This window comes from Nostoc sp. CALU 1950 (assembly GCF_051172895.1).
GTDB lineage: Bacteria > Cyanobacteriota > Cyanobacteriia > Cyanobacteriales > Nostocaceae > Nostoc > Nostoc edaphicum_A.
Genome location: NZ_JBDNJQ010000060.1, coordinates 1 through 43,247, shown reverse-complemented (window position 1 = coordinate 43,247; position 43,247 = coordinate 1). Strand labels below are relative to the sequence as shown.

Here is a 43,247-nt window from a genome sequence, read left to right as displayed (position 1 = left end):
CTGTCGGTTTAGCTGTTGGCGTAGCTGTCGGTTTAGCTGTTGGTTTAGCTGTCGGCTGACCCAAAAGTGTCTTTGCTTCTTGATCGAGCTTTTGCCGGAGCGCTAAATTAGCAATTCCGGTTTCTTCCAACTGATTTTTCTTCTGGTATTCCTTCACCGCTGCTTCCATTTGGGGACCATAAAAATGATCGCGTGGTAAGGGAGGATTTGGCTTCAACACTGCATTCAAATTTGATTGCAGAATTTTAACGATGTTGGCAGCAAAATCTTGGGTTTTTGGCCCTGCTATCCCATCAACAGGCTTTAGCTTATAACCTGTCTGAAATTCACGAATTGCCTTTTTAGTTTCCTCATCCGTCAAAGCAGTATTTGTGACCTTGACGTTATAGCCTAATCCGCGCAATACAGAACGGAATTGCTGGGGCGTATAGCTACGTTGAGGGGCTGCGAAACCTGTGTCTACAACTAAACTAGCAGTTATCAGGCAAGTAACAGCAAAGGTTGCGCTTGATTTTCCAAACCCACACCACATATTTAAAACTCCTTTGGATTAAATCAGCAGGATTATAAATGTTAACAGCTGCATTTTAAGTTTGTTTAATAACTTTTTTTGCGATTATTTAATGATTTTTGAACAATTTTTGATTTATTTTTGTCAATTTTAACTAGAATTACAAAAAAAAGTTTGTGTCATCCATCCAAAGAAGTATCTTTGATTAGCAGAAATACAGCAGTTATCATTTGAATCGAATACACCCTTTGAACAGTAAATTACAGTAGGAGGTGCAAAGATATTCGCCCCTACTGGGGTCTAATCAACTGCAAATTACCGTAATTGATTGGAAAGAGCCGAAAATTCATAAATGAAAGAGCTTATGTTTCCAACAAACAAGAAACGTATAATACATTACAAAAAATGAAAAATATAAAATATTCTAAGCAGCGAAATATTTGGTTTGAAAGATTTATGGCAATTGCTGCCACCGTAAATTTAGGTTTAGTTTTGTTTGATTTAAGTTACGTACCTTGGCGGGATTTCTACTTGCGAAAAATTCCCCAAATTATTCAGATTTATGATCCAGTAAAGGGTATTGAACCCTATCGAGACACGAAAAATTATTTAGAAACAGTCAAGGCATTAGAAGAACAAGTCAGCCAAACAGGTTTAGAGTCATCTGAGGTAAAGAGCAAGCTAGAAGAAATAAGGCGTCTGAGCAACGAGATGATTGACACTAACCCGTTCGCGGGAGTGAATAAGAGTGGTACTCTGGAAAAAATCAAAAATCGGATGCGCGATCGCATCGGTAACGAATCTGCAAAACAATCCTTCGCCACTTTTTGGAGTCAGCCTTACCTCTCACAAAATGGCTGGGTTCAAGAAATTAATTTTTTCAACGATAGAATCAGCCCTTTGATTGCTACTAACTATTACCGCCAAATCGGTGAAAATGGCGATTTGGTTGATAACTTCTGGATTCTTGACTTACCCTTTGTGATTTTATTTGGCGTAGAATTGCTGGGGCGTACCTTCTTAATCAGACGCCAACATCCTGGTTTAAACTGGTTTGAAGCACTATTGTGGCGTTGGTACGACCTATTTTTACTACTGCCATTTTGGCGATGGTTGAGAATCTTACCTGTATTAGTCCGCCTAGATCAAGCGCAATTATTGGATCTCCATCCAGTGCGAAAACAAATTCATCAGGGAATTGTCGCCAACTTTGCCGAAGAACTCACAGAAGTTGTAGTGGTGAGGGTAATTAATCAGGTTCAGGGTTCAATTCAGCGGGGTGAGCTAACAAGTTGGCTCTCGCAACAAGAAAATTTACGTCCCTACATAGATATTAATAATGTGAATGAAGTAGAAGCGATCGCAGGTCTTTTGGTAAAAACAATTGTTTACCAAGTGCTACCCGAAATTCAACCTGCGATCGTTGCCATTTTGCGCCACAACATTGAAACCGTCTTCCATCAAGTCCCCGTCTACCGAAACCTCCAGAACCTCCCTGGCGTGGGACAGGCCCAAACCCAATTAAGTGAACAAATGGCGACTCAAATCACAACTAATCTTTATAAAACTTTAGTTAGCGCAGTTGAAGACCCAGTTGGCGCAAAACTCACCAGTCAACTCGTACAAAGCTTCAACGACGCTTTGGGATCTGAAATGAAGGAAAAACACGTACTTTCAGAAATTCAGAGTTTACTTTTTGACTTCTTAGAAGAAATAAAAATCAACTACGTCCAGCGTTTGTCCCAAGAAGACATAGACCAAATTATCGAGCAAACCAGGCAGCTAAGAACACAAGTATCAGTTCCAGCAGTAGTTGATAAAGGCACTACTTTCCCCAAAATACGGGAAGGATAGAGAGTGAGATGAAGGGATAAGGGAGATGAGAGGACAAAGGGACAAGGATAAAGAAACAAACCCTTTCCCCCTTCCCCTTTACCCTTTACCCTTTTTCATAATCCCCAATGCCCAATGCCCAATGCCCGACTATCCCATAAATGCGCTAAACTCGATTTAGGCGAATCATGATTGGTTCGTCACAAGACTTCTTGGAAGATATACCTATCGCAGGAAGTGGGTCGAAGCCCACTTTTTTTATTGAATTCTCTCATGGCTCATCCTTTAGTTCCACAAATTATTGATTTGGCGACACCAGTGGCAGAAGAACTGGGATTGGAAGTGGTTGGCGTTGTTTTTCACACCAACCAAAGTCCACCAGTGTTGCGGGTAGATATTCGCAATCCTCAGCAAGACACCGGGTTGACCGATTGTGAGAGGATGAGCCGTGCTTTAGAAGCCTCCTTAGATGCTGCGGAAATCGTTCCAGATGCCTATGTCTTGGAAGTGTCTAGTCCTGGTATTTCGCGGCAACTGGTAACAGACAGGGAGTTTATTTCCTTTAAAGGATTTCCTGTCATCATCTCCACTTCGCCACCCTACGACGGACAACAAGAGTGGATTGGTCAGTTGATTCGTCGGGATGAGACAGCACTTTTCTTAAATCAAAAAGGTCGTGTAGTCGAAATTCCCCGCTCCCTAATTACTAAGGTGCAGCTAGAGGAGCGCCGATAAACAAAGGGCTATGGCTCAGGAGTTATGAGACTAGAGCACCTTAGCTCAAGGCTAGAGATTAGGAACTAAGGGCTAGAGGTTAGAGGCTAAAGGCTAGAGGTTAGAGATCAGTGTAAAGCTATTCTCTAATCCCTGGCTCTAATGCGTAGTTTTCCATCCCCAGTCCCCAGTCCCCACTCTCTACTCCCCAGTCCCCACTCCCTAATTTTTAAAGGAGATTGCTTATGTCAATGGTTACTTTACCTGGATTAAAAGAATTAATTGAAAGTATAAGTCGCGAGCGGAATTTACCCCGGCTTGCAGTTCAATCAGCTATTAGAGAAGCACTACTCAAAGGCTATGAACGTTATCGTCGTGCCCAAAATTTAGAGCGCAAACAGTTTGACGAAGATTATTTTGAAAATTTTGAAGTAGAACTCGATATTGAAGGAGAAGGATTTCGCGTTCTTTCCACCAAAACCATTGTTGAAGAAGTAGATAACACAGACCACCAAATTTCCCTAGATGAAGTTCAACAAGTCGCTCCCGAAGCGCAGTTAGGGGACTCTGTGGTGCTGGATGTTACCCCCGACCAAGGAGAATTTGGTCGGATGGCGGCGATGCAAACTAAGCAGGTATTGGCGCAAAAATTACGGGATCAACAGCGCCAGATGGTGCAAGAAGAGTTCCAAGATTTAGAAGGAACTGTCCTGCAAGCAAGAGTCCTGCGGTTTGAGCGGCAATCTGTAGTTTTGGCAGTCAGCAGTAATTTTGGTCAGCCAGAAGTAGAAGCCGAATTACCGAAGCGGGAACAGTTGCCCAACGATAATTATCGGGCAAATGCCACCTTCAAGGTATATCTCAAAAAAGTTTCTCAAGGTCAGCAACGAGGACCGCAATTGCTTGTGTCTCGTGCGGATGCTGGTTTGGTAGTTTATCTTTTTGCCAACGAAGTCCCAGAAATCGAAGATGAAGTGGTACGGATTGTTGCCGTAGCTAGGGAGGCAAACCCCCCCTCTCGTTATGTCGGTCCCCGGACTAAAATAGCAGTAGATACTCTTGATCGCGACGTAGACCCAGTTGGCGCTTGTATTGGAGCCAGGGGATCGCGAATTCAAGTGGTAGTCAACGAATTACGCGGTGAAAAAATAGATGTAATTCGCTGGTCACCAGATCCAGCAACATATATCGCTAATGCCTTAAGTCCAGCACGGGTAGATGAAGTGCGCTTAATGGACCCTGAATCCCGACAAACTCACGTACTAGTCGCTGAAGATCAATTGAGTTTGGCCATTGGTAAAGAAGGGCAAAACGTCCGTTTGGCAGCCCGTCTGACTGGTTGGAAAATAGACATCAAAGACAAAGCTAAGTATGACTTCGCAGGAGAAGATGCCAAATTTGCAGCCGTCAGAACAAAATATCAATCAGAGGAAGATGCAGAAGAAGATGATCTGGACTATGAAGAAGAATTAGAGGATGAAAATCAAGACGAATTAGAAGAGGAGGATAGTTTTGACAATAACGATGACGAATAATTGATTAATTTTGTAAAGTTTTGATACTGTAGATTGTAGTCTCAGTCTCAAGGATTATTTTCTCAAAAGCTACTTGGTATAAGTAAAAAATAGTAATAATAAACTTCTTTTTACATCCAAAATCCTGGACTGAGATCATCAAAAACCGATGAAACCAAATTATCGGCGCTGTATTAGTTGCCGCAAAGTAGGCTCAAAAGATGAGTTTTGGCGGATTGTCCGCGTCTTTCCATCGGGAAAGGTACAATTAGATCAGGGCATGGGGCGTTCCGCCTATATTTGTCCGGAAATGAGTTGCCTACAAGCGGCTCAAAAAAAAAATCGACTAGGGCGATCGCTACATGCATCAGTGCCAGAAACACTGTACCAAAGCTTGTCGCAACGTCTAGCCCGCAGTAATACCCAAAACCAAAACCAAATTTAATTGGAACAACTTTGTGACCTAATCTCCAGAGGAATTATGTCGAAAGCCCAAGTCGCGCTTTCATCACACTCCCTGTTGATCGTCAAGGTTAGTGCCAAAATAGTAAATGGGTGTAAAAGGCATTCGCTTCTCTAAAAAATAACAAGAGGGGCGAGGCAACATTCCCAGAACAAGATGTAATCGATTGTGTTGTGGAAGACTCAGAATCAACAAAACAAGAAACTACAAAATGGCAACCTGGTAGCGCTCAGGCGCAGTTCGGCGTCCAGGGTTCCTATAAAAATCTTTTATTTAAGAAATTTTTATGGGTATCCCTCAACCATCATTCCTGGTGGGGATGCCACTATTAAACCGAAACATCTCTCTTTCCTGATTGGAGGCACCGGCAAAAACTGAACGGCAACCTAAAAACAGTAATCCAAGGATGGAGATGTCGCAAACCAGGCAACCATCCGCTAAAACTGTAAATTAAAGGGGAAGAGTGGATGAACAACGGCAAAGTTAGAATCTATGAATTATCAAAGGAATTGAATTTGGATAACAAAGAGCTATTAGCAATTTGCGAGCAGCTCAGCATCTCGGTCAAAAGTCATAGCAGCACGATTTCAGAATCCGAGGCAGAAAACATCCGGGCGGCAGCAGAAAAGCTTGCAACTACGAATGTATCAGCCAAAAAAGAACTAGGTACAACCAGCCATAAGCCAAATTCACCACCGAACGGCGGACGTAACCGACCTGCTGCACCCCACAAACCGCAAATTTTGGAAATACTCAAACCCAAAATATTGAGAAATACTACTTCCAACGCCCCAGAGGCGTCACTTGCTACCAATACCCAAGCTGCCTTGTCTGAAGCTAATCCTCCCTCTCCTCCACGGCCTTTCGCTACACCAGTCTCACCCCAGAAACCGGCAGCACCAACTCGACCTGTGCCCCGGACTCAATCAGAGACTCAAGAGCAACCTCCGATCGCTGACTTGGAACAAACGCCTAATCCGAATCAGGCACCGGAAAAAATAGCATCCCAAAAACCGGAAAAAATAGTTCCACCCAGACCGAAGTCAGAAAAACCGATCAAACCACAACTAGTTGCTCCTCCAGCCAGACCTGCGGCAGAAGAAGCCCAGGTAGCAGATGAGCCAGTCTCTCAGGCAGATAAACCAATCCTTAAACGCGACCAACGGCTGCGGCCAGTGGAAGGCGGCGATCGCGAGCAGATTAAGCCCAGAGTTGCTAAACTGCCAACTGACCAGTCCCCACCAGGTGCACCACAAAGAACAAGTCGTCCTACTCCTTCACCCACCAGACCAGAGCAGAGGGGCAATAGACCATCTGCACCATCACAATTGGGAGAAGGGCAACGACCCAGACCAGCACGCCCAGGTGAAGGTGTAGCAGCCGCAATGCCCATCGCTACTCCACCCAGACAGATGTCAGGAATAGCGGGCAAATCTCAAGGTTCTGGTGATGAACCAGTCACACCTGATCTCCTCGATTTGAAACGCCCAAGTCCGCCTCGCCCGACCAAAGGCGGCAAAAAGTGGGTAGAAGAGGAAATAATTGACGAAGTTAAAGAGAAGGCTAAAGCCGGCGTCAAAGGCAAGCGGATCAAACCCATACTTGATGATGAGTTTGAAGAAGATTTGCTGGATGATGACGATATAGATTCACCAGCCACAGTCCAAGTTAGCCTTTCCATCGCTCGTCCTCCCAAACCTAAAGCGACTCGACCCGTACAGATGCCAGGTGCAACCCTTGCTAGCGCCCCAACTGCAAGAGCGAGAAAGCCTGGTTCTAAATCTGGTTCCAAGTCTGGTTCTGGCCGCGACCATCATCAAAACCGTCGCCAAGAAGCTGAAACCAAGCGCGATCGCCCCGAAAAAGTGACGATCACAGGGCCGTTGACTGTGCAAGAACTGTCTGACGTTTTAGCCGTCCCTGATACAGAGATTGTCAAAATCCTGTTCCTCAAAGGCATGGCGGTGAGTATCACCCAAAATCTGGATATTCCCACAATTACCCTGGTAGGAAAAGAACTAGAAATAGAAGTCGAAACCGTCGAGCGAGAAGCAGAAGCTCGGAAAATTACGGAAATGGTCGGCGCAGAAGACCTAGAATATCTCCACCGCCGTCCGCCTGTCGTGACAATTATGGGTCACGTAGACCACGGTAAAACAACCCTGCTCGACTCAATCCGCAAAACAAAAGTGGCTGCTGGCGAAGCTGGCGGTATCACTCAACACATCGGTGCATACCATGTGGATGTGGAACATGAGGGTAAACCGCAGCAGATAGTCTTCCTAGATACTCCTGGTCACGAAGCCTTTACAGCTATGCGGGCCCGAGGAGCACGGGTAACAGACATTGCCGTATTGGTAGTGGCTGCTGATGATGGCGTGCGTCCGCAAACCATTGAAGCTATTAGCCACGCTCAAGCAGCGGGAGTGCCAATTGTTGTTGCAATCAACAAAATTGACAAAGAAGGGGCACAGCCAGAACGCGTTAAACAAGAACTGACCCAGTATGGTCTGACCTCAGAAGACTGGGGTGGTGAGACGATTATGGTTCCCGTGAGCGCCATCAGGGGTGAAAACCTGGATACGCTCTTAGAGATGATTCTGCTGGTAGCAGAGGTTGGAGAACTATCTGCTAACCCAGATCGTACCGCCAAAGGAACTGTAATTGAAGCACATCTGGATAAAGCCAAGGGAGCAGTTGCTACCCTGCTCATTCAGAATGGCACCCTGCATGTGGGAGATATCTTGGTAGCTGGCTCGGCTTTCGGTAAAGTCAGGGCAATGGTGGATGACAGAGGCAAGAGAGTAGACATTGCTTCTCCTTCCTTTGCCGTCGAGGTACTAGGTTTAAGTGATGTGCCAGCAGCAGGCGACGAGTTCGAGGTCTTCCAGAACGAAAAAGAAGCCAGAGCACTCGCTAGCGATCGCGCAGACAGACAACGCCTATCCCGCCTCTTACAGGGTCGTGTTACCTTAACAACTCTCTCAGCTCAAGCACAAGAAGGCGAGTTGAAAGAACTCAACTTAATCTTGAAGGGAGACGTACAAGGTTCAGTGGAAGCCATTGTGGGAGCGCTCAAGCAAATCCCGCAAAACGAAGTCCAAATTCGGATGCTGTTGGCTACTGCTGGGGAAATCACCGAGACAGATATCGACTTAGCAGCTGCCAGTAACGCTGTAATTATTGGCTTCAACACCACCTTCGCTAGTGGCGCCAGACAAGCCGCCGATGAAGCAGGTGTAGATGTCCGGGAATACAACGTCATCTACAAACTCCTAGAAGATATCCAAGATGCCTTGGAAGGTCTTTTGGAACCAGAGTTGGTGGAAGAACCCTTGGGTCAAACCGAAGTCCGTGCCGTCTTCCCAGTCGGTCGCGGTGCTGTTGCCGGTTGCTACGTTCAATCTGGCAAACTAGTTCGCAACTGCAAAGTCAGAGTGCGACGCGGCGGTAAGGTGATCTTTGAAGGCGTCCTTGACTCCCTAAAACGGATGAAAGAAGATAGCCGCGAGGTCAACGCCGGTTATGAATGCGGTGTCGGCATAGATAAATTCAATGATTGGGTTGAAGGTGACATCATCGAATCCTATCAGATGGTTACGAAGCGCCGCACTCTCACCTTAACGAGATAGTGTTAAGGGTAAAATGGTTAGAAGTTAGGAGTGATAAATTAGGAGTTAGGAGTTAAAGGCTGCTAATTCCTAACTCCTAACTCTTAACTCACAACTTTTTATAATATGCATTCATTTCGCTCTGAACCTATTTTGTGGATTCATGTCGCTGGATTGGCGACATTGCCTATTTTTTTATTACTCTGCTTATTGTTCTTGTCTGTAGGTGAGCCGTTTTTACCAGTCTGGATGGAGCTATTTTTAGTTGCCGCCATTGGTATTCTCCCTTTGCTATGGATGCAGTTGCGTCGACCTTTTTATATATTTGCTCTTTTAGGAATAGCCCTAAAGCCAGAAAATCTGACTGAGCGGCAGCGAAAAATTCTCTGTTTAATTAATACAAAGTTAAATCGTATCTTGGCATTAGTGGCAGCAGTATTGTCGGTTTGGGTGCTGTGGCATCTTTACCAAATTGCACCATTAGTAGCAAATTCAGCGAGATTTCTCCCACAATGGCGCAGCCTCGCACTACTGCTTGCGGGATTAGCTTTTTTAGGCAGCAATCTATTTTTACAAATACCTGTGAGTGTAATGCGAGTTTTAGTGACTAATGACACAGAATTCGCTGGCATAGAGCCATTATCTTTAGAAAAGATTAAGCAGGATTTCACAATTTTAGGTGTACGGGTTAATCAAATCGTCCCCCGATTGTTGCAATCCTTGTTTAGGATTAATACAGATTAATAGCAGCCCCAAAAGTAATTATTTCACTTTAAAGGGCTACAAGTGAGGAGCAGGGGGAGCAGGGGGAAAAGAATTAATAACCAATGCCCCATGCCCTATTCCCAATACCCAGTTACCGTTGAAGTTAAAATAAAGGAATGAGGAACTATGGCTCAAATTCCAGCTTCTAGCGATCGCCAATTTTCTGCTGATACTGAAATTTGGTATAGCCTCAAATGCGCGATCTCCACTAGTTCCGGTTTTCAACGCTGGCAACTAGAACGCGATGCTCAGTTACAGGGAATTCGCTTAGAACAGCAGGTACAGCGGTATTTAAGGGAAACTTTAGAAACTTTAGCTTACTAAAAATTAAGTAAATCTTGTAGGCTAGTTTGCAAGCGACGGAGTTGACGGTATGCACTCTCCAAGCGATCGCCATCAACTTCAACTTCATTTGTGGGATAATTCTTAATAATTTCAATCAGCGACACTTGCCCGTCTTGACTCGCAGAAAGTATCAATGCGGCTCGTAAAGCCTGTCGGTCTGCTCTCCGAGACGGTGTAGAAATAACTTGACTAATTTTATCCAAAATAATATTACCAATCTGGCTATTTAGCACTCTATCTAGAAAAACAGGGTTTATCTTCACTGGCTCCGTTAGATACTGACGAATGGCTTTGGGATCTTGTCGCGCCAAAGCTAAATTGACTCTTAATGAACGTGAGAGTTCACCGGTTTGGGCAAAGGTGGATAGTTCCTCTACAGAAAGTGATTCACGGAAGACGCCATACTTCAGCACTATTTGTTCCGCAGCAAATGCAGGAGTGGACAAAAAGAGAAGACAGGTAGTGCCTACTAAAACTAAAATGCGACGCAGCCCCAAAAAATTAAAATGCATTTCTCCCTATTTCTAATAGATTTACTTTTATTGTGATGATATTCCAGCAACATTATTTGCAGCATCTAACTTTAGGAAATACAAGAAATAAATCAGCCAAGGCAGGATGAGCGCTTAGACAAGGCAGCGAGAGACTTGTTGATAGAACATCACCTCATCCAAAAGCCTCTGTAGAGCTTGGCGAAAATCTATCTATCATCTCAATTAACAAGGTTTGGGGCCTACCCTTAATAATTTGCTCAAGCAAATTGTTAAGGGTAGGCAAACTTCGGCTACAGTGTACTAGTAGAATTTTCTGAATAAAAGAATATAACTAATGTATAAGTTCTGTGATCTATCTAAGGAATTTAGCTGAATCAGCGCTAATCATCCAGTATAGTTTTGCATAGATTTTACAGCAGCTACAAGGCTGCTACCTTCAATCTTGTTCGACACACCATAATTCAGCACATCACAGACGGAAAAAATGAAATACCGGGGTTTTCACATTTCTCTAGCGAAAAATTTTCGCCTTCTTTCTAGCAGTCATCTCAGATATACTTTGCGCGTGGGAGCGGGACTAACGGCTTTGCTAGTTGTTTCCGGCGGGTCAATACTACTACATGGTGAAGTTAATGCTGGTGCTACTCAAGAAGGTATTGCTCCAACTCTCACAGCGCAAGCTCCTGCAACAGCCGCAGTGATTTACGTTAATCCCGCAACTGGTATAGATAGTGCTGGTGCTGGTGCAACCTCAGCAGCACCTTACAAGAGCATCAGTTTCGCTCTGAGTCAAGCTCAACCAGGTGCAGTTATTCAACTAGCTCCTGGGAACTATAACCAAGAAAGTGGCGAAACCTTCCCGCTTTTGCTTAAACCAGGGGTGACGCTGCGGGGTGATGAAGCTACTAAAGGTCAGGCAATATTAATTACAGGTGGAGGTTTCTACACTAGTCGCACCTTTGCCAGACAGGACATTACCATCCTTGCCGAGCAAGATGCCACGATCGCTGGTGTCAGCGTCACCAACCCAAATAGCCGGGGTACAGCGGTGTGGGTGGAGTCAACTAATCCCATTATCAAAAACAGTACTTTTACTAACAGTGTTAGAGAGGGTGTTTTTGTCACAGGTACAGGCAATCCCAAAATCGAAGGCAACCTCTTTGTGCAAAACAAAGGCAATGGAATTTCAATTGCTAGAGCTGCCCAAGGAGAAATTCGGAGCAACTTATTTCAGGATACTGGTTTTGGTTTAGCGATCGGTGGCACTTCCACACCCCTAATTGTGGAAAATCAAATTATCGAAAACCAAGACGGTCTTTTTATCTCAGAGTCAGCAAAGCCTGTATTACGTCAGAATGTCATTCAGAACAATAAGCGAGATGGCTTAGTAGCGACTGTCAGTGCTCTACCCGACCTTGGCACCAACGAAAATCCTGGTGGCAATCTTATTCGCAATAACACTCGTTATGATGTGAACAACGCCACCAAAACCAGTACAATTCTTGCTGTTGGCAACGATATCGATCAGAAAAAGATTTTTGGCTCAGTAGATTTTGTTGCGGCAAGTGTTGATATACCACCTGGAGGGCCTGTCGCCTTTAAGGATGTGCCAGCAAATTACTGGGCGAAAACTTACATCGAAGCTTTAGCCTCCCAAAATATTATTGCTGGCTTTCCTGATGGTACCTTTAAACCCAATGAACCTGTAACCCGCGCTCAATTTGCCACTATTATCACTAAAGCCTTAACACCACCAGTGAAACGCGCAGGTATTCAATTTAAAGATGTAGCAAGCAATTTCTGGGCTTATGCTGCAATTCAATCTGCTTACCAAAGTCAATTTGTTTCTGGTTATCCCGATGGCACTTTTAAGCCACAGCAGCAAATTCCGAGAGTGCAAGCGTTAGTAGCTCTAGCTAATGGTTTGGGCTTAACTGCAAATAATCAGAATGTCCTTTCCTTTTACACCGACGCTGCCCAGATTCCTAGTTATGCGATCGCTCCTGTTGCTGCGGCAACTGCACGGCAATTAGTAATTAACTATCCCACAGCCAAGCAACTCAATCCTAATCGTCAAGCGACTAGAGCCGAAGTTGCTGCCTTTGTTTACCAGGCACTCGTCAATGCTGGACGTGCTCAACCAATTCCTTCATCCTATTTGGTAACTGTTCAGTAAATACCTAATTAGCAAATTGGAAGCGCCAAACTAACAAATTATCAGTTTGGCGCTTCCAATTAATGTGAGTTTTTTTATTCTAGGGTTTTTTAAACATAAAATTTGGGGTCTTTAAATATAGCTAACCCCATTTGAATGTTATTGGGTTTATGGTCAGGGTCTTTATATTGGCTGACCCCGTTTCAACGATTTCTAGTTTCTCAGAAATTTTTGCTTTTTGGCATTTCCTAATAATTTTTTTATTTTTTCTCTGTTGATATTTTAATCTTCATAACATCATTAATAAAGATATGCAAAAAGAAAGCAGTAAAAAATTAACAGCTAAATTTCTCGCTTCAGGAATTAGGATTTTTACCCGACTGGGGGCTTGCTTGCCGCCGCTGTTCCCAGCGCCAGAGGAACACCATTAGGGCAACGATCGCTACTTGGAGAGCTAAACTAGGCAAAGCACTCTCAAGATCGCGTCCGGCAAGGACTTGGAAAAAAAAGATAAATGCGCCAATGGAGCCAGAAGCACCGAAAGCAATATAGATAAATTGTCGTAAGCCACGATAAGGAGCGGCTATTTCTGCTTTAAGGCTGGCATATTGTTCAGGGTTAAGACGATTTTTGGGATTTTGGTTTATCATGACTAAATCATGTTATACTCTTAGATTGTGAACGCCGATGTGGCTCAGTGGTAGAGCAGCTGATTCGTAATCAGCAGGCCGTGGGTTCAAATCCCATCATCGGCTTTGATAAAAGTATTGCTCAATAGTCAAGTTTGACATAAATCAAGCATTGTGCGGTTCTTCGGTTAATTTGATGGAACCTCGAATTATCACTCAAACTCAGTTTCGCAGAAAGATTTTAACAAATCAATACAGTTAGCGATCGCTCCTAAATGAGCAATTTCGTACCCATGTGTATTTTGGGTGGGAAACGCTAAACAAGCAGCACGTCCAACATGGCCAAATTTCATGGCAATCGAAGCATCACTGCCAAATCCGCTTAGAGTTGTGAATTGTATTGGCATATCGAGTTGCTTTGCACTATGGCGCAGTTGACTATTTAGCCCCTCATCATATATCCCATAAGCATCTTGAGATAAAAGTACAGGACTTTCCCCATCTTTCACAGGATATTCCTCAGATAATGGACAAATTTCTAAAGCAATTAAGGCATCCAAACGCTGATTTTGGGTGAAAAATAGCGCCCCAATTGCTCCTACTTCTTCTTTAGCTGACGCTACTAAATAAACATCAACAGCAGGCTGTTTCAGGTTTTCAGCCAAGGCTAGCAAAATGGCAACAGAAGCTTTGTTATCCAAGGTGTAACCGGCAATATGATTCTTTAACCGAATTGGATGCTTGCGATGCTTACCGATTACCATTCTAGTTCCAGGTCGAATGCCAGCTGCTTCTAATTCCGCAGATGTCAGCTTCGTTTCAATCCAGGCATTTTCCCACTTAACAGTTGTATCTTCCTGCTGGACTTTTTGGGGCGATTCGTGGGAAACGTGGCGGGAACCAAAGCTGAGAATACCGCTAATGGTTTCGTTATCTCCGATTAAATCGACAACACCTTCGCCGTAAACCCACGGGAAAGAACCACCAAGTTTGCTGACTTTGACACAACCTTCATCACCTATACTCTTGACAATTGCGCCAATTTCGTCTTTGTGTGCGGTGATAGCGTAGACGCGAAGCGGCTTGTCGTTAGACATCGCTCCATCTGGATTTTTCCCTGGAATTTTCGCAATAATATTATCGGCGCGATCGCACCAAACTTCTACACCCAGCGCCGCAAATCGTTCCATCAAAAACTGATTAATCTCAGCTTCTACACCACTAGGAGAATGGTGCATCACCAATTCTTCAATAATTTCAAATAAGCGATCGTAATCCCACATCAATACAGTTAGTTTAGTTTTCAACTGTTGTATGAGACAATTGTGCATCAACAACCCGCACTACTGATACAACTGCTGCTCTTTTTTGTTGACGCTTCAGCATTCCTATAGCACCAAAAGCACCAAGGGCTAAAATTCCCAAGTTTATTGCAGGTTCCGGGACAGACTTAGCATTAATCGCCGCCAGTGCGGTGTCTGCTATCACCTTATGAGCAGCGGTGGTTGGGTGGAAATCGTCCCAGAGGAGAAACTTGTTGTTACCTGGGTCACATATATCTAGCCTAGAGAGACAAGACTCGGTTACATTCGTAAAACCGGATGCACTTGCCTGATTAAATAGAGAAAAAATATCAATAGAGATAATGTTGAGGTTGGGGTCTTGGCTCAAAGCACTCACAGTTGTTGCTAAACCCAAGTTAAACTCACTAGTAGATTTGCTAAGGTTTGCAGGATTGCGATCGTCAATTGTAGCTGCTGGTATCTGTCCCAAATCTGACAAGTTAAACACCAAAATATTTTTCGCGCCGATTCCTACTAAAGTATTCAATGCTAGGGATATATTACTGATTGGCGCGGTAGAGTCTTCGGGGTCAAGAAAAAGGAAATCATTTCCACCTCCCCACAATGTATAAAGTGCATCTGGGTTAGCAGTTTGATTATTTGCTTGCAGAGTTCCAGCAAAACCAAGGACTTGTTCAAGCACTCCCGGTAAATTTGCATTGGGAACGACAGCATTACCTGAACCAGAGCTAGCACCACCGAAAGCGAAGTTTATCCCTTGAATAGGTGGTGTGGAAGGAATAGTAGTTAATAAGGTAGGGTTTAACCCTAACTGATCTCCGAGATAATCCACCCATAGTGGCCCATCGGAAAAACGTCCTTCAAAGTAAGGTGGGCTTGGAGGAAATGTTTTAAGAGTAGCATTATATACATTACCTGGATCGGAAAGACTATCGCCAAATACATAAAGCTGATTAAAACTCCCAGCCAAGACTTTGGTTGGCAACATGAAAGATAAAAGAACAAATCCTGCTGCTACAGCTTGTTTTTTCATATTTGTTTTACCCGTGGTATTTGTTCGTTTGAGTTAATTTACGTTGTTTTACCTAACTATGCCTCAAAATTTCATCAAACACGGATAAAAACGCTGAAAATACTTAGATTTACATTCTCTTGATAAAAAATAGTTATTTCACAAAGAAATGGCAAACATTACCACCTTTTAGAAGGTAATTGCTCACTTTTATGCTAATGAGAGACTAACCGCCTTTTAATTTCAAAACCTCAGCAGCCGATACACCTTCACCCTGAGTACCGAAAGACCACAAAGCTGTAGCAGCCTCAGCACGAGTTACTGGTTTTTTGGGTTGAAACAGAGTCGTATAACCAAACACCCGCCGAATATTTGATTGTTCGCCATTTTGATAATCAGCCAACACCGCTCTTAAAGCCTTGGGGTCAATTCGCGCTGCATCTTGGAAACCCCAGGTTTGTTTAACTGCATCTAAGTTAGCAGAGGGTAAAGCTTGGCGAGTATCTAGAGGTAATTTCCACAACAGCAACTGTTCCCGCGTTAGGGGTGCATCAGGACGAAACAAAACTACTGTAGAATCTCCAGACAACGGACTGGGAATTAACCCAGCTTCAGCTAATCCCTGAATTGCTGGAAAATCAGGGTCTTTTGCCGAAACATCACTAAAAGCTGGTTGAGTAGTTTCTGATGCCAAGCGAATTTGTTTAGCTGGATTGCTGATATGCATAGCATTGTTAGCAGCAATTAGCCAACGAGCATATTCCCGATGTGTAATGATTTTACTGGGTTCAAACTGGTTAGTTGTGGTAGTAGAGTTACTCTTAGTTGTCTTTGGCTCTAAAGACAAAACACCTAATGCAGCCAAGTCTTGGATATATTGCCGCCATTCTTGCGGTGCTTTGTTCAGATCGTTAAATTCCTGAGATTCAGGTGTCGCTGTAGGAGTTATTTGATTATTAGCCGTGCTTGGTGGCTGTGCTGCCAAGTTTGCGGGTGGTGTCGGGCCAATAAACTGTGGATCTACTGGTTGAGGAACGGCGTTAGTAGTTTCGTTAGGATTTGCAGTTGGGGTAGATTGTGCCGTTGCAGTACTATTAGGTGTGTATTCAATCAGTAATTCGGTTGCTGTTTGGGGTTGATTAGGTGTGGCGTTAGTAACTGATTTAGGCTGAATGGAAACCTTCAACAGCAAATCGTTACGACGTGCCTCAAAAGCACCTCCCGCATCATCTGTTGGCTGTTGTAAAATCTGCCAGTTATTTGTTTGAAACTGGCTGCGATAAAAGCTAGCAATAAAGTTACTGGGGTCAGAACTCAACCAACGAGTTGAGACTCTATTTTCTGAACCGTTAGCAGGTGTAACTTCCTCTAGCTTGGCATTGGAGTATAGGGGGATATCTTTGGGAAAATCAACTGGTAACTGAACTGTTGATTCGTTTGGCTGTGCTTGCGGTTGGTTAGTCTGAGATTCTCCAAAGACAGCTGGATTGCTTTGCAGCTTCGGATCTGCCGCCAAAGATTGCTCAAGGTTTTTGGCGACTGGACTGTTAGCACAGGCTGTTAAGGAAGTGAGTAGAACAGCCCAAATTAGAAATACAGCTGGACGTTTGCAGGGAAGCACAGGAAATCACAAATTGAGTTTCAATTCCTACCCTAGCGCAGACTGTTCATTAAATGGGCATTGGGCATTGGGCATGGTTTTCTCTTTTTCCGCTTATATCCCTTGTATCCCTTGTATCCCTGCTTTTTCTGCTCTCTGACTATTTGTATCACCAAAACGACACTACCGACTCACGGCATCTTCTTCGTAAATGTCTCTGTTGGTGATGATGATATCTCCAAAAATGAGTAAACGGTAGCAAAAGCTACCGTATTGTCTTCGTTTTACAGCCATTAGGTTTTGATAATTCCCATGCTTATTTATAGAATTCCCTAAAATTCTGGCAAACTAACATTTTTGAAAAAAAAACATAAATAAATCTGGAATGCCTGCTAGATAAGAGTTTTGTTATTTGAGTGATCTAATCTAGGACTCCACCACAAGGATTATCACAAATTTTCAGATAGTTTTGGAAATATTACATTATTAGAGCGGATAACTGATTGATAACTAGCTAAACCGTTCTTTAGCTAGTAAAAGCTTTAATCTTCTTCCAGATACACTATAATGAGATGCCTACGGCGGGCAAAGCCTACGCCAAGCAACTGAAGTGATAGACTAGGATTAAATTCCCTCTTAGCCTCACCCAAGGAGGGGAATAGATAGATAAAGTTCGCTAACGCTGGCTTACAATCGATTTTGGCAATTATTCATCTGACGATGGTAAGCTGAGTAAGGCAATAGCTGGAAAATGCCAGTTTTAAGCAATTCCAGGAATTTAGCGTAAGTTCGTTATTCTTGGCGGCTGAGGTTATAGGTAAAACAGTCAAGTGTCGCAGCAGTTTCCCTAGTATCTCTAAATTGATTTTCTAGAGAAAGTGCTACTTGTGCTGTGGTCAAGAGTTTCTTGGCAGCCTCGAAAGCAGTGAGTGCTTCCTCTAAAAGTGCGTAGTTTACCGCCGTAGGCATCGCCTCTATGTTATCCAAAGCTTTCTCTCTGGCAACCCATCCCCTGTTCATCTGGGATAGGGCAGCGGTTCTTTTAGGAAAGCTGGGCACAAGATGCGCTTCGCAAGTTATAGAGGCAGTGCATAGTTAGCTATGGCTGTTTTCACAATCATTAGTAGGATTGAGTAGAGGCAAAGAAGACACTTCATCCCATGCACTGGCGGTTGAGAAAACCCTCTACAAACTTGGTCTGAACAGTTAACAGCTTCCTGATAAATTAGATACAATTAGCATCTGCGTTTGTTTGGAGATCGCTTGTTCAAAGCGAGTACTCAAATTGACAAGCTGCTGCACTAACCGATTTGACATAGTAATAACGTTTTCAGCTGATAACTCTGGCGAAAATTTTTAATTCAGGGCAAATTAAGACTTATATCCAAGGGGCTTGGGTGTTTCTTGGAGATGAAGTTAGCTAAAAGGGGGCAAAAGGCTGAAAAAGATATATCTAATGTCAAAAACGCAGATCGGATAGGAATATGAAAATCTAAAATAGATATTAAGAAGAAAAACAACGACCATCGACAACCGTCAGTCCATTTTACTTTCTGTAAAGCGTCACCGGGTTGTTACCAGTGCTGAAACACGATTACATGCAAGTTTCCCAGGATCAGCCTATTTATTCTGAGGCTCCCCTCCAGCTGTTACTGTTTGTCGATGGACGCCCCAAGTCCCGCCAACAAGTGCAGCGAATACGTGCTTACTTAAAAGAGTTGCAGGCTGAGTATAGTTTTGAACTTCAAACTATCGATGTTGGACAACAACCTTACTTAGCAGAACACTTTAAATTGGTAGCAACACCAGCTTTAATCAAAATTCATCCCGAACCACGACAGGTTTTAGCTGGGAGTAATATCATAGCGCAATTGAAAAATTGGTGGCCTCGGTGGCAAGCTGCTGTAGACGCCTACTTAAAATTACAGGAAGACTTACAAGAACGGATAGACGACAATGTTAGGGTGACATCACCCAAATCCACTATCCGTTCGGTTGCTGTTTCTGCTGAACTAATCCGACTCTCAGACGAAATTTTTCGCTTGAAACAGGAAAAAGATAACCTCCAAGAGCAGCTACAGTTTAAAGATCGGGTGATTGCGATGCTGGCGCACGATCTCCGCAATCCCCTAACTGCCGCCGCGATCGCTATAGAAACTCTCCAATCTAATTACAATTTAGAGACAGGCCAATTCCAGCGCCTCAAACCGTCCCTGACAGCGCATCTATTAAAACAAGCCCGTAATCAAACTAAAGTCATTGATCGGATGATTGCCGACCTTTTACAGGTGGGTCGGGGAAAAGATACGGAGTTTCCAATTTTACCACAAAAAGTACAGCTAGGTAAACTATGTTTAGATGTACTGGAAGAATTGTGCGATCGCTACACCGCCAAATCCCAAGAAGTAGAAACGGATATTCCCAATGACTTGCCCTATGTATATGCTGACCCAGAACGCATCCGGCAAGTGCTAGTTAATCTGTTGGATAATGCCATCAAATACACCCCAGAAGGTGGCAAAATTAGCGTCGCCGGATTGCACCGCACTACGCAAAAAGTTCAGTTTAGTATTGGCGATACTGGGCCTGGTATTCCTGTAGAAAATCGCGATCGCATCTTTGAAAATCACTTCCGACTGCAACGGGATGAAGACACAGAAGGTTACGGCATTGGTCTTTGTCTATGCCAACGCATCGTCCTAGCACATTATGGTCAAATTTGGGTAGACTCTGCCCCCAATAATGGAGCATGGTTTCACTTCACACTGCCAGTTTATCCTTCTTAGGTATTGGGTATTGACAAATGACCAATGACTAATGACAAATGACAATTAAGAACTTGAGATAAAGCGATCGCGCCCCCCAGCCTTTGCTTGATAAAGTGCCTTATCTGCCATCACGATCAAATCTGAAGGTGAGGATTCCCAATTAGGAACAACAGTCGCCACGCCCATACTAAGAGTGACATACTCACTCACAGCAGACTCGTCATGAACAATTTGTAAATCTTTAACTCCGGCTTGTATCACAGAGGCAACATGAACTGCACCAGATGCAGGGGTGTATGGCATAATCACAGCAAATTCTTCGCCACCATAACGCGCTACTAAATCCTGATGTTTTTGTACCTTAAGACTTAAGACAGCACCCACTTTTTGTAAACAGACATCCCCAGCCGGATGACCATATCTATCGTTATAAAATTTAAAAAAATCGATATCACACAAAATCATTGACAAAGGAGATCCCTCTTGTGCGAGGTTAATCCACTGAGTATTAAGATAATCGTCAAAGCGGCGACGATTAGCCAACTCAGTTAAGCCATCTACATTGGCAAGGTGATGCAAAGCTTGGTTTGCCGCCTCTAATTGTTTGTATACTTGCGCTTGTTGTAGCAGTCGGCGCAACCGCTGGCGCAATACAGGCCAGTGAATTGGCTTAGTTACATAATCAGTCGCCCCAGCGTCAAAAGCACGGTTTACAGATTCCTCATCATCCAAGCATGTGATCATCAAGATGGGAGTGCGCTCCCATATCTTGGATATAACTGTATTTTTAAGGGTCGAGTTAGTATCAAAATTCGCAAGGGCTGATATTAAATTATTCCTGGCAATTTGGAGCAAGTGCTTACAGCAGGTAAAGCCATCCATCACAGGCATTACAGCATCTAGCAAAACTATATCTGGTTTGATAGCCTCGTAAGCATCTAAACATTGCTTACCATCATTGACTTCGACCACTCGATAACCTTCTTGTTCCATAGCTTTACGCAACAACACTCGGATGGTCTTGTCATCATCAGCCACTAGAATCAGTGGCGGTTGCTTTGTAGAAAGAGGAAATGGGCTTATGCCTGACATGAGTTGCCTTCCACTTGCGGGACTATGCTGAAAAAGGCTGTGCAACTCGATCGCATGGGGGCGATCGCTATTTTCCTCAATGCGGGGATTTGCGACAAAGGTGTGTCTGGCCTCAAAATCAACTGTTTTTTGACAATGGACTGCTCAATGTTCTTGAGCCAAGCAAGCGGTAGATAACTAAGTTGCATAGACAATCTATAATTGGAGCACGAAGGCAATTGTTACCTTTTTGTTCAGCTATGGTTATGAGAGGAAATTGTTACTTTTATATTTCCCCATTGTTAAAGTCAAATTACAATTTTTTTGAGAATTGCAAATACATACCTGAATTATGTAGTTCTGTAGTTAGTTTAGAAACTTAGTAAGGCAGAGCAATGCAATTGCCAAAATCCGCTTAGAAGATAGCTAATAGTAAATTATTAATATCACCTGACTTAAATTTATTTAGTCTATTCGGCAAGGCTTGCTGAGATTTAGTATAATTACATAAGGATCAGATAAAGCTTAGTGCAAAGCTTTATTATCTAGTGAATCTAGGTTAGCAAATTAAGTAAAAATTCTTATTTAATTCGATTCAGTATATTTAGTAATACTTGGCATAAATCCACCTAAAATCTGAATTAACTAGATATGTTACTCAAGCAACTTTTTAAAGATAGGCAGATTTCTACTACAATATATCAGTCAACTAAAAAATCGGTTGTTTATTCTGAAATTACTAAATTAAAATTAATAAATACTTCAAATCAACACATAAAACCGCCATTTTTTGACTATACAAACAACCGGAAAATCTTACAAAAAATCTAACCCTATTTACATTCACCAAATCTTTAAAATGCCAGACTCATTAATGTATCAGCAGGATAACTTTGTTGTTCTAGAAACAAATCAACCAGAACAATTTCTGACACTATCAGAGTTATTAGACAAGCTCAAAACAACTCTCCAAGAACTCATAACTCAAGATTTGCCGCCTGACTTGCAAAAGTTTGATACTTTGGACGCTCAAGCACAATATTTACTCGACACTAGTTGCGAATTAGATATTGGCCCTGGAAAATATTTACAGTGGTATGCAGTTCGTTTAGAAAAGTAACTTTTTGGTCAGTGGTTAAGAGAATCACAAAAAATAACTTAAAAGCCATAAAGATATGGAGTCTGGGTAACAATAATTTTTTTTCTTGAGAGGATGTTTTAAAAGTGGTTGGATGTAATTTTAATCACTTCTATATCCTCTCTGACCTCTAAAAAAAAGGGAACCAGAATAAAAGTCCCCCTTAACAAGGGAGACTTTGGGGATCTAAAACGTTTTACTCCCGATAAAAGGACTTTTAAAACATCCTCTGACTATTGACTGCTGACTAGTGACTCTTTTTGAGTATTGATCAACGCTAGCTCAATTGTATTTTCAGATGGCTGTGTTATTTGAATCTCCAATCCAGGGCCAAAATAGTTGGTCATTTTTTCCTGCTTTTTTTGCCACGCATCAAATGGTATTAGCGGTGAATCAAATTCTAAAATTAGGGCATAGTTCCCATTGACTTCTATTTCTCGCAACCCTGTGACTGTTGGTCGTTCTTGATCTGTAGGACTTAAACCTAGAAAAGAAAGTGTTGTATCTAAATGAGCATCTTGACCGTAGCAATATCGGGTGATGTCTTTGCGAATTTTATTTTGAGTATCAGTTGCTTGCTGCTGGCGTAGCATTAATGCTGAAGGTGACGTAGTTTGGCTAAAGGGTACTGGCTTAAGTTCATTAGCTTTCAGCGCTAGTCCTCCCAACAAGAGAGGAATCCCGTAAAAAAATCCGACAAGATTGAGTGTGGCATTATTATCAGCATAGGCGACGAAGCCAATGACCGTTAATATGCCGCCGATTGTTAAACCGAGTGTTCCCAAAGAGATTTGGCGTAGCATGAGCTTAAATTAGTATAAAGTCTGAATACGTCAGTTTTATTATCATCGGCTATGAGTAACAAATTAGGGAAGAACATCGTTCCCAGTTAAAAGGGCGTATAGTGTCCCAGAATATGAGATTTTGAGTTAACTTTAAACTTAAAGGTAGTTAAAGATAGGAAAAAAATAATGGATCTACAGACTATAAAAGAGCGAATCGTCGCAGTTCAAAATAAACGCGAGTACCTGTTAAGCCTTCTGGAGCAACCAAACCTGGGAACTTTGAGAATTGACGTAAATCAGGCTTTGGAAGAATTGGATGAATTAATTGATGAATTTAGACGCACCATTCCGGTAGAGTAAAAATCATTAAAAATAGCGTCGGTTTAACCCTTAACTTTAGGCTATACCGACGCTCCTCACTATTATCATGTGCTCAAACCCCCAGAATTGAACTAAGCCTGAGTTGACGAAGCAATATTGCTGTATCATTTATCCTGCAAATGAACCATCTCCTGCACGCTGACCTAACTGCCTAACTAGGGCAACAAGTTCGCTTGTAGGCACATCTTTCTTGCAAACATCATCAAAGCTAGACATTGCCTTTGTCCCCTGAAAATTTACGTCTTCTACTGAGGAGTAAGCAAGAATCTGGGTGTTCGGAGATATAGCTTTAATGTGACTAGATGCACTCCAGCCATCCATGACAGGCATTTGTAAATCTAGAACAATGACGTCAGGATGGCAACGTTTAACCATTTCTATCGCTTCTTCACCATTGCTGGCTAAACCTACTACTTGAATATTTTCCTGGCAAGAGAAAACCAATTGCAAGGTTAAACGAGTCAGTTCGTGGTCGTCAACTACTAGAACACGCAAGGTAGAAAGCTCACAGGATAACATTAACATTGAGGGGAAAGACTAAATTATTCAAAATAACCCCTCTAGTTTATGAGAACAAGTGCCAGCCCTGACTCTATCCTATGGTTGAATAACTTGTGTGAACCCATGAAAAACAACTTAGACAACTGCTCAGAAAATTAAATTTTTCTAAAAAAAAACTAAGTTGAGCTAGTTGTCAAGGTATAAGAACTTATTTTTTAATCAATCAGGTTTGAGGCTACACCAGTTGAGCGTAATGCCATGTTCATAAGAATTTTTTGGGAATTTGCTTCTGGAGAATCATCATAGGGACGACGTTGAATATAAGTGCCATCGGCTTGTAATTCCCAAGCTTGGCGATTATCTGCGAGCATAATTCCCATAATTTCTTGCAAATCTTTAGCAATATCTGGGTCTTTGACTGGGGTAATTACTTCGACTCGGCGATCTAGGTTGCGGCGCATCCAGTCGGCACTGCCAATATAGATTTCCTCCTGTGTATTGTTATGAAAATAATAAATCCGAGAGTGTTCTAAAAAGCGACCGACAATGCTGATTATGCGAATATTTTCACTAATGTCTTTGAGTCCTGGGCGCAAACAGCAAACACCCCTAATAATTAAGTCAATTTGCACTCCGGCGCGGGAAGCTTCATATAGTGTGGCGATAATTTGTGGATCGACTAGGGAATTCATTTTGGCAACAATGCGCCCAGAAAAACCGTTTTGAACATTTTCGATTTCGCGGTGAATTAGTGACAAAAAGCGATCGCGCATATTCACAGGCGCAACCAGCAACTCTCGATAAGATTTTTGCAAAGAGTAGCCTGTCAAGAAATTAAATAAATCTGTGATGTCAGCACCCAATTCTTCACGGCAACTAAACAATCCCAAATCTGTATACAGTCGTGCGGTTTTGGGGTTATAGTTACCAGTCCCAATATGCACGTAGCGACGTATCCGGTCTTTTTCGCGCCGTACTACCATGACGGTTTTACTATGGGTTTTCAGCCCCACTAAACCATAGACTACATGAACTCCAACTCTTTCTAGTCGTCTTGCCCAGTAAATATTATTCTCTTCATCAAATCGCGCCTTTAATTCCACTAGCACAGATACCTGCTTGCCATTTTCGGCAGCGGCAATTAAGGCATTGACAATGGGTGAGTCGCCAGAAGTCCGGTAAAGGGTCATCTTGATGGCTAACACATTTGAATCGTAGGCGGCATGGGTAATAAAGCGCACGACTGTTTCTGAAAAGGATTGATAAGGATGGTGTACTAGTAAATCCTTTTCCCGAATCACAGCAAAAAAGTCTTTTCCTTCGTCCGTTTCCAGGACATCTGGATCTAAACTCGGTTCTCTCAGCCTTTGCAGGCGTATTGGTACAACAGATTGACGTGGTGGATCTTTGAGTTCTGGCAATGGCAAGGACATAAAATACATCAAATCCCGCAGTCCCAAAAGTCCGTCTACTTCGTAGAGATCGCTTTCTGTTAATTCCAAATCTTGCAATAATCGCGATCGCACTATGTCAGGAGTCTGGGATTGAATTTCTAGCCGGACTGGACTCCCACCTAGTCGCCGTTTTCGTAATTCCTGTTCGATCGCTAACAATAAATCATCTGCTTCATCTTCTTCTAAAACCAAATCGGCATCACGGGTAATCCGGAACGGATGATATTCTTGAATATTCATCCCTGGAAATAGAGATTCTAAGTTATGAGCGATCGCCTGTTCTAAAGGTACTCCAGTCCAGTGGGCAGGTTTGTCACTATTCTGATCTCCCAACTCAGGCGGTATGGGTAAAAATCGTGGTAGAACGCTGGGGACTTTGACTCTGGCAAAGAATTCTTCTTCAGTTTCTGGGTTTTTGACCACAACAGCCAGATTCAGACTGAGATTAGAAATAAAAGGAAAGGGATGGCTGGGATCAACAGCCAGAGGAGTCAAAACTGGAAAAACTTGTTCCTCAAAATAATTGTCGAGATGAGTCCGCTGTTTTTGATTCAAATCTATGTAATTCAGGATATGGATACCATGATTTGCTAGTAGCGGACGAAGTACTTCTTCAAAATGTTGATGCTCTTTCTTGACATGGGGAATGAGGGTAGACCTAATATCGTCTAACTGTTGTTGTGGTGTCCGACCATCGGGAGTTAACAGGCTGACTTTCGCTTCTACTTGTTGCTTTAAACCAGCAACGCGCACCATGAAAAACTCATCTAAATTAGAGTTGAATATTCCCAAAAACTTGAGGCGTTCTAGAAGTGGGGTGCGATCGTCACAGGCTTCATGTAATACCCTGCCATTAAATTCTAGCCAGCTTAACTCTCGGTTAAGATAATATTGTGGATCGCTGAGATTGATGGGGGTAGAGCTTTTCTTAGATTTTGCCATAATGACCTAAGCGTAGGCAGATGTAGCCCATTGAACTGGGGGACAATAAACATAGTAAGTTAAATGGTGCTTGAGCAGAACGCTGAGGCAATTTTTGGCTATATTGATTCTCTACCTCGCTACTGGTACAAGACAGATATAATCTTTAAATCAAAAATCTATTTCTATTTAAATAATTTCAGTTAAAGACTAAAAAACCTTGTGTAGGCACGAAAGCCAACATTACCAAGAAATTTTGGGGGTTTGCCATCAGATCGCTTCTGGTGGGTGCTTTGTACGATCGCATAGCCCTTTATTTCAGAGAATCACTCTACCCAACCTATAACTAGATTTTATAGCCGGTTTCAATTGTGTGGAATATGGTAAGGGCTTACAGTTGTGCACCTTTACAAAATATTGTGCATCCATACGAGAATCGCAATCAGTCTGGAGCTTCAAATCGTTGCCCACAGCATATTACCCATGAAGATGCACTTAAGATTTGGCAAAGATACGACATGGGTATTGCTCAAAATGTGTCACTAATTATTAAGCTGAGTTTACAGAGAATTATGATGCTGGAAGCAGTCTAAAGCCTTACTTCTAGTACTTTTGGGATTTGATTGTCGAAAATCCAAACTTGGTAAGCATTGCCACAATTTTTATCACGGTATTAAGTAAATACAAGCCTTACAGAATCTATATTTTTATATGTATTTGACTGCTATTGCTCAGGTCTATACTAACAATTTCTTCTATTAGATTTTTTAATTTATCACCTCTGATATTTTGAATATTTTCAGTGTTATTACTGAAATATTCCTCCGAACTCAAGGTTATATTGAAAACGCAAAGATGAAAACACAAGGAGCTTGTGAATCATGAAACTATCTAAAATTATCAAAGGCAGCGTTTGCGTATTAGGTTTGGTTGGTGTTGGTAATTTATTCGCTGCACCTGCAAGCGCAAATCAAGCTGCTGCTCGTGGTGCGGTTACAATAGTTAGACCATCAGGTTCTTCTATCAGCGTCAGTGCTGAAGTGGTTGCAGCTCTAGGTACAGACTTTAGCGACGTTGCCGTTGTCATTGATGGTAGTACTGATCCAGGTACAAACTTAGAAACTGTCACAGGCCTCACAGTAACCCCAACTGCTGTAGCAGCTTCATCCACACCTCCTACCACAATTGAAGGAGCTATTGCAGCGCAAATTGATGCCATTGGTGCTGCAGACGTTGTAGATCTAGCAACCCTAATCAGAGCAGCTAATGCTGGTGGCGGTTTAGAGTAGATTGATTGTTACCTCACAGAAAATCACGATAGTGTAATAAGCAATCGGCTTTTAGTTTAGATGCTTTCACACCTTGCGTCGATTTTCAATCTTCTCTTGAGTATTATTCGAGAAAGTGTTGCAGCAGTTGAGACAAAACAACTGTGACATCAACACCCTAGGCATTTCCATCAAAGTATTTGGTAATTCCCTAATTAACTCTCTAACTTACTTCCCTTCATCCATATCTAGTGTTTATGGAGAATAAGGTAGCAATTGAGAGGTAACAAATTGGAGAGATAATACAGCTCCTTAAGTGTAGTTGAGGAGCAGTATTTTCAGAATTCTGTACTATATTACCATAATAAACCCGGTTTCTTATAGAAACCGGGTTTTTGATCTTTGGTTAAATATCACTTCACGAAATCTTTTTTACCTCGTTTCCAGTCGTCCGATTAGGAATGTCCATTGGGAGGTTATAAGTCAATACAGTTCAGATAAGACCAAAACAGTTGTAGAGACGGCAATTTATCGCGTCTCAAAACCCACAATAAAGAAAAAGGCTTTAAATTTTGGTTCTTCCCTGATAAGCAAGGGAGGCAGATAGCTAAGTTAGAGTAAAGGTTGTACACGACGTTAAGCTATTCATACAGTAGCCAAGCTGCTGAATGAATATAAAATTAAAATTTATTAAGAAAAGTTAATGAAAGCTGGACACATTGATACAGAAGCTGTGAGGTTAGAAGCTCTCCGCAAGTATCAAATTCTTGACACCGAACCCGAAGAAGCTTATGACAATCTTGCTCAGTTAGCGGCATTTATTTGTGGCACTCCCATCTCTTTGGTAAATTTCATTGATGAAAATCGTCAGTGGTTTAAGGCAAAAGTAGGTTTAAATGTATCAGAAATGCCCCGGAGTGTTGGGTTGTCTTATCTTTGCCAAGAGCAGCGTAATGTTGTTGTGGTTCCTGATACGCTAGCTGATGAAAAGTTGGCAAATAATCCAGTAGTGACTGGCTACCCATATATACGGTTTTATGCAGGTGTACCATTAATTACTCCGAAGGGAGATATGCTGGGAACTCTGTGTGTAATTGACCAAGTTCCACGGCAACTAAGCCAAAAACAAGTGGAGGCGTTTGTAGGTTTAAGTCGCTTGGTAATCGACCAATTAGAACTCAGACGTTATGTAACTGAAGTATCTCAAATTACTGAGAAACTGATGGCACATGAGCAAGCAGCCCGCGCCCAATCTGAAGCCGCTAGAACTCGGATCACCAATCTTCTAGAAAGCATCACTGATGGTTTTTTTGCCTTGGATAAAAAGTGGCGATTTACTTATATTAATGGTCAAGCAGAACGGCTGTTACAAAAAACCCAGAATGAGCTTTTGGGTAAAAACATCTGGGAGGCGTTTCCAGAAATTACCGACACAACATTCTATCGTGAGTATCACAGGGCAATCTTAGAACAGGTTAGCGTAGAATTTGAGGAGTTTGATCCGCTACTAAACTGCTGGCTTCAAGTCCACGCCTATCCGGCAAAAGACGGCTTGTCTGTTTATTTCCAAGACATTACTGAACGACGGCGAACAGCAGAAGCACTAAGGGAAAGTGAACAACGTTGGCAATTAGCATTACATGGTAATAATGATGGTATTTGGGATTGGAACCTCAAGACTAATGAAGTGTTCTTCTCAACTCGATGGAAGGAAATGCTCGGCTATAAAGACCACGAAGTTTCCCACCGTTGGGATGAATGGACAAAACGAATCCATCCCGATGAGCGAGATTGGGTACTTCAAGCTTTCCAAGACCACTTTGCCAAGAAAACACCGTTTTACGTCTGTGAATATCGAGTCCAGTGCCAAGACGGCAGCTATAAATGGATTCTAGATCGAGGACAGGCACTTTGGGACGCATTGGGTGATATTGTACGGATGGTGGGTTCTTATACAGATATCACAGATCGCAAGCAGGCAGATGAAGAATTAAAGCGACAAAATCTGCGATCGCAATTATTTGCCGAAATCACCCTGAAAATTCGAGAATCTTTACAAATAGACGAAATTCTCCAAACTACGGTAACAGAGGTACAAAAATTACTCCAAGCTGACCGAGTTTTGATTTTTCAACTCTGGCCAGATGGTTCAGGAACAGTTGTACAAGAGGCAGTGCTACCTGGTTGGCCGGTAATTCTAGGAGAAAATATTTTTGATCCATGCTTTAAAGAAGAATACCTGGAAAGATATCGCCAGGGAAGAGTAAGTGCTATTGAAGACATTGAAGCTGCTCATATTCAACCATGCCATCGAGAATTTCTTCAGCAGTTTGCTGTCAGGGCTAACCTGGTAGTGCCGATTCTTGTCAGGGATGGCATTTGGGGCTTGTTGCTGGCTCATCAGTGTGCCGCACCTCGACAGTGGAATAACTTTGAGATGGAGTTGTTACAGCAATTAGCTAACCAAATAGGGATTGCTTTATCTCAAGCGCAACTCTTAGAAAAAGAAACCCAGCAAAGTCAAGAACTTGCACGTTCCAATGCAGAATTAGAACAGTTTGCATATATCGCTTCCCATGATTTGCAAGAACCGTTGCGGATGGTAACTAGTTATTTACAACTATTAGAGCGAAGATACAAAAATCAGCTAGATGCCAATGCCGATCAGTTTATCAACTATGCAGTAGATGGGGCCCGCCGGATGCAGACCTTAATCAACGATTTGTTGAACTATTCTCGCGTCAGCACCCGTGGACAGCCCTTTATGCCAGTTGATTGTAGTGTTGTTTTAGAGCAGGCGATCGCTAATCTTCAAATTGCGATCGCAGATAGTAGAGCAATTGTCACTTATGATACTCTACCTCAAGTGATGGCTGATCCTACCCAATTGACACAAGTATTTCAAAACCTCATCGCCAACGCGATCAAATTTTGCCAAAATCAGCAGCCACAAATTCATATTGGAGTAGTGAAGGGAGCAGAGGAGGCAGGGGAGCAGGGGAGGCAGAGGGAGCAGGGGGGCAGGGGAGCAGGGGAGCAGGGGAGGCAGGGGGAGCAGGGGGAGGAAGAAGAACCAATGCCCAATGCCCAATGCCCAATGCCCACTCAAAACGAATATTTGTTCTCAGTGCGCGATAATGGAATTGGTTTGGAATCCCAGTATGCTGAACGTATTTTTATAATTTTTCAGCGCTTGCACGGTAGAGACAAGTATCCCGGTACTGGAATTGGTCTGGCAATTTGTAAGAAAATTATAGAACGCCACGGCGGCCGGATCTGGGTTGAGTCGAAACCGGGTCAAGGCTCGACTTTCTACTTCACAATTCCAGATATAGCAGGTAAGCAATGGTGAGAACCATAACAGCGATTATGCCTATTGAGGTTTTGTTGGTAGAGGATAATCCTGGCGATGCCCAACTCACACGCATCGCCCTGGAAGATAGCAAAATCTCGATTCACTTAAATGTGGTCGAAGATGGTGTAGAGGCAATGGCATTTTTGCGAAAACAGGATAAATATGCTAAGGCAGCCCATCCAGATATTATACTGCTGGATTTAAACCTCCCTAGAAAAGATGGGCGGGAGGTACTGGCAGAAATTAAAGGAGATGAAAACCTCAAACGAATTCCTGTAGTCGTCCTGACCACTTCTCAAGCTGAAGAAGATATCCTCAAAGCCTATAATCTTTCTGCCAACTGTTATATAACTAAGCCAGTAGATTTCGATCAATTCGTTAAAATTGTACAATCAATAGAAAATTTTTGGTTTGCGATCGTAAAACTGCCACCGGAGTAGTGGAAATGGCAGGTAAAAATATTAAAGTTTTGTTAGTAGAAGATAACCCTGGTGATGTCTTTTTATTACAGGAGTTGTTAAAGGAAGTTAGCACAGTTGTAGTTGAGTTGATGCCTGTTGAGCGGCTTTCCGAAGCCCTCAACTACCTAGCAAAGGAAGTTTTTGATGTAATTCTGTTAGACCTCTCGCTGCCAGATAGCCAGGGATTGGAAACCTTTGTCATGGCTCACCTTCAGGCAAAAGCTACTCCAATAATTGTGCTGACAGGTATAGATGATGAAACCCTAGCAACTAGGGCAATGCAGCAAGGAGCACAGGATTATTTGGTAAAAGGGCAAGTAACTGGCGACTTGCTGGTGCGTTCTATGCGTTATGCCATTGAGCGTCAACGGGCAGACGACGCGCTGCGCCATAGTGAGGAGCGATTTCGGGTTGCCCTGAAAAACTCTCCAATCTTTGTCTACAACCAAGATCAAGAGTTACGCTATACCTGGGTTTACAATCCCCCATCTGGAGTGACTGTTGAAGAAATATTGGGCAAACAAGACTTAGATATCATCCCAGTAGAAGATGCTCAACGTCTCATCACAATTAAACGTGGGGTGCTAACCACGGGGATAGGAACGCGAGAGGAAGTGTCAATAACCATCAAGGACACAACTCGATATTACGATTTAACTGTCGAGCCATTGCGAAATGAGGCGCAAGAAGTTGTCGGCGTGACATGCGCCAGTATCGATATTAGCGAACGGCAAGCCGCACTGCGCGATCGCAAATTGGCAGAAGAAAAAATCCGCGAACAAGCAGCATTACTAGATGTCACCACAGATGCCATTTGCGTCCGAGATTTAAACAATCAAATTATTTTCTGGAACCAAGGTGCAGAAACACTTTACGGCTGGAAAGCGACAGAGACTTGGGGCAAAAATGCTAGTGAGCTTTTGTATGACGAACCTTCACCAGAAATCGAAGCTGCTCTGTTGCAAACTCTTAGTAAAGGTAAGTGGCAGGGTGAGTTAACTAAACTGACTAAAATGGACAAGGAAATTCTCGTTGCTAGTCGCTGGAGTCTAGTATGCGATGAACAGGGCAAACCTAAATCAATTCTTACCGTTGACACAGATATTACCGAGAAAAAACATTTAGAAGCCCAATTGTTTCGCGCTCAACGCCTGGAAAGTATTGGCACTTTAGCTAGTGGTATTGCTCATGACCTCAATAATATCCTGACACCGATTTTAGCAGGAGCGCAACTGCTACCGCTGAAATTTCCCGATGCAGACGAGCGGACTCGTCATCTACTGGAAATTCTGGAAATCAACGCTAGACGCGGTGCTGATTTAGTCAAACAGGTGCTATCCTTTGCACGAGGTGTAGAAGGGAAGCGCATCACTTTGCAACTCAAACATATAATTGTGGAAGTTGGCAAGATTCTTAAAGAGACATTTCCTAAATCTATAGAAATCAGCACTGATGTACCACAGGATTTGTGGATGGTTTCTGGAGATAGCACCCAACTGCATCAAGTACTGATGAACCTCTGCGTTAACGCCCGCGATGCCATGGCCAATGGTGGTACTTTGAGTATCTCTGCCGAAAATCTGTTGATTGACGAAAATTATGCCCGGATGAACCTGGAAGCCAAAGAGGGGCCTTACATAGTGATTACTGTCTCCGATACTGGAGTTGGGATTCCTAGAGAAATATTAGATAGAATTTTTGAGCCATTCTTTACCACAAAAGATGTGGGACAAGGCACTGGTTTAGGACTTTCCACAGTTCTGGGTATTATTAAAAGCCACGGAGGTTTTGTAAACGTGTATAGCGAACCTGGAAGTGGCACTAGCTTTAAGGTTTACTTGCCAGCAGTGGGGGGAATGGAAACACTCAGCCCCGAAAATTTGCCACCACAGATAGGACATGGAGAATTGATTTTGGTTGTGGATGATGAAGTTGCCATTCAAGAGATAACGAAAACATCATTGGAAACTCACAACTACAAAACCCTAATTGCCAGTGATGGCATTGAGGCGATCGCGTTATACGCTAAAAATAGAGACAAAATTAGTGTCGTACTGATGGATATGATGCTGCCTTCGTTGGATGGTTTGACTGCCATCCGTACCCTGCAAAAAATCAATCCCCAAGTCAGAATTATTGCCAGTAGTGGACTTATGTCTGACAATAAGCTCAGTGCAGCAGCTGCCATTGGTATTAATACGTTTTTGTCGAAGCCTTATACTGTCAACGAATTATTGCTTTCTTTACAGAAAGTACTATCTTAAGTCTATGGAATCCGCTTTGATTTCTGAAATTATTTGCGTAGGTAGGCAATAGGCAATAGGCAATAGGCAACAGGAAACAAGCCTCTTCAAGTTGTACTGATTTTTTTCAAAAATCAAATAGGAGTCCTATATACCGTAGCCTTGCCAAGGCGGGACTTATTATCTGTATCTTAATCCGGCATTAGTATAATTACTTAAATGACTCCATAGCTGTGAGTACAAAAAAGCTGCTTTATTGAATGGTGCGATCGCCTGGATTTGATATGATTGAGCATCGGCTAACACACATCTCTTACCGATACTCAGAGCTTCGCTAAATCAATATGCCTCGATTTCTTAGGTTAATTATAAATATAGTAATCTTGAGTGCATTGTTACTCATATCCCAGCAAGTTGGGGCGCAAGATTGGCGTCCGGTTCGCGGTGGTATCCCTTTCGGCATCAGTGGTATGGCTTTGATAGAGCAGCAAAGCAATACGCTCGATTTTCTGATTGTCCATGACAACAAACAAAAAAATCAAGGTCGTGTAGCAATCATCAGCATTAAGGATAAAAACCAACCTGAATATTTCCCCTTGAACTGGCCAAATAATACAGAGTTGCCCATAGATTTAGAAGCTTTAACATCTGTTCCAGACAAAACAAAATCTTCTTTTCTCGCTATAAGTAGTTCTGGAAAAGCTTATTACATCAAGTTAGAGCCTGCCAATAAGACCATTTCAGTTCTCAAGGAATTCAATCTTCCAGGAATTATTTCAGGAAATAATTTTGAAGCATTTGGATTACAAAATATAGACGGCAAATTAGTTGCTATTTGGGGACATCGAGGTGAAGGAGAACAACCAGCAACTATTTTTTGGGGATTTTTGGACTTAGCTAAATATCAAATTACTCTTGCAGGTTCTGCCAATCTGAAAGTACCGTTTCCATCTGGCAATGTTCGTCATATTTCAGATATTAAGATAGATCCCGTAGGAATTGTGTACATCACCTCAGCAAGTGATGCCGGAGATGATGGCCCATTTCAGTCAGCTGTGTATGTCGCTGGTTATTTAGGATTGGATGGGAACAAAATTGCATGGCGACAAAGTTCTCAACTTGTTCCCCTCTACCGCTCTGACTACCACAAAATTGAAGGTATAGAACTTGTTCCTGGTGCAAAAGGCGGTGTGATTGTTGGTACAGATGATGAGAATTTGGGTTCCTATGTATACGTTTTGGGTGGAAGTAGCTACTAGATTTTGAGGATTGCTGGTTTATTTGCGATCGCTAGCAAGTTACCATACATATATCGAATATTTTGTCAAGATTTACAAGTGCGATGCCTAGGTTGGGCAAAGTCTACGCAACTTGGTGTGGGTTGACCATTATCTGATTGATAACGGTCACTGATTAATTACCCCTACACATTAAATCGGAACAACATTACATCCCCTTCCTGCACAACATACTCTTTCCCTTCACTGCGAACCAACCCTTTCTCCTTTGCAGCATTCATCGAACCAGTTGTTACCAAATCTTTATAAGCAACAGTTTCGGCGCGGATAAATCCCCGCTCAAAATCACTGTGGATTACACCAGCAGCTTGAGGCGCAGACATTCCAGCATTAATTGTCCAAGCACGGGTTTCTTTGGGGCCACAAGTGAAATATGTCCGCAAACCCAAAAGTGTATAAGTTGCCCGAATCAATGATTTCAAACCGCCTTCTTCCACACCTAAAGACGCAAGAAAATCAGCTTTATCTTCCTCTGGTAACTCTACTAACTCCGCTTCAACTTGGGCAGAAACTATCACAACTTGGGCATTTTCTGTCGATGCAATTTGCCGTACTGTTTCTACAAAATGATTACCAGTTGCCAACTCATCTTCAGATACATTGGCCGCGTAGATAATCGGCTTATAAGTGAGCAGTTCTAATCCTTTAATAATTTCTGTTTCTTCTTCATTCAAGCTCACCTGACGCACCGATTTACCTTCATTTAAAGCCGCAGCTAATTTTTCTAATACTGTGATTTCAAACTGTGCATCTTTGCTGGTACGAGCTAGTTTACGAGTGCGGTCAATTCGTCGCTCAATTTGTGCTAAATCTGATAAACCCAGTTCTATATTAATGATTTCAATATCTCGTGCTGGGTCAACAGAACCAGCAACGTGGATAATATCGTCATTCTCAAAACAACGTACCACATGGACGATCGCATCAACTTCCCGAATGTGGGAAAGGAATTGATTCCCTAGTCCCTCACCCTGACTTGCACCTTTAACTAAACCGGCAATATCTACAAATTCAACCCGCGCCGGGATAGTTTGTACCGAACTGGCAATCTTAGCAAGAACATTTAACCGTTCATCCGGTACTGCGACAACGCCGACATTCGGTTCAATCGTGCAAAAAGGGAAGTTAGCTGCTTCTGCCTTGGCATTAGCAACTACAGCATTAAATAAAGTAGATTTTCCGACGTTGGGAAGTCCGACAATTCCGGCTCTTAGCATTTTGGATTTTAGATTTGAGATTTTGGATTACATTACCAAGTTAATCTAAACAGGTTCCGGTATGGTTTGGGGAATTGGTGCTGGAACTGTTTGAGGAATGGGAGCAGGTATTGGTTCTGGTACAGGCCCCGGTAATGGTTGGGGTATAGCTGGCCCTGGTACAGGTTCGGGACTCGGTAGCGGATTCGGCTCAGGATTGGGACTAGGTAGCGGGTTTGGACCAGGAGTAGGAATTTGTGGTTCTGGTATAGAAATTGCAGTGGGATTAATCATGAGAAGTCTAAATTAAATTATTCAACCTTCCCAAGGTAGATGACAACCTCATCTGTTGACATCTCCCCAAATAGCTATACCCAGCGACACTTCCTTTAACTTGAGCATCAGGCATTAGAAATTGCTTATTAATTATTCTTCCCCGCCCCTCTGCTCCTCTGCTCCTCTGCCCCTCTGCTCCACCACCACCTCTGGCACGGGGTCGTAACCACCTGGATGAAACGGATGACAGCGCAAAATCCGCAGGGTTGCCATCCAGCTACCACGCAATACTCCAAATCGTTCAATAGCTTCAATAGCATACATCGAACAAGTTGGTTGAAAGCGACAACTCGGAGGAAACAATGGCGAGATAAACATTCGGTAGCCCCGAATCGGCCAAATTAATAATAGTTTCATTACAGTTACCTAAATCTTATAAATTAGTTATAGAGGTAAAAATTTTCATCTTGTCGCATCTTTGTTAATCACATTTTCTGAATTCACCTCAATTCCGGTTTTATGGCTGCAAATTGCGTTGGCTGTGCCCGCCGAAGGCATCGCTGCAATTTGGGTGTTACTCATTCTCCTGATTGCATGGGTGGTAAACCGCTTTGCCGACAAGCCAGAAATCGTGCGGAAGATAGTTCATATTGGCACTGGTAATGTGATTTTAATCGCTTGGTGGCTCGATATTCCCGCTAGCGTCGGGATTACAGCTTCTATTTTAGCGAGTGCAATCACCTTATTATCCTATCGATTGCCCATTCTTCCTGGTATTAATAGCGTTGGACGCCAAAGTTTAGGGACATTCTTTTACTCTGTCAGTTTCGGTATTTTAGTTGCCTGGTTCTGGTACTTGCAACAACCCCAGTACGCAGCACTAGGAATTTTGATTATGACTTGGGGAGATGGACTAGCAGCCTTAATTGGGCAACGCTTTGGTCAACATAAGTATAAAGTTTTTGGGACAGAAAAAAGTTGGGAAGGCTCTCTGACTATGATGCTGGTTAGCTATCTTGTCAGTAGTTTGATTTTAGTTGGAACTCAAGGAAACAGTTGGCAAGCTTGGGCAGTATCACTTTTAGTAGCAGTTATAGCTACAGCTTTAGAAGCTGTTTCATTTTTGGGTATTGACAATTTAACAGTTCCTTTAGGTAGTGCAGCCCTTGCTTACTTTTTAACCATAACCATAATGTAAAGCTTGTGGTTGTAGGTATCCAAAATATGTTCATTTACTGTAAATACCTTCAAAAACACCAAATATTGACCATACCTGCTCTAGCGCATTGATATATCTAAAACAAATACAGGATTTTATATCTATCTTGAGAAACAAAAATGCAATTTTGTTTTATGTCTCCAGGTTTATGAAATCCTGACAAACAATGCCTATAGTTGGGTCTTAGGTGGACACACACCTAATTTCGTAAGTGAGGCTAACAATCATGTCACATCAAATAATTACATCTGAGTTGCTTAACGAGTTATCTGATCAGCAACAACAGATGCTAGTCGGTGGTGCCGACTTTGAGTTGAGCGGTAGCAATTTCGGTAACAGACGGAATATTTTATTTGGAAAAACCAGTTCCGGCCCCCACGGTAGCAAGGCCACTTCCGCAGGCATTAGTAATACCGTCAATACTGCTGCACAAGACTTCTTGGGCTTGGGTGGAAATATTCCTACAGGAATTGGAGCCTTGGGTGCGTCACCAGTTGGTGGTGATGGTGATCAAGCCAACGGTGTTGAGAACGGTCTTGACGATATTGAAGTTGAAATTGAGTAGGCATAGATGGCTTGAAAGAATCAGCTGTCACACCAAAGCACTTCACAAATTTAGGTAGTGAATAGTAAGTGGGTTCTCAAACAGTCAAAAGTGAAGAATAAATCAAGTTTTTTATCAGACTCGTTCTGGGTTCCTACTCCCCTACCTAAAATGTGCAATTTTGAACAAAATAGCTGATATTGCAAGAGTCACCTTATTCAATTTCCAAAACAATACCGCAAACTCCGCTATCGTGATAGTGCTGAGTAATATGGTTGCTCAAGGCTTTCTCTCCTTGGGTGCTTGAACCAGCCCTAGATTCCAGAGCTTTCCTGTAATTTTCCTTTTTGTACAATCTAATGATTTAGCTAAATACCTTAAGGAAAACTCCATCAGCGAGTTAGGCTCTGGAATCTTTTATAAAAGAGGTACGTAAGTGAGGCTAACCAATGATGTCATATCAAATAATGACATCGATTTGGGTGGATCTGTTTCCACGGAAATTACAGGTTTACTCGCCGTCTCTTTCCTTTAACTATTTCCACAAGTTACCTGCAAAAGTTGTCACATCAGAGCGCTTCACAAATTTAAGCAGAAAATGGTGAGTATGGGTTTTCAAATAGTTAAGAATGGCGATTTGTTTAGTCAGATAGCGAAGTTGACTGTGCTATCTAGGTGGTGTTGAACAATTTCGCCACTCAAGGTTTCTTCTCATTGATTTGTAGAAGCGATCGCAGATTTTGAAAATATCCTGTCTACAGATGTGCTGTCTATATAACCCAAATATCTAAAATCAAGACTTTCCGCAAAACTACATCCACCAATCAATCTCTGTAATGGTGATTTTTCATTAGGATTATACTAGTGAGGCTAACAATAATGCCACACCAAATTGTCGCATTTTTGGGAATAAAAGGGGGATGAAGGAGACTATTATGACTCGCTCAACGTAAGTGAGGACTTTGAGGGAGTTTGAGCGTTCTCCTACATTTTTTTAACGCGTTGCACACGTTAGAAATTTGAGGAAGGTGATTCTGGCGCGTCGCGCATACCTTTCTCTTCCCCCCTTTTCGATTATAGAACATTGTAAAGCATGATGTTTGTCACTGTTAGCAGCATCTGTTACCGTTTCACTTTTTAGCAAAGTATTTTTAGCAGGTAAGCCGTAAACACCTTATTTAGAGGGATTTATCAATGCCTTTGTGTCAACGCAACAGGCTTGACTTTTAGATCACCTGATTTTTTCATGTATCCATTCACAACAAAAGGTGCAATGCCGTGAAATCCTTACGCACAGTGGAGGACTCTTCTTGGAATAGGTTTAATGAACCTAATCCAGACCAACTTCATTTAGTTGAAGTTAACGAGTTTCTCCCTCATCTCGGTAAATGGACAAACTTTGGAGGAGGAATTCTGCTAACTATTTTTGTGGCAGGAGTGAGTCTTACATCAGTTCTGAATTACAACGTCACGGTTAAAGTTCCTGCAAGTATTCGACCTGTTGGAGAACAGCGAATTGTTCAGTCTGCGATGAATGGAACCATTCAAAAGATAGATGTTCAAGAAAATCAGGTGGTAACTAAAGGACAAGCTATTGCTTACGTTGATGATTCTCAACTCCAGACCCAAAAAAGTCAATTAGAAAGCAGTATTCAACAGAGTCAATTGCAACTAAATCAAATTGATGCTCAACTCGGTGAAATGAATGTCCAAATTGCGGCTCAGACAAACTTAATTAACCGCACAATTATGGCTGCACAAGCTGAGTTAGGTGGTATTCAACGCAACTATCAAGATCAGCAAATTAAAGCTACAGCTGATATGACAAAAGCAGAATCAGCTTTGACCTTAGCGAAGGTGCAAAAAGAGCGATTGCTGCGAGAAAAAGTCTTAATAGCAACGGTTCAAGAGGCGGAAGCAGCTTTGAAATTAACTCGGCTACAAAGAGAGCGATTGCAGCCGATAGTAGCATCAGGAGCAGTTCCTCGTAATCTGTTTGAGGAAAAAGAACAAGCGGTTAAGTCTGCTGAAGCGAAGCTAGAAGAAGCTAAAGCTAGCGCTAAAAATCTCATGGAGGAAAAAGAACACGCTTTTAAGGTTGCACAAACGGACTTAGAAAAGGCTAGAACCGCTATCAATCCTAGTAATGCTGTTGTAACAGTGGCATCTGAACGGATTAAGCAGGAACAAGCAAAAGGTGAAGCGACCTTAGCAGCTTTGAACAAAGAAAGAGAGACTCTTTTACAGCAGCGCCTTGAATTGCAAAAGCAACTCGATCGCAGTGGTCAAGAACTACAACAAGTAAAAACCGATCTAAATAAGAGTGTAATTCGATCGCCAATCGCCGGAACCCTGCTGCAATTGAATCTTCGCAACCCAGGACAGGTAGTTCAAGCCAGTGAAGCGATCGCTCAGATTGCTCCCCTCAAAGCTCCTTTGTTAATTAAAACTCGCGTGCAGGCTCAAGATATTGACAAGGTGAAAGCGGGTCAAAAAGTCCAAATGCAAGTTTCCGCTTGTCCCTATCCAGACTATGGCACTCTCCAAGGAACCGTCGAAACAGTTGCACCAGATGCTCTACCAACTTTAAAAAACAACGCAGATCAGAATGTGGCGCAGGTACTCGCTTATCAGGTAACTATTCAACCGCAAAAACCATATTTGGGTAGAGGCGATCGCCAGTGTCATCTAAAGTCGGGGATGGAAGGTAGAGCAGATATCATTTCCCGCCAAGAAACAGTACTTCATTTCATTCTCAGAAAAGCTCGATTAATTACAGATTTTTAATTCAAAATTGCTCTGCTGACTTTGTGTACCAATTTTAAAGGTCGGTAAATATGTTTGATCTATTTAAATTCCGTAAAAATTATCAGTGTGTTTCCCAGTTGAGTGAAGAAGACTGTGGAGCAGCTTGTCTAGCTTCGATTTCCAAACATTACGGGCATTTTTTAAGCATCAATCGCAGCCGAGAAGCGGTAGGAACTGGACAGCTAGGAACAACTTTGCTGGGTCTAAAACGTGGATCTGAGAATCTGGGTTTCAATGCTAGAGCAGTTAAAGCTTCACCTGCGATCGCAGACAGAATCACAGAACTAAACTTACCAGCAATTATTCATTGGCAAGGCCACCACTGGGTTGTTTTATATGACAAGCGGGGGAGAAAATACGTTATTGCCGATCCAGGTGTGGGTATCCGTTATATCACCAAAGAAGAGTTAACAGCAGCTTGGAATGGGGTCATGCTCTTACTAGAGCCAGATCCGGATCGCTTTTTTAAGCAACCCAAAGAGAAAGCACAAGGTGGCTTAGGGCGCTTTTTAATGCGGATCTTGCCTTATCGGGGATTACTGAGTCAGGTTTTGATGATCAATATTGTCCTGGGTGTGATGGCTCTCAGTACCCCAATCCTCATCCAACTGCTGACAGATGATGTTCTTGTGCGCGGCGATACCCAATTACTCAATGTTGTGGTTTTAGCCGTTATCGTCATGAGCTTGTTCAGCAGTGGTCTGCAAGTATTGCAATCCATCATGATTGCCCATTTTGGTCAACGGCTACAATTAGGACTTGTCTTGGAGTTTGGACGAAAAATTCTCCAATTGCCCTTGAATTACTACGAATCTCGCCGCAGCGGTGAAATTATCAGCCGACTGCGAGATATCAACGAAATCAACCAATTGGTATCGCAGATTGTAGTTCTTTTACCTAGTCAGTTTTTCATTGCAGTAGTTTCGTTCAGCTTCATGCTGTTTTATAGCTGGCGGTTGACATTAGTAGTCATCTTCATTGTCTTATTAATGACCATATCTAGCTTGCCTTTCTTACCCATCCTCCAGCAAAAGACCCGCAGTCTCTTGGTCTTAGGGTCAGAAAATCAAGGTGTTTTAGTGGAAACCTTTAAGGGAGCGCAGGTAGTCAAAACCACAAACGCCGCTCCCCAATTCTGGGATGAATTACAAAGTCGTTTTGGTCGCCTTGCTAATCTCACTTTTGGGACTATCCAAATCGGAATTATCAACAGTACTGTTGCTAGGCTTATTTCCACCATTGGCGGCATCATTTTACTTGGACTAGGAAGCATCCTGGTGATTCAGGGGGAATTAAGCATAGGTCAAATGCTGGCTTTTAATGTCCTACAGGTTAATGTTCTAGCTTTAATTAACTCGTTAGTTGGATTAATGGATGAATATGTTCACTCTCAAGCAGCAATCTCTCGCCTTCTAGAAGTTATCGATGCTACACCAGAAGTGGTCGGGACTGGTCAAAAGCCGACTGCACAAATCTCTGATGATGCAGACATTCGTTGTTCCCATCTCCAATTTCACCATGCTGGCAGAGTTGACTTAATAGAAAATTTTTCTCTCAAGTTACCTGGAGGGAAGGTGATTGCTTTAATTGGTGAGTCTGGTTGCGGTAAAAGTACTTTGGCAAAATTGATCGCAGGTTTATATCAACCGAACTCTGGTAATATCCGCATTGGTTTTTTTAATATCCAAGACCTTTCGCTTGATTGCTTGCGACAACAAGTAATTTATGTACCCCAAGAACCTCACTTTTGGAGTCGCTCGATTTTAGATAATTTCCGCTTAGGAACGCCTTATATTTCCTTTGAAGAAATTGTTAAAGCTTGCCAGATTGCTGATGCAGACGGCTTTATCAGTCAACTTCCTAATAATTATCAAACTGTTTTAGGGGAATTTGGGGCAAATCTCTCTGGTGGACAAAGACAACGATTAGCGATCGCTAGAGGCATCCTTACTAATCCACCTGTACTGATTTTAGATGAAGCAACCGCTGGACTTGATCCGGTAAGCGAATCTCACGTGCTAGATCGGTTGTTGGAATATCGAGAAGGCAAAACCACGATTTTGATTACCCATCGTCCCAGCGTAATGAATCGCGCTGATTGGATTGTACTACTAGATAAAGGTGAGGTGAAACTACAAGGGACTGTAGAGACTTTTCTATCTCAACAAGGAGACCACTTAAAATTTTTATCTCTGTAAAAATTAGGCTCTATATGAGCAAATACAACTATGTCTAAAAATACCAAATCCCAAAATCCTGAATGGTTCAGGTATTTGTCTGAAAAAGAACAGGAAAGCCTAGTTGCTGGGCAAATTACAAATATGCCAGATGAAAATATGCCAGTGAAAAGTAGTTTTTTTCTCCAACAAAATAACATTCAAACTATGGCAGATAATACATTGAATTTTGCAAATGGTGATGTATATTCTCAAAACACTAGATATATTTCATCACAATTTACACTAGGGTATACTATAAAAATTCGATTTCCAAATTTCCCTTTATTTCTAAACAAAGCAACCAATTTTATGAGGAATTAAATCCTTTGCTTAGTTAAAAGTTGGTTTGTTGTATTGAATTGCTTCAAATGCATAAATATTTATGCATTTG

At 42.4% G+C, this 43,247-nt stretch carries 36 protein-coding genes and 1 tRNA gene; 23 read left to right on the top strand and 14 right to left on the bottom strand.

Translation table 11 applies throughout. From position 1 onward, the window contains the following. The coding region (locus ABF638_RS17670) for a peptidoglycan-binding domain-containing protein (protein WP_435024220.1) at positions 1-532 on the bottom strand (532 nt) is incomplete at its 3' end. Between the two features lie 384 nt (positions 533-916). Between ABF638_RS17670 and ABF638_RS17665 the strand changes: the two genes are divergently transcribed. The 7 genes from ABF638_RS17665 to ABF638_RS17635 all read left to right on the top strand — a co-directional run bounded on the left by ABF638_RS17665 (position 917) and on the right by ABF638_RS17635 (position 9,735). Then, positions 917-2,365, top strand: a complete 1,449-nt coding sequence (locus tag ABF638_RS17665; protein ID WP_435024219.1) for a hypothetical protein — start codon at positions 917-919, stop codon at positions 2,363-2,365. A 252-nt stretch (positions 2,366-2,617) separates the two neighbouring features. Next, positions 2,618-3,079 carry a ribosome maturation factor RimP gene (rimP, locus tag ABF638_RS17660; RefSeq protein ID WP_435024217.1) on the top strand — a complete coding sequence of 154 codons (462 nt, stop codon included), beginning with the start codon at positions 2,618-2,620 and terminating at the stop codon, positions 3,077-3,079. 224 nt (positions 3,080-3,303) lie between these two features. Then, positions 3,304-4,593, top strand: coding sequence for a transcription termination factor NusA (gene nusA / locus ABF638_RS17655; protein ID WP_435024215.1), 1,290 nt, complete (start codon positions 3,304-3,306; stop codon positions 4,591-4,593). A gap of 148 nt (positions 4,594-4,741) precedes the next feature. Then, positions 4,742-5,017, top strand: a complete 276-nt coding sequence (locus ABF638_RS17650) for a YlxR family protein (protein WP_435024213.1) — start codon at positions 4,742-4,744, stop codon at positions 5,015-5,017. A 485-nt stretch (positions 5,018-5,502) separates the two neighbouring features. After that, on the top strand, positions 5,503-8,667 hold the full coding sequence (gene infB, locus ABF638_RS17645; protein WP_435024211.1) for a translation initiation factor IF-2: 3,165 nt from the start codon (positions 5,503-5,505) through the stop codon (positions 8,665-8,667). A gap of 105 nt (positions 8,668-8,772) precedes the next feature. After that, positions 8,773-9,390, top strand: coding sequence for a low-complexity tail membrane protein (locus tag ABF638_RS17640; RefSeq protein ID WP_435024209.1), 618 nt, complete (start codon positions 8,773-8,775; stop codon positions 9,388-9,390). 147 nt (positions 9,391-9,537) lie between these two features. Continuing rightward, positions 9,538-9,735, top strand: a complete 198-nt coding sequence (locus ABF638_RS17635; protein WP_069073454.1) for a hypothetical protein — start codon at positions 9,538-9,540, stop codon at positions 9,733-9,735. Here ABF638_RS17635 and ABF638_RS17630 read toward each other — a convergent pair. Next, the gene (locus ABF638_RS17630) at positions 9,732-10,268 is read right to left on the bottom strand and encodes an alpha/beta hydrolase (RefSeq protein WP_435024208.1); all 537 of its coding nucleotides are present in this window, start codon (positions 10,266-10,268) and stop codon (positions 9,732-9,734) included. The genes ABF638_RS17635 and ABF638_RS17630 overlap by 4 nt on opposite strands. Before the next feature lie 466 nt (positions 10,269-10,734). On the opposite strand from ABF638_RS17630, the gene ABF638_RS17625 reads away from it, so the two are divergent. Beyond that, positions 10,735-12,426: a DUF1565 domain-containing protein gene (locus tag ABF638_RS17625; protein WP_435024206.1), complete on the top strand. Its 1,692-nt coding sequence runs from the start codon at positions 10,735-10,737 to the stop codon at positions 12,424-12,426. 335 nt (positions 12,427-12,761) lie between these two features. Here the strand turns inward: ABF638_RS17625 and ABF638_RS17620 are convergent, their stop codons facing one another. Further along, positions 12,762-13,055, bottom strand: coding sequence for a DUF3493 domain-containing protein (locus ABF638_RS17620; RefSeq protein ID WP_435024205.1), 294 nt, complete (start codon positions 13,053-13,055; stop codon positions 12,762-12,764). 33 nt (positions 13,056-13,088) lie between these two features. Between ABF638_RS17620 and ABF638_RS17615 the strand changes: the two genes are divergently transcribed. Further along, a tRNA-Thr gene (locus tag ABF638_RS17615) sits at positions 13,089-13,160 on the top strand. 86 nt (positions 13,161-13,246) lie between these two features. Here the strand turns inward: ABF638_RS17615 and ABF638_RS17610 are convergent. The 4 genes from ABF638_RS17610 to ABF638_RS17595 all read right to left on the bottom strand — a co-directional run bounded on the left by ABF638_RS17610 (position 13,247) and on the right by ABF638_RS17595 (position 17,970). Further along, positions 13,247-14,317 (bottom strand): M42 family metallopeptidase, encoded by a 1,071-nt coding sequence (locus tag ABF638_RS17610; protein WP_435024222.1) that lies wholly within the window; start codon positions 14,315-14,317, stop codon positions 13,247-13,249. 13 nt (positions 14,318-14,330) lie between these two features. Beyond that, a complete protein-coding gene (locus ABF638_RS17605; RefSeq protein ID WP_435024203.1) occupies positions 14,331-15,371 on the bottom strand; it encodes an SGNH/GDSL hydrolase family protein in 1,041 nt (346 codons plus the stop codon). Between the two features lie 205 nt (positions 15,372-15,576). Beyond that, positions 15,577-16,971 (bottom strand): S-layer homology domain-containing protein, encoded by a 1,395-nt coding sequence (locus ABF638_RS17600; RefSeq protein ID WP_435024201.1) that lies wholly within the window; start codon positions 16,969-16,971, stop codon positions 15,577-15,579. Positions 16,972-17,742: 771 nt separating this feature from the next. Then, positions 17,743-17,970 (bottom strand): hypothetical protein, encoded by a 228-nt coding sequence (locus ABF638_RS17595; RefSeq protein ID WP_435024200.1) that lies wholly within the window; start codon positions 17,968-17,970, stop codon positions 17,743-17,745. Between the two features lie 560 nt (positions 17,971-18,530). Here ABF638_RS17595 and ABF638_RS17590 point away from each other — a divergent pair. Next, the gene (locus ABF638_RS17590; protein ID WP_435024199.1) at positions 18,531-19,736 is read left to right on the top strand and encodes a histidine kinase; all 1,206 of its coding nucleotides are present in this window, start codon (positions 18,531-18,533) and stop codon (positions 19,734-19,736) included. Between the two features lie 45 nt (positions 19,737-19,781). Here ABF638_RS17590 and ABF638_RS17585 read toward each other — a convergent pair whose 3' ends face one another. Continuing rightward, positions 19,782-20,810, bottom strand: coding sequence for a diguanylate cyclase domain-containing protein (locus tag ABF638_RS17585; protein ID WP_435024197.1), 1,029 nt, complete (start codon positions 20,808-20,810; stop codon positions 19,782-19,784). Positions 20,811-20,834: 24 nt separating this feature from the next. On the opposite strand from ABF638_RS17585, the gene ABF638_RS17580 reads away from it, so the two are divergent. Together ABF638_RS17580 and ABF638_RS17575 are read left to right on the top strand one after the other, a co-directional pair. Beyond that, a complete protein-coding gene (locus ABF638_RS17580) occupies positions 20,835-20,987 on the top strand; it encodes a hypothetical protein (protein ID WP_435024196.1) in 153 nt (50 codons plus the stop codon). A gap of 661 nt (positions 20,988-21,648) precedes the next feature. Then, complete coding sequence (locus ABF638_RS17575; protein ID WP_435024194.1) at positions 21,649-21,909, top strand: chlororespiratory reduction protein 7; 261 nt, start codon at positions 21,649-21,651, stop codon at positions 21,907-21,909. A 251-nt stretch (positions 21,910-22,160) separates the two neighbouring features. Here ABF638_RS17575 and ABF638_RS17570 read toward each other — a convergent pair whose 3' ends face one another. Continuing rightward, the gene (locus ABF638_RS17570; protein WP_435024192.1) at positions 22,161-22,730 is read right to left on the bottom strand and encodes a DUF2854 domain-containing protein; all 570 of its coding nucleotides are present in this window, start codon (positions 22,728-22,730) and stop codon (positions 22,161-22,163) included. A gap of 168 nt (positions 22,731-22,898) precedes the next feature. On the opposite strand from ABF638_RS17570, the gene ABF638_RS17565 reads away from it, so the two are divergent. Continuing rightward, complete coding sequence (locus ABF638_RS17565) at positions 22,899-23,072, top strand: hypothetical protein (protein WP_176727152.1); 174 nt, start codon at positions 22,899-22,901, stop codon at positions 23,070-23,072. Positions 23,073-23,201: 129 nt separating this feature from the next. Here ABF638_RS17565 and ABF638_RS17560 read toward each other — a convergent pair whose 3' ends face one another. Together ABF638_RS17560 and ppk1 are read right to left on the bottom strand one after the other, a co-directional pair. Further along, on the bottom strand, positions 23,202-23,618 hold the full coding sequence (locus ABF638_RS17560; protein ID WP_435024190.1) for a response regulator: 417 nt from the start codon (positions 23,616-23,618) through the stop codon (positions 23,202-23,204). Between the two features lie 191 nt (positions 23,619-23,809). After that, a complete protein-coding gene (gene ppk1, locus ABF638_RS17555) occupies positions 23,810-25,990 on the bottom strand; it encodes a polyphosphate kinase 1 (RefSeq protein ID WP_435024188.1) in 2,181 nt (726 codons plus the stop codon). A gap of 860 nt (positions 25,991-26,850) precedes the next feature. Here ppk1 and ABF638_RS17550 point away from each other — a divergent pair. The 5 genes from ABF638_RS17550 to ABF638_RS17530 all read left to right on the top strand — a co-directional run bounded on the left by ABF638_RS17550 (position 26,851) and on the right by ABF638_RS17530 (position 34,555). Further along, positions 26,851-27,258, top strand: a complete 408-nt coding sequence (locus ABF638_RS17550; RefSeq protein ID WP_435024187.1) for a hypothetical protein — start codon at positions 26,851-26,853, stop codon at positions 27,256-27,258. 682 nt (positions 27,259-27,940) lie between these two features. Next, positions 27,941-30,589 carry a GAF domain-containing protein gene (locus tag ABF638_RS17545; protein ID WP_435024186.1) on the top strand — a complete coding sequence of 883 codons (2,649 nt, stop codon included), beginning with the start codon at positions 27,941-27,943 and terminating at the stop codon, positions 30,587-30,589. After that, positions 30,583-31,032: a response regulator gene (locus ABF638_RS17540; protein WP_420832736.1), complete on the top strand. Its 450-nt coding sequence runs from the start codon at positions 30,583-30,585 to the stop codon at positions 31,030-31,032. Before ABF638_RS17545 ends, ABF638_RS17540 begins: the two co-directional genes overlap by 7 nt. Positions 31,033-31,037: 5 nt before the next feature. Beyond that, positions 31,038-33,317, top strand: coding sequence for a hybrid sensor histidine kinase/response regulator (locus tag ABF638_RS17535; RefSeq protein WP_435024184.1), 2,280 nt, complete (start codon positions 31,038-31,040; stop codon positions 33,315-33,317). A gap of 323 nt (positions 33,318-33,640) precedes the next feature. Next, a complete protein-coding gene (locus ABF638_RS17530; protein ID WP_435024182.1) occupies positions 33,641-34,555 on the top strand; it encodes a hypothetical protein in 915 nt (304 codons plus the stop codon). Between the two features lie 164 nt (positions 34,556-34,719). Here ABF638_RS17530 and ychF read toward each other — a convergent pair whose 3' ends face one another. The 3 genes from ychF to yidD form a co-directional block, all read right to left on the bottom strand. Beyond that, positions 34,720-35,811 carry a redox-regulated ATPase YchF gene (ychF, locus tag ABF638_RS17525; protein WP_181927819.1) on the bottom strand — a complete coding sequence of 364 codons (1,092 nt, stop codon included), beginning with the start codon at positions 35,809-35,811 and terminating at the stop codon, positions 34,720-34,722. Between the two features lie 45 nt (positions 35,812-35,856). Beyond that, complete coding sequence (locus ABF638_RS17520) at positions 35,857-36,084, bottom strand: hypothetical protein (RefSeq protein WP_435024180.1); 228 nt, start codon at positions 36,082-36,084, stop codon at positions 35,857-35,859. 132 nt (positions 36,085-36,216) lie between these two features. Then, complete coding sequence (gene yidD, locus ABF638_RS17515) at positions 36,217-36,483, bottom strand: membrane protein insertion efficiency factor YidD (protein WP_435024178.1); 267 nt, start codon at positions 36,481-36,483, stop codon at positions 36,217-36,219. A 61-nt stretch (positions 36,484-36,544) separates the two neighbouring features. On the opposite strand from yidD, the gene ABF638_RS17510 reads away from it, so the two are divergent. The 5 genes from ABF638_RS17510 to ABF638_RS17490 all read left to right on the top strand — a co-directional run bounded on the left by ABF638_RS17510 (position 36,545) and on the right by ABF638_RS17490 (position 43,177). Further along, on the top strand, positions 36,545-37,264 hold the full coding sequence (locus ABF638_RS17510) for a diacylglycerol/polyprenol kinase family protein (protein WP_435024176.1): 720 nt from the start codon (positions 36,545-36,547) through the stop codon (positions 37,262-37,264). 247 nt (positions 37,265-37,511) lie between these two features. Continuing rightward, positions 37,512-37,850: a CTB family bacteriocin gene (locus tag ABF638_RS17505; RefSeq protein WP_435024175.1), complete on the top strand. Its 339-nt coding sequence runs from the start codon at positions 37,512-37,514 to the stop codon at positions 37,848-37,850. A gap of 1,257 nt (positions 37,851-39,107) precedes the next feature. Next, positions 39,108-40,616 (top strand): HlyD family secretion protein, encoded by a 1,509-nt coding sequence (locus tag ABF638_RS17500; protein WP_435024174.1) that lies wholly within the window; start codon positions 39,108-39,110, stop codon positions 40,614-40,616. Positions 40,617-40,666: 50 nt separating this feature from the next. Next, positions 40,667-42,835, top strand: coding sequence for a peptidase domain-containing ABC transporter (locus ABF638_RS17495; RefSeq protein ID WP_435024173.1), 2,169 nt, complete (start codon positions 40,667-40,669; stop codon positions 42,833-42,835). Positions 42,836-42,865: 30 nt separating this feature from the next. Further along, complete coding sequence (locus ABF638_RS17490) at positions 42,866-43,177, top strand: hypothetical protein (protein WP_435024172.1); 312 nt, start codon at positions 42,866-42,868, stop codon at positions 43,175-43,177. Positions 43,178-43,247 lie beyond the last annotated feature (70 nt).

Excerpts from the sequence above, each read along its gene's own strand:
- ABF638_RS17665 (WP_435024219.1), top strand. The coding sequence starts at position 917 with ATGAAAAATATAAAATATTCTAAGCAGCGAAATATTTGGTTTGAAAGA.
- rimP (WP_435024217.1), top strand. The coding sequence starts at position 2,618 with ATGGCTCATCCTTTAGTTCCACAAATTATTGATTTGGCGACACCAGTG.
- nusA (WP_435024215.1), top strand. The coding sequence starts at position 3,304 with ATGTCAATGGTTACTTTACCTGGATTAAAAGAATTAATTGAAAGTATA.
- ABF638_RS17650 (WP_435024213.1), top strand. The coding sequence starts at position 4,742 with ATGAAACCAAATTATCGGCGCTGTATTAGTTGCCGCAAAGTAGGCTCA.
- infB (WP_435024211.1), top strand. The coding sequence starts at position 5,503 with ATGAACAACGGCAAAGTTAGAATCTATGAATTATCAAAGGAATTGAAT.
- ABF638_RS17640 (WP_435024209.1), top strand. The coding sequence starts at position 8,773 with ATGCATTCATTTCGCTCTGAACCTATTTTGTGGATTCATGTCGCTGGA.
- ABF638_RS17635 (WP_069073454.1), top strand. The coding sequence starts at position 9,538 with ATGGCTCAAATTCCAGCTTCTAGCGATCGCCAATTTTCTGCTGATACT.
- ABF638_RS17630 (WP_435024208.1), bottom strand. The coding sequence starts at position 10,268 with ATGCATTTTAATTTTTTGGGGCTGCGTCGCATTTTAGTTTTAGTAGGC.
- ABF638_RS17625 (WP_435024206.1), top strand. The coding sequence starts at position 10,735 with ATGAAATACCGGGGTTTTCACATTTCTCTAGCGAAAAATTTTCGCCTT.
- ABF638_RS17620 (WP_435024205.1), bottom strand. The coding sequence starts at position 13,055 with ATGATAAACCAAAATCCCAAAAATCGTCTTAACCCTGAACAATATGCC.
- ABF638_RS17610 (WP_435024222.1), bottom strand. The coding sequence starts at position 14,317 with ATGTGGGATTACGATCGCTTATTTGAAATTATTGAAGAATTGGTGATG.
- ABF638_RS17605 (WP_435024203.1), bottom strand. The coding sequence starts at position 15,371 with ATGAAAAAACAAGCTGTAGCAGCAGGATTTGTTCTTTTATCTTTCATG.
- ABF638_RS17595 (WP_435024200.1), bottom strand. The coding sequence starts at position 17,970 with ATGAACAGGGGATGGGTTGCCAGAGAGAAAGCTTTGGATAACATAGAG.
- ABF638_RS17585 (WP_435024197.1), bottom strand. The coding sequence starts at position 20,810 with ATGTCAGGCATAAGCCCATTTCCTCTTTCTACAAAGCAACCGCCACTG.
- ABF638_RS17580 (WP_435024196.1), top strand. The coding sequence starts at position 20,835 with ATGCTGAAAAAGGCTGTGCAACTCGATCGCATGGGGGCGATCGCTATT.
- ABF638_RS17575 (WP_435024194.1), top strand. The coding sequence starts at position 21,649 with ATGCCAGACTCATTAATGTATCAGCAGGATAACTTTGTTGTTCTAGAA.
- ABF638_RS17570 (WP_435024192.1), bottom strand. The coding sequence starts at position 22,730 with ATGCTACGCCAAATCTCTTTGGGAACACTCGGTTTAACAATCGGCGGC.
- ABF638_RS17565 (WP_176727152.1), top strand. The coding sequence starts at position 22,899 with ATGGATCTACAGACTATAAAAGAGCGAATCGTCGCAGTTCAAAATAAA.
- ABF638_RS17560 (WP_435024190.1), bottom strand. The coding sequence starts at position 23,618 with ATGTTAATGTTATCCTGTGAGCTTTCTACCTTGCGTGTTCTAGTAGTT.
- ppk1 (WP_435024188.1), bottom strand. The coding sequence starts at position 25,990 with ATGGCAAAATCTAAGAAAAGCTCTACCCCCATCAATCTCAGCGATCCA.
- ABF638_RS17550 (WP_435024187.1), top strand. The coding sequence starts at position 26,851 with ATGAAACTATCTAAAATTATCAAAGGCAGCGTTTGCGTATTAGGTTTG.
- ABF638_RS17545 (WP_435024186.1), top strand. The coding sequence starts at position 27,941 with ATGAAAGCTGGACACATTGATACAGAAGCTGTGAGGTTAGAAGCTCTC.
- ABF638_RS17540 (WP_420832736.1), top strand. The coding sequence starts at position 30,583 with ATGGTGAGAACCATAACAGCGATTATGCCTATTGAGGTTTTGTTGGTA.
- ABF638_RS17535 (WP_435024184.1), top strand. The coding sequence starts at position 31,038 with ATGGCAGGTAAAAATATTAAAGTTTTGTTAGTAGAAGATAACCCTGGT.
- ABF638_RS17530 (WP_435024182.1), top strand. The coding sequence starts at position 33,641 with ATGCCTCGATTTCTTAGGTTAATTATAAATATAGTAATCTTGAGTGCA.
- ychF (WP_181927819.1), bottom strand. The coding sequence starts at position 35,811 with ATGCTAAGAGCCGGAATTGTCGGACTTCCCAACGTCGGAAAATCTACT.
- ABF638_RS17520 (WP_435024180.1), bottom strand. The coding sequence starts at position 36,084 with ATGATTAATCCCACTGCAATTTCTATACCAGAACCACAAATTCCTACT.
- yidD (WP_435024178.1), bottom strand. The coding sequence starts at position 36,483 with ATGAAACTATTATTAATTTGGCCGATTCGGGGCTACCGAATGTTTATC.
- ABF638_RS17505 (WP_435024175.1), top strand. The coding sequence starts at position 37,512 with ATGTCACATCAAATAATTACATCTGAGTTGCTTAACGAGTTATCTGAT.
- ABF638_RS17495 (WP_435024173.1), top strand. The coding sequence starts at position 40,667 with ATGTTTGATCTATTTAAATTCCGTAAAAATTATCAGTGTGTTTCCCAG.
- ABF638_RS17490 (WP_435024172.1), top strand. The coding sequence starts at position 42,866 with ATGTCTAAAAATACCAAATCCCAAAATCCTGAATGGTTCAGGTATTTG.